The 55,998-nt window shown below is 66.3% G+C and carries 57 protein-coding genes (2 of these 57 running past the window's edge); 36 read left to right on the forward strand and 21 right to left on the reverse strand.

Going from position 1 to position 55,998, the window contains the following annotated elements; genetic code table 11:
• Both IEX43_RS11795 and IEX43_RS11800 read right to left on the reverse strand, forming a co-directional pair.
• Positions 1-546, reverse strand: partial view of an aldolase gene (locus IEX43_RS11795; protein WP_188811241.1) — the 5' portion only. The gene continues 339 nt to the left of window position 1, outside the view; the window shows 546 of its 885 coding nt (coding positions 1-546); it begins with the start codon at positions 544-546; the stop codon falls past the left edge of the window.
• Between the two features lie 16 nt (positions 547-562).
• Positions 563-1,477: a carbohydrate kinase family protein gene (locus IEX43_RS11800; protein ID WP_188811243.1), complete on the reverse strand. Its 915-nt coding sequence runs from the start codon at positions 1,475-1,477 to the stop codon at positions 563-565.
• Between the two features lie 142 nt (positions 1,478-1,619).
• Between IEX43_RS11800 and IEX43_RS11805 the strand changes: the two genes are divergently transcribed.
• From IEX43_RS11805 to IEX43_RS11820, 4 genes are all read left to right on the forward strand, one after another.
• Positions 1,620-2,762 (forward strand): Gfo/Idh/MocA family protein, encoded by a 1,143-nt coding sequence (locus IEX43_RS11805; protein WP_188811245.1) that lies wholly within the window; start codon positions 1,620-1,622, stop codon positions 2,760-2,762.
• 70 nt (positions 2,763-2,832) lie between these two features.
• The gene (locus tag IEX43_RS11810; RefSeq protein ID WP_188811247.1) at positions 2,833-3,615 is read left to right on the forward strand and encodes a DeoR/GlpR family DNA-binding transcription regulator; all 783 of its coding nucleotides are present in this window, start codon (positions 2,833-2,835) and stop codon (positions 3,613-3,615) included.
• Positions 3,612-4,541, forward strand: a complete 930-nt coding sequence (locus tag IEX43_RS11815; protein ID WP_188811249.1) for a 2-hydroxyacid dehydrogenase — start codon at positions 3,612-3,614, stop codon at positions 4,539-4,541. Before IEX43_RS11810 ends, IEX43_RS11815 begins: the two co-directional genes overlap by 4 nt.
• An 82-nt stretch (positions 4,542-4,623) precedes the next feature.
• Positions 4,624-6,045 carry an HNH endonuclease gene (locus IEX43_RS11820; protein ID WP_188811250.1) on the forward strand — a complete coding sequence of 474 codons (1,422 nt, stop codon included), beginning with the start codon at positions 4,624-4,626 and terminating at the stop codon, positions 6,043-6,045.
• On the opposite strand, the gene IEX43_RS11825 is transcribed toward IEX43_RS11820, so the two are convergent.
• Entirely contained in the window at positions 6,042-6,929 is an 888-nt protein-coding gene (locus tag IEX43_RS11825) for a LysR family transcriptional regulator ArgP (RefSeq protein ID WP_188811251.1), read from the reverse strand. The genes IEX43_RS11820 and IEX43_RS11825 overlap by 4 nt on opposite strands.
• A gap of 70 nt (positions 6,930-6,999) precedes the next feature.
• Here IEX43_RS11825 and IEX43_RS11830 point away from each other — a divergent pair, with 70 nt between their 5' ends.
• Positions 7,000-7,596 carry a LysE/ArgO family amino acid transporter gene (locus IEX43_RS11830; RefSeq protein ID WP_188811252.1) on the forward strand — a complete coding sequence of 199 codons (597 nt, stop codon included), beginning with the start codon at positions 7,000-7,002 and terminating at the stop codon, positions 7,594-7,596.
• A gap of 21 nt (positions 7,597-7,617) precedes the next feature.
• Here the strand turns inward: IEX43_RS11830 and IEX43_RS11835 are convergent, their stop codons facing one another.
• From IEX43_RS11835 to IEX43_RS11850, 4 genes are all read right to left on the reverse strand, one after another.
• The gene (locus IEX43_RS11835) at positions 7,618-8,508 is read right to left on the reverse strand and encodes a hypothetical protein (protein ID WP_188811253.1); all 891 of its coding nucleotides are present in this window, start codon (positions 8,506-8,508) and stop codon (positions 7,618-7,620) included.
• A complete protein-coding gene (locus tag IEX43_RS11840) occupies positions 8,478-9,218 on the reverse strand; it encodes a hypothetical protein (RefSeq protein WP_188811254.1) in 741 nt (246 codons plus the stop codon). Before IEX43_RS11840 ends, IEX43_RS11835 begins: the two co-directional genes overlap by 31 nt.
• Before the next feature lie 593 nt (positions 9,219-9,811).
• On the reverse strand, positions 9,812-11,071 hold the full coding sequence (locus IEX43_RS11845; RefSeq protein ID WP_188811255.1) for an MFS transporter: 1,260 nt from the start codon (positions 11,069-11,071) through the stop codon (positions 9,812-9,814).
• Entirely contained in the window at positions 11,068-11,445 is a 378-nt protein-coding gene (locus IEX43_RS11850) for a MarR family winged helix-turn-helix transcriptional regulator (protein ID WP_238340650.1), read from the reverse strand. Before IEX43_RS11850 ends, IEX43_RS11845 begins: the two co-directional genes overlap by 4 nt.
• 455 nt (positions 11,446-11,900) lie before the next feature.
• Here IEX43_RS11850 and IEX43_RS11855 point away from each other — a divergent pair, with 455 nt between their 5' ends.
• The 8 genes from IEX43_RS11855 (at position 11,901) to IEX43_RS11890 (ending at position 20,830) form a co-directional block, all read left to right on the forward strand.
• Positions 11,901-13,970: a beta-galactosidase gene (locus tag IEX43_RS11855; protein ID WP_188811257.1), complete on the forward strand. Its 2,070-nt coding sequence runs from the start codon at positions 11,901-11,903 to the stop codon at positions 13,968-13,970.
• 11 nt (positions 13,971-13,981) lie between these two features.
• Positions 13,982-14,962 (forward strand): ABC transporter permease, encoded by a 981-nt coding sequence (locus IEX43_RS11860; protein ID WP_188811259.1) that lies wholly within the window; start codon positions 13,982-13,984, stop codon positions 14,960-14,962.
• Between the two features lie 11 nt (positions 14,963-14,973).
• Positions 14,974-15,873, forward strand: coding sequence for a carbohydrate ABC transporter permease (locus tag IEX43_RS11865; RefSeq protein ID WP_202884284.1), 900 nt, complete (start codon positions 14,974-14,976; stop codon positions 15,871-15,873).
• Between the two features lie 6 nt (positions 15,874-15,879).
• Positions 15,880-17,511 carry an ABC transporter substrate-binding protein gene (locus IEX43_RS11870; RefSeq protein ID WP_188811261.1) on the forward strand — a complete coding sequence of 544 codons (1,632 nt, stop codon included), beginning with the start codon at positions 15,880-15,882 and terminating at the stop codon, positions 17,509-17,511.
• 48 nt (positions 17,512-17,559) lie between these two features.
• A complete protein-coding gene (locus IEX43_RS11875) occupies positions 17,560-18,240 on the forward strand; it encodes a DUF624 domain-containing protein (protein ID WP_188811263.1) in 681 nt (226 codons plus the stop codon).
• A 102-nt stretch (positions 18,241-18,342) separates the two neighbouring features.
• Positions 18,343-19,080 (forward strand): alpha/beta fold hydrolase, encoded by a 738-nt coding sequence (locus IEX43_RS11880; RefSeq protein WP_229666438.1) that lies wholly within the window; start codon positions 18,343-18,345, stop codon positions 19,078-19,080.
• A gap of 40 nt (positions 19,081-19,120) precedes the next feature.
• The gene (locus IEX43_RS11885) at positions 19,121-20,173 is read left to right on the forward strand and encodes a S66 family peptidase (RefSeq protein WP_188811267.1); all 1,053 of its coding nucleotides are present in this window, start codon (positions 19,121-19,123) and stop codon (positions 20,171-20,173) included.
• A gap of 93 nt (positions 20,174-20,266) precedes the next feature.
• Complete coding sequence (locus tag IEX43_RS11890; RefSeq protein WP_188811269.1) at positions 20,267-20,830, forward strand: dihydrofolate reductase family protein; 564 nt, start codon at positions 20,267-20,269, stop codon at positions 20,828-20,830.
• Between the two features lie 16 nt (positions 20,831-20,846).
• Here IEX43_RS11890 and IEX43_RS11895 read toward each other — a convergent pair whose 3' ends face one another.
• On the reverse strand, positions 20,847-23,213 hold the full coding sequence (locus IEX43_RS11895) for a glycoside hydrolase family 3 N-terminal domain-containing protein (RefSeq protein WP_188811271.1): 2,367 nt from the start codon (positions 23,211-23,213) through the stop codon (positions 20,847-20,849).
• A gap of 216 nt (positions 23,214-23,429) precedes the next feature.
• On the opposite strand from IEX43_RS11895, the gene IEX43_RS11900 reads away from it, so the two are divergent.
• From IEX43_RS11900 to IEX43_RS20305, 10 genes are all read left to right on the forward strand, one after another.
• Positions 23,430-24,548, forward strand: a complete 1,119-nt coding sequence (locus tag IEX43_RS11900; protein WP_188811273.1) for a Gfo/Idh/MocA family protein — start codon at positions 23,430-23,432, stop codon at positions 24,546-24,548.
• A 29-nt stretch (positions 24,549-24,577) separates the two neighbouring features.
• A complete protein-coding gene (locus IEX43_RS11905) occupies positions 24,578-25,528 on the forward strand; it encodes a DUF6807 domain-containing protein (RefSeq protein ID WP_188811275.1) in 951 nt (316 codons plus the stop codon).
• Between the two features lie 2 nt (positions 25,529-25,530).
• Positions 25,531-26,262 (forward strand): cupin domain-containing protein, encoded by a 732-nt coding sequence (locus tag IEX43_RS11910; RefSeq protein ID WP_188811277.1) that lies wholly within the window; start codon positions 25,531-25,533, stop codon positions 26,260-26,262.
• A 29-nt stretch (positions 26,263-26,291) separates the two neighbouring features.
• Positions 26,292-27,317, forward strand: a complete 1,026-nt coding sequence (locus tag IEX43_RS11915) for a LacI family DNA-binding transcriptional regulator (protein ID WP_188811279.1) — start codon at positions 26,292-26,294, stop codon at positions 27,315-27,317.
• Between the two features lie 53 nt (positions 27,318-27,370).
• Entirely contained in the window at positions 27,371-27,697 is a 327-nt protein-coding gene (locus IEX43_RS11920; protein WP_188811281.1) for a hypothetical protein, read from the forward strand.
• Between the two features lie 94 nt (positions 27,698-27,791).
• The gene (locus tag IEX43_RS11925) at positions 27,792-28,139 is read left to right on the forward strand and encodes an iron chaperone (RefSeq protein WP_188811283.1); all 348 of its coding nucleotides are present in this window, start codon (positions 27,792-27,794) and stop codon (positions 28,137-28,139) included.
• A 22-nt stretch (positions 28,140-28,161) separates the two neighbouring features.
• Entirely contained in the window at positions 28,162-28,674 is a 513-nt protein-coding gene (locus tag IEX43_RS11930) for a mycothiol transferase (protein WP_188811285.1), read from the forward strand.
• A 220-nt stretch (positions 28,675-28,894) separates the two neighbouring features.
• Complete coding sequence (locus tag IEX43_RS11935; protein ID WP_188811287.1) at positions 28,895-29,272, forward strand: VOC family protein; 378 nt, start codon at positions 28,895-28,897, stop codon at positions 29,270-29,272.
• Positions 29,273-29,854: 582 nt separating this feature from the next.
• Positions 29,855-30,724 (forward strand): GmrSD restriction endonuclease domain-containing protein, encoded by an 870-nt coding sequence (locus IEX43_RS11940; protein WP_308422233.1) that lies wholly within the window; start codon positions 29,855-29,857, stop codon positions 30,722-30,724.
• 65 nt (positions 30,725-30,789) lie between these two features.
• Positions 30,790-31,707, forward strand: a complete 918-nt coding sequence (locus IEX43_RS20305) for an excalibur calcium-binding domain-containing protein (RefSeq protein ID WP_229666430.1) — start codon at positions 30,790-30,792, stop codon at positions 31,705-31,707.
• Positions 31,708-31,793: 86 nt separating this feature from the next.
• On the opposite strand, the gene IEX43_RS11950 is transcribed toward IEX43_RS20305, so the two are convergent.
• A complete protein-coding gene (locus IEX43_RS11950; RefSeq protein WP_188811289.1) occupies positions 31,794-32,228 on the reverse strand; it encodes an ester cyclase in 435 nt (144 codons plus the stop codon).
• A gap of 130 nt (positions 32,229-32,358) precedes the next feature.
• Positions 32,359-32,757: a DUF1304 family protein gene (locus IEX43_RS11955; protein WP_104186288.1), complete on the reverse strand. Its 399-nt coding sequence runs from the start codon at positions 32,755-32,757 to the stop codon at positions 32,359-32,361.
• 120 nt (positions 32,758-32,877) lie between these two features.
• Here IEX43_RS11955 and IEX43_RS11960 point away from each other — a divergent pair, with 120 nt between their 5' ends.
• From IEX43_RS11960 to IEX43_RS11975, 4 genes are all read left to right on the forward strand, one after another.
• Positions 32,878-33,927, forward strand: a complete 1,050-nt coding sequence (locus IEX43_RS11960) for a helix-turn-helix transcriptional regulator (RefSeq protein WP_188811290.1) — start codon at positions 32,878-32,880, stop codon at positions 33,925-33,927.
• A gap of 186 nt (positions 33,928-34,113) precedes the next feature.
• Entirely contained in the window at positions 34,114-35,073 is a 960-nt protein-coding gene (locus tag IEX43_RS11965) for an ABC transporter ATP-binding protein (protein WP_188811291.1), read from the forward strand.
• Positions 35,073-36,692, forward strand: coding sequence for an ABC transporter permease (locus IEX43_RS11970; protein WP_188811354.1), 1,620 nt, complete (start codon positions 35,073-35,075; stop codon positions 36,690-36,692). Before IEX43_RS11965 ends, IEX43_RS11970 begins: the two co-directional genes overlap by 1 nt.
• Before the next feature lie 272 nt (positions 36,693-36,964).
• Positions 36,965-37,372, forward strand: a complete 408-nt coding sequence (locus IEX43_RS11975; RefSeq protein WP_188811292.1) for a hypothetical protein — start codon at positions 36,965-36,967, stop codon at positions 37,370-37,372.
• A 136-nt stretch (positions 37,373-37,508) separates the two neighbouring features.
• On the opposite strand, the gene IEX43_RS11980 is transcribed toward IEX43_RS11975, so the two are convergent.
• Together IEX43_RS11980 and IEX43_RS11985 are read right to left on the reverse strand one after the other, a co-directional pair.
• Complete coding sequence (locus IEX43_RS11980; RefSeq protein ID WP_188811293.1) at positions 37,509-37,931, reverse strand: hypothetical protein; 423 nt, start codon at positions 37,929-37,931, stop codon at positions 37,509-37,511.
• A gap of 69 nt (positions 37,932-38,000) precedes the next feature.
• Complete coding sequence (locus IEX43_RS11985) at positions 38,001-39,230, reverse strand: IS110 family RNA-guided transposase (RefSeq protein ID WP_229666431.1); 1,230 nt, start codon at positions 39,228-39,230, stop codon at positions 38,001-38,003.
• A 968-nt stretch (positions 39,231-40,198) separates the two neighbouring features.
• Here IEX43_RS11985 and IEX43_RS11990 point away from each other — a divergent pair.
• The gene (locus IEX43_RS11990; RefSeq protein WP_188811294.1) at positions 40,199-40,663 is read left to right on the forward strand and encodes a hypothetical protein; all 465 of its coding nucleotides are present in this window, start codon (positions 40,199-40,201) and stop codon (positions 40,661-40,663) included.
• 162 nt (positions 40,664-40,825) lie between these two features.
• Positions 40,826-42,037 (forward strand): glycosyltransferase, encoded by a 1,212-nt coding sequence (locus IEX43_RS11995; RefSeq protein ID WP_229666432.1) that lies wholly within the window; start codon positions 40,826-40,828, stop codon positions 42,035-42,037.
• Positions 42,038-42,055: 18 nt separating this feature from the next.
• Here IEX43_RS11995 and IEX43_RS12000 read toward each other — a convergent pair whose 3' ends face one another.
• A complete protein-coding gene (locus IEX43_RS12000; RefSeq protein ID WP_188811295.1) occupies positions 42,056-42,793 on the reverse strand; it encodes a hypothetical protein in 738 nt (245 codons plus the stop codon).
• A 30-nt stretch (positions 42,794-42,823) separates the two neighbouring features.
• On the reverse strand, positions 42,824-44,125 hold the full coding sequence (locus IEX43_RS12005; protein WP_188811296.1) for a hemolysin family protein: 1,302 nt from the start codon (positions 44,123-44,125) through the stop codon (positions 42,824-42,826).
• 70 nt (positions 44,126-44,195) lie between these two features.
• Here IEX43_RS12005 and IEX43_RS12010 point away from each other — a divergent pair, with 70 nt between their 5' ends.
• Entirely contained in the window at positions 44,196-44,771 is a 576-nt protein-coding gene (locus tag IEX43_RS12010; RefSeq protein WP_188811298.1) for an SOUL family heme-binding protein, read from the forward strand.
• A 110-nt stretch (positions 44,772-44,881) separates the two neighbouring features.
• Here the strand turns inward: IEX43_RS12010 and IEX43_RS12015 are convergent, their stop codons facing one another.
• The 3 genes from IEX43_RS12015 to IEX43_RS12025 are packed head-to-tail and all read right to left on the reverse strand — an operon-like array spanning position 44,882 to position 47,636.
• Positions 44,882-45,313, reverse strand: a complete 432-nt coding sequence (locus tag IEX43_RS12015; RefSeq protein WP_188811300.1) for a DUF2177 family protein — start codon at positions 45,311-45,313, stop codon at positions 44,882-44,884.
• Positions 45,310-47,178, reverse strand: coding sequence for an AMP-dependent synthetase/ligase (locus tag IEX43_RS12020; RefSeq protein WP_377102784.1), 1,869 nt, complete (start codon positions 47,176-47,178; stop codon positions 45,310-45,312). Before IEX43_RS12020 ends, IEX43_RS12015 begins: the two co-directional genes overlap by 4 nt.
• Positions 47,175-47,636, reverse strand: a complete 462-nt coding sequence (locus tag IEX43_RS12025) for a MarR family winged helix-turn-helix transcriptional regulator (RefSeq protein WP_188811302.1) — start codon at positions 47,634-47,636, stop codon at positions 47,175-47,177. Before IEX43_RS12025 ends, IEX43_RS12020 begins: the two co-directional genes overlap by 4 nt.
• Positions 47,637-47,761: 125 nt before the next feature.
• Here IEX43_RS12025 and IEX43_RS12030 point away from each other — a divergent pair, with 125 nt between their 5' ends.
• Together IEX43_RS12030 and IEX43_RS12035 are read left to right on the forward strand one after the other, a co-directional pair.
• Positions 47,762-48,628: a DUF1295 domain-containing protein gene (locus IEX43_RS12030; protein ID WP_188811304.1), complete on the forward strand. Its 867-nt coding sequence runs from the start codon at positions 47,762-47,764 to the stop codon at positions 48,626-48,628.
• A gap of 81 nt (positions 48,629-48,709) precedes the next feature.
• Complete coding sequence (locus IEX43_RS12035; RefSeq protein ID WP_104186300.1) at positions 48,710-49,045, forward strand: cupin domain-containing protein; 336 nt, start codon at positions 48,710-48,712, stop codon at positions 49,043-49,045.
• Here IEX43_RS12035 and IEX43_RS12040 read toward each other — a convergent pair.
• Positions 49,029-50,576, reverse strand: coding sequence for a serine hydrolase domain-containing protein (locus tag IEX43_RS12040; protein WP_188811305.1), 1,548 nt, complete (start codon positions 50,574-50,576; stop codon positions 49,029-49,031). The genes IEX43_RS12035 and IEX43_RS12040 overlap by 17 nt on opposite strands.
• 127 nt (positions 50,577-50,703) lie before the next feature.
• Here IEX43_RS12040 and IEX43_RS12045 point away from each other — a divergent pair, with 127 nt between their 5' ends.
• Both IEX43_RS12045 and IEX43_RS12050 read left to right on the forward strand, forming a co-directional pair.
• On the forward strand, positions 50,704-51,219 hold the full coding sequence (locus IEX43_RS12045) for a GNAT family N-acetyltransferase (RefSeq protein ID WP_188811307.1): 516 nt from the start codon (positions 50,704-50,706) through the stop codon (positions 51,217-51,219).
• Between the two features lie 10 nt (positions 51,220-51,229).
• The gene (locus IEX43_RS12050; protein WP_188811309.1) at positions 51,230-52,126 is read left to right on the forward strand and encodes a class I SAM-dependent methyltransferase; all 897 of its coding nucleotides are present in this window, start codon (positions 51,230-51,232) and stop codon (positions 52,124-52,126) included.
• On the opposite strand, the gene IEX43_RS12055 is transcribed toward IEX43_RS12050, so the two are convergent.
• Complete coding sequence (locus IEX43_RS12055; RefSeq protein WP_188811311.1) at positions 52,116-53,120, reverse strand: bile acid:sodium symporter family protein; 1,005 nt, start codon at positions 53,118-53,120, stop codon at positions 52,116-52,118. The two genes, IEX43_RS12050 and IEX43_RS12055, sit on opposite strands and share 11 nt — an antisense overlap.
• A 147-nt stretch (positions 53,121-53,267) precedes the next feature.
• Entirely contained in the window at positions 53,268-54,809 is a 1,542-nt protein-coding gene (locus tag IEX43_RS12060; RefSeq protein WP_188811313.1) for an alanine/glycine:cation symporter family protein, read from the reverse strand.
• Between the two features lie 235 nt (positions 54,810-55,044).
• On the opposite strand from IEX43_RS12060, the gene IEX43_RS12065 reads away from it, so the two are divergent.
• Together IEX43_RS12065 and IEX43_RS12070 are read left to right on the forward strand one after the other, a co-directional pair.
• Positions 55,045-55,314: a hypothetical protein gene (locus tag IEX43_RS12065; protein ID WP_188811315.1), complete on the forward strand. Its 270-nt coding sequence runs from the start codon at positions 55,045-55,047 to the stop codon at positions 55,312-55,314.
• A gap of 182 nt (positions 55,315-55,496) precedes the next feature.
• Positions 55,497-55,931: a hypothetical protein gene (locus tag IEX43_RS12070; protein WP_188811317.1), complete on the forward strand. Its 435-nt coding sequence runs from the start codon at positions 55,497-55,499 to the stop codon at positions 55,929-55,931.
• 15 nt (positions 55,932-55,946) lie between these two features.
• On the opposite strand, the gene IEX43_RS12075 is transcribed toward IEX43_RS12070, so the two are convergent.
• A protein-coding gene (locus IEX43_RS12075; protein ID WP_188811319.1) for an MBL fold metallo-hydrolase RNA specificity domain-containing protein crosses the window boundary here: on the reverse strand, positions 55,947-55,998 show its 3' portion. 1,334 nt of this gene lie beyond the right edge of the window; 52 of the gene's 1,386 nt are visible here — the last part of the coding sequence; the start codon falls outside the window, past its right edge; its stop codon occupies positions 55,947-55,949.

A 55,998-nucleotide genomic window follows, 5' to 3' on the forward strand; every position in this document is an offset into this window, starting at 1 on the left:
CTCCCTGGCGGCTGCGAGGATGCCGGCGTTCCAGTCGAATTCCCCGCCGGCCAGGGGCTTGCGGGAGACGGGCTCGATGATGCTGATGAGACCCGCGGACCGGCAGCTGTCCACGAATTCGCGGACCATTTCCACCCTGCCTTCGGCGGGCTCGTCCGGGCGGTACAGCACCAGGAGCTTGAGGGCCTTGACGCCCAGGGCCTTGTATTTGTGCGGGTCCACGAGGCGGTCGATGGTTACCTCGCCCACCAGCTCGCCGTGCGCGGATTCGAAGTGGTCCGCCGAGGCGATCAGCCCGCAGCTGGGATCCACCACGTTGTCCGCAATGGCCTGGTCCAGGGCGAATTGCCGGTCGATGAGGACGCCGGATGCGTAGGGGGTGAGGATTTTGGCGGCCTGCAGCTTGAAGTCCTGCAGGTCCTGGTCAGTGACGGGCTGGTCGGTGTGTTCGGCGAACATGTTGCGCATGGCTTCGCGCTGGTCGACGGCGAGCATTGCGAAGGCGCCTGACGGGCGCTGGAGGGGTGAGAGGTCTGTGTGGCTCATGGGCTGCTTCTTTCAGCTAGGCGGTGTGGTTGGAAGTAAGGACAGGTGTGATGGTCTGGTGCGGGATGGCGGAGCGGCCGTCCAGCCCTTCGCAGGATGCGGAGGCGGTGCGGCCAGCGAAGGCTGCCGCGTCAGCCAGGGAAAGGCCGGCGGCGACGGCGGCGAGCAGGGCGCCGTGGTAGACGTCGCCGGCGCCCAGGGTGGAGACGATCGTGGCTGGGGTTGCGGGCACGTGGAGCGGGTCCGCATTGCCGTCCTTGACCCAGGCACCGTCAGAGCCGGCGGTGGCGACGACGGCGGAGGCGCCGTCGTCGGCTGCTTTGCCCAGGAGCGCCTCGGGGGAGTGGTGCCCGCCGTACTCCGCGTGGAGCCGTTCGATGGTTGGGACGTAGAGGGCCACGCCCTGCGGGCTGAAGGACGCGATGGGGTTGCCGGCATCCACGCTGACGTTCAGGCTTCCGGCGCTGAAGGCCGGAAGGGACGCCACGGCGTTCCAGCCCAGGTGGTCCACGTGGACCCAGGCTGCCGATTCCACCAGTTCATGGAACCGGCTGCCGGCCGGAAAACTGACCGGCGGCACGGGCCGGGTGACAATCGCCCGGCTTTCGGATGCCTTGCTGACCACGATCACGCTGGCACCCGTTTTGACGTTGGGATCGCGGATCACCGCGGAAGTGTCCACGCCTTCGGCCTGTAGGCCGGCGATGATGCGGTCGCCTTCCTCGTCGGTGCCGAGGACGCCTGCGAAGGCCGTGTTTGCTCCGGCACGGGCGGCCGCCACGGCTGCGGTGGCGGCCGGGCCGCCACCCGCCGTCGCGAAGTCCGAAGCGACGGTGCGGCTGTCCGCTGCGGGGTAATCCTCCACCAAAGCGATGGAGTCAAGCGTGGCGCAGCCTACGAAGAGCAGGGTTCCAGTTGACGGTTGGGGCACGTTCCACCTCGTTGTAGTTCCGGCTGGTACTGAAGAAATATACACACGCTATGTTGGAATAACAACACTTTCTGTATAGTTCTGTTTGGGATGCAACGCCACGGTCCCCCCAAAAACTCAACGTAGAGAAACGGAGCAGCACATGTCATTGCCTTCTGCGGAAACGGTCCGGACCATCCGATACGGCCTCATCGGCGCAGGCCACATGGCCCGCGAACACGTCCGGAACCTCGCCCTGATTCCCGGCAGCCGGATCACCGCAGTCTCCGATCCCCAGCCCTCATCCCTGGAGGAGACCGCCGCTGAGATCGGCTACGAGGTTCAGACCTTCCCCTCGCACCAGGAGCTGCTCGCTTCAGGCCTGGTGGACGCACTGGTAATTGCCAGCCCCAACGACACCCACCTGGCCATCCTCAAGGACATTTTCGCCAGCGGAACCAATCTGCCCGTGCTCGTGGAAAAGCCGGTGTGCACCACCGCCGCGCAGGCAGATGAACTCGAGGCGCTGGCCGCGGACTACCCGGCACCGGTATGGGTTGCCATGGAATACCGCTACATGCCGCCGGTCCAGGAAGTCATCCAGGCCGCACACAACGGCAAGCTCGGCAACATCTACATGCTGTCCATCGTGGAGCACCGTTTCCCGTTCCTGCACAAGGTGGACTCCTGGAACCGCTTCGCTGAGCGGACCGGCGGAACCCTGGTGGAGAAGTGCTGCCACTTCTTCGACCTGATGCGGCTGATCCTGCAGGACGAGCCCGTCCGCGTGTACGCCAGCGGCGGCCACGACGTGAACCACATGGATGAGGTGTACGACGGCCGGGTATCGGACATGATCGACAACGCCTACGTGATTGTGGACTTCAAGGGCGGCCGCCGCGCGATGCTGGAGCTGTCCATGTTCGCCGAGGGCTCCAAGTTCCAGGAGCGGATCTCCATCGTGGGGGACGCCGCGAAGATCGAGACGCTCATCCCCGTGGCGGCCAACCACTGGATCGAAGGTGATGAAGCGGAAGCCACGGTTGAGTTCAGCCCGCGCTCGCCGCTCGGACCGGAAAAGCATGAGGTTCCGGTGGATGAGGCAGTGCTTGCTGCCGGTGCCCACCACGGCTCCACCTACTACGAGCACCTGGGCTACCGGAAGGCGATCCTGGGCGAAGGTCCGGTTGAGGTAACGGTGGCAGATGGCCTGCAGTCGGTCCGCATGGGGCTGGCGGCCGAGCGCTCGATCGTGGAAGGACGCCCCGTTGAGCTTACGAATGCCGGTGCCGGGGTACGTCACTAGGTAAGTTGGTGTTGGAAAAGCAACACTTCGCTGGCTTGCGGGCCGGCGAATGGGGCGGGAAGAAGGGGATATGAGCACCGCACGTGAAGAGGCGCCGCTGACGCCCCGCCAGCGCACCATCCTGGAGGAACTTGGCCGGCGCGGGTTTATTTCCACTACGGACCTGGCCGAGACTTTTGCGGTATCGGACATGACCGTGCGCCGGGACACCCGGGTACTGTCCAAACTGGGCCTGGTCAGGGTGGTCCACGGCGGGGTCAGCGCCATCCAGGGCCAAGGCCAGAACGCGGACTTCGCCGCCCGCGTGCGGGAGGATTCCGACGCGAAGCTCCGGGTGGCCCGTGCCTGCATCTCCATGATTGGGGAACGCGATGCCATCATCCTGGACGCCGGCACCACCACGTACCAGATCGCCCAGGAGCTGCCCAGCTCTTTTACGGGCACCATCATCACGCACTCCGCACCGGCCATCCAGCGCTGCCTGCAGTTGACCGCTGCCCGGACCATCTGCCTGGGCGGTGAACTGCTCCTGGACAGCCAGGCATTCAACGGTCCCATGACTGTCAGCGCCGCGGCGGGCCTCCGCGCCAAAACGGCCTTCATTGGCGTGAGCGGAATCCACGACGAAGCGTTTTACATTGAGCGGGACGTGGAGCGCGCCACTAAGATCGCCCTCATGAACTCTGCGGAACAGGTGGTAGTGGTGGCAACACACCAGAAGATGCTGCGGTACGCGCTGGCCAGGCTGGCCGCCTTTGACGCGGCCGACGTGCTGGTGACGGATGCGCCCCCGCCGCGGGAAATCGAGACGGCGCTGCGTGCCGCGGACGTCAAGCTCGTGGTGGCCGCGTGAGGGCGCCGCTGCAGGTTTCCCTGCCCGACCAGAAACTGCTGGACGCGCTCGCGCCGGCTTCCGGCGTCGAGTTTTATGTGTGGGACTTTTCCGGGTCCGCCCCCGCTGAACGGCTGGACATTGTGGTGCCGCCGTATATGCGCGGGCCGGAGGTGCTGGCCGCGCTGGAGTCCGTGGAGATCGGCCTGGTCCAGAGCCAGTCCATAGGGTACGACGGCGTGGCGGACGTGCTGCCCGCGGGTTGCGTTTTCGCCAACGCGGCAGGGGTCCATGAAACGTCGACGGCGGAACTCGCCCTGGGCATGATGATCGCCAGCCAGCGCGGCATGGACGACTTCGCGCGCAACCAGGCCAGCGGCACGTGGGACAACAGCCAGCGGCCCAGCCTTGCGGACCGGCGGGTGCTGCTGGTGGGTTACGGGGGAGTGGGCAAGGCCATCGAGGCCCGGCTTCTGCCCTTCGAAACGAAGGTGACCCGGATGGCGAGCCGTGAACGCGAGGATCCCAGCGGGAAGATCTTCGGCATCGACTCCTTGTATGAGCAGCTGCCGCTGCACGACATCGCGGTGGTCAGCGTGCCCCTCAGTGAGCAGACCCGCCAGCTGGTGGACGCGAAGTTCCTGGCCGCGATGCCGGACGGGGCGCTGCTGGTCAACGTGGCCCGCGGCGCCGTGGCGGACACGGATGCGCTGCTGGCCGAGGCGTCCTCGGGCCGGTTGCGTGCCGCTGTTGATGTGACGGACCCCGAACCGCTGCCCGCGGACCACCCCCTGTGGACCACGCCCGGCGTGCTGATCACCCCGCACGTGGGCGGGGCCAGTTCGGCGATGTTCCCGCGGATGGTCCGGCTGGTCCAGCAGCAGATTGGATTGATGCTGGAGGGCAAGGAGCCGGTGAACGTGGTGTTGGGCGGCGCTGCCGGGTAGGGTCATTTGCCCGAATCTGGGCGTTGTCCACATAGGGTCTGGGCAGCCTCTGATTGTCAGGGGTCGCTGGAAGACTGTGGTTATGGATGGCACCGTTCAGGACTTGATTAGCCGGGTTCGGTGTTTGCCCGTGTCCTCGGACAGTGCCGGGCTGATTGATCAGTTGCGGGGCCTGGAGGAGCTGAAGGCGGCCACTGCGGCTGCGCAGGCGAAAGTTGCTGTGGCGTTCGATCTTGCCCAGCGCCGCGAGCAGGCCAAGGCCGGGATACCGGTTGCGGAGCAGGGGCAGGGCGTAGCGGCGCAGGTTGCGCTGGCCCGGGGTGAGTCGCCGTCCCGGGGCGGCAGGCTGCTCGGGCTGGCCAAGGCGCTGGTGGCGGAGATGCCGCGTACCCTGGCTGCGCTGGATGCTGGCCGGCTGAATGAGTGGCGGGCCACGCTGGTGGTCAGGGAGACGGCGTGCCTGGGCGCGGCGGACCGGTGCGCTGTTGATGAGGAGCTTGCCGCTGATACGGGTACTTTTGCTGGGGCCGGGGACCGGGCGGTGGTGGCTGCGGCGCGGGCGGCGGCGTACCGTCGGGATCCGCGTTCGGTGACGCAGCGGGCTGCCCGTGCTGCCGGGGAGCGGTGTGTGAGCCTGCGTCCGGCCCCGGACACCATGGCGCGTCTGACGGCGCTGCTGCCGGTCGCGGAGGGTGTGGCGGCTTATGCGGCGCTGAGCGCACATGCCGACACTTTGCGCGCCGGCGGTGATGGCCGTTCCCGGGGACAGATCATGGCCGACACCCTGGTGGAGCGGACCACCGGCACCCCGGGCGGTGTCAGTGGGGTGGAAATCCAGCTGGTGATGACCGACAGGACCTTGTTTCAGGGTGATTCTGAACCGGCACGCCTTCCCGGTTACGGGATTGTCCCGGCCGGCTGGGCCCGCGGCCTGGTCACCAGCGGTGGCAAGGGCGGCAAAGCCAGGAGTCCGGGATCAGCTGCCGGCGGCAGGGAGCCTGCGCTGGATGGACCGGAAAGTCCGGGCAGCAGGACGCCCGCCGCCGGCGCCTGCCAGCCCGCAGCCGAAGTGCTTGAGACCGAGCCCGGAAAGCAGGATTTCATGGTGTGGCTGCGGCGGCTGTACGTGGCCCCCGGGGCGGGGGACCTGGTGGGGATGGATTCGCGGGCGCGGTTGTTCCCGTCAGGGTTGCGCCGCTTTATCCAGGCCCGTGATGACACCTGCCGCGCGCCCTATTGTGATGCGCCCATCCGGCATCACGACCACGTGGTGGCCTGGCATGCCGGCGGAGCCACCAGCCTCGGCAACGCGGCCGGGCTCTGCGAGGCCTGCAACCATACAAAGGAAAACCACGGCTGGACAACCGTCCCCCGGCCGGGTTCCAGGCACACCATCGAATACCGGACGCCCACCGGACACACCTCCCACTCAACGGCACCCCCACCCCCCGGAAGCCCGGTGGCTGGTCAGTTGGTGCGTGCCACGAAGCTGGTTCGAACTTAGCTACCCGGGTGTGCGCCGCGCAGTTTTTGGCGGCTGGCCTTGCGGACGGCCTTGGTGACGCGGACGAGCCGTGGTGAGTCCAGGGTCCAGGTCTGCCAGTAAAGGGCCACGTCATGGTGCTCGCGTTCCTTCAGTACTACCAGGGAGCCGTCGGCGAGGTCCGTTCCCAGCTGCAACTCGGGAATCATGCCCCAACCCAGGCCTGCCCTCAAACCTGCAAGGAATCCCTCGGATGAAGGGATGAAATGTGTTGGCGGCGCCTGCTGTACGCCGCGGGCCTTGAGCTGCAGTTGCTGCAGGTTGTCCTTGGCATTGAACTGGAGCATGGGCATGCTCTGCCAGTCCACACCGTTGCCGGCTTTGAAGCGCTTGCGCAGCCCCGGGGTGGACACTGGCAGGTACCGCATATCGCCAAGCCGTTCCACCCGGCAGCCGTTGACCGGTGTGGGGTCGGAGGTGATCGCCCCGAGAACGTCTCCGCGGCGCAGGAGTTGGCTGCTGTGGTCCTGGTCCTCCACATGCAGGTCCAGGGTGGTCTCCGCCCACGTGCTGGCCTCGTGAAGTACGTCCACGAACCATGTGGCCAGGGAGTCGGCGTTGACGGCAACGGGGGTCACTGCCCGGGAAGAGACGCCGTTTCCCAGTGACTCCCAGGTTTCTGCCTCGAGGACCTGCACTTGGCGGGACATACGCAGCAGGACCGATCCAGCTTCCGTGGGAGTACATGGCACGCTACGGCGGACAACCACCAGCCCCACCGATTTTTCCAGTGCCCTGATGCGCTGGCTGACGGCGGAGGGACTGATTCCCAACAAATCGGCCGCAGCCTCGAAAGTTCCCTCGTCCACAATCGCTGCCAGGGCCCGGAGATGCTCGAAGTTCATGAAGTTATTCTAATGGAACTGTAGAATCTATCGTTTGTCTTCATATGAGCGATCGGGCTACGGTCTAGGCATGTGGAGCATTTGGAGTACCGGGCTGATGACAGGCCTGGCGTTGATCATCGCCATCGGCGCCCAGAATGCGTTTGTGCTGCGGCAGGGAATCCGCCGTGAACACGTGGGTGTGGTGGTGGCGCTCTGCATGCTCAGCGATGCGTTGCTGATCCTCGGCGGCACGGCGGGGATCGGTGCTTTGGTGTCCAGGTTTCCGTTGGCACTGGACGTGCTGAGGTGGGGCGGCGCTGCCTACCTGGCATGGTGGGCGGTGCGGTCATTCAGGTCCGCACTCAAGCCTTCAACCCTGACGGCTGAGGCGCCACGGTCCAAGGGATCGGTCATCGCCACCACCTTGGCGTTGACCTACCTGAATCCCCATGTGTACCTGGACACCGTGGTGCTGCTGGGCGGCCTGGCCAACCAGCACGGTCCGGACGCGCGATGGGTCTTCGCGGCCGGGGCCGTGGTGGGAAGCGCCCTCTGGTTCTCCGCCTTGGGATATGGAGCCCGAAAGCTTTCCGGGGTGCTCAGCAGCCCGCGGACATGGCGGATTGTGGACCTGGCCATCGGTGTTGTGATGCTGGCGCTGGCCGTAACACTTGTTCTCGGCTGACATCAGCCGTGCCACACAGCGCTACCGCCTGAATTCGATACGTACCGAGTTGTCGTCCGGGAGCACGATGACCGTTCCGTCCCGCGGTGTCCAGCCGTCGTGCAGGAAGAAGAAACGTCCGCCGCTGAGCACCAGCAGGCGGAGGCCGTCGTACCGGTAGAGCGCTGCGTCCCCGGTTCCCACCTGGACCTCCGTGACCGCAGCCGAACCGATGCCCAGCGGTTTGGGCGAATAAACCTCCGCCCGGGGCATGTACTGGACCCCCTGCTCGAAGTTCAAGGCGAGCCGCCGGCCCACCGCCTGGGCGTAGTCGGCCGTGCCCCAGAAGAGCAGCAGCGTCACGATGCTGAGGATCAGCGTGGTTTCCACCGCCCGCTGCTCGGAGCTGAGGGTTGGTGATGTACGGTCCCGGCCCAGCCGGCGCAGGCGCATGCACCAGGTGGCCACCAGGACGCCTAACGCCATCAGATACGGAGTGAACAGCGCTGTCCGGGCGGGTTCCACAACCGCCAGGACCAGGCTGACGCCCACGAGGAGTCCGCTGAGCAGGGCTGTTATGCCGGCGGCCTTCAGGATGACGGCCCGGCCGCGGTCCTCTTCGATGCGGCGGCGCAGCCAGCGGTCCAGGGCCAGCCAGACGACGCTGGCCGCCAGGATGCAGACGAGCGGCAGGAACAGCGCGTTGATGCTGATCAGGATGTAGTCCTGCACTGCATACCCGAACAGGCTGACGTTCAGGCCCATCTGTGCCGCCTGCGCCTCGGCGCGGGCCCAGCCGAAGTAGAACAGCAGGGCCGTGGCCACCGTGACCGGGGGGCCGATGGCCGAAATGACACCCAGGGCACGGGACCAGGAGGAACGTTCGTCCCCGCCGGCCTCCGTCATGGCGCGGTGCCGGGCGCCTGCGGGCATGTGCCCTGGTCCGTTGCGTACTCGAAGGAAGCGGATCCGCGCACCGGCCAGTCGGCGTCGGCGATGCTGACCTCGGCCGTGGTTGGCTGCCCCGGGTCCAGGAGCGGTGCCAGGAAATAGAACTCAAGCGGATGGTTAGTGTCGATGAAGCTCTGGCGCTGCAGGACCGCTGCGATCGTGGCACCTACGTACACCGAGCGGACGGTCCCGGCGGGGAGGCCGGTGATGTTTCCGGACAGGACGATGGACTGGCCGGGGCAGACCAGGAAAGGAGGGGAGTTGCCTTCGCTGTCCTCCAGGCCCGCCAGCTCCGGCGGGCACGCGGTTCCGCGGCGAGGGGCAAGCTCCACGGAGACGCCCGGATTCTGTTGCCGGACCACAGCTATGGTGCGGAGGATCTCGATGGCGGTGGCGGACCAGCAGTCGCCCTCGAATGGCGGCGGCATCGTGTCCAGCGCAGAGGCTCCCGCATCCCAGGCAGCCTGGTCTCCCGTCAAGCCGAGGCACAGCGTTTTCGCCCCCTCTTCGACGGTGTTGAAGGGTCCGGCGTACTCGGGAAGGGATCCGCAGTCCATGCCCCTCAGGTTCCTGTACCAAATGGGGTCGCCCCTGCCAACCGGGCCGATGGGCAGCCAGTCAAGCACCACGGTCTCCGGTGCGGGCGGCAGGTCAGGGGCGGGTGGTCCCGGCGGCGGGGCGGGCGGCTGCACAGGCGGCTGGTTTGGGGCAGGCGGAGCGGGCGGTTGATCGGGTGGCTGGTTCGGGGCCGGTGGTCCCGGCGGCGGGGCAGGCGGCTGCGCAGGCGGCTGGTTTGGGGCAGGCGGAGCGGGCGGTTGAGCCGGCGGCTGGCCCCGTTGCGACTTTTTGGACTGGCTGCGCTCCCCGCCGAGGGTGGAGCCGCCACCAGAACCGCCGGGCTCGGCGGGCTGGTTCGCTTGCGACGTGCTGTTGCTGGGAGCCGGCTCACCATCGCCGCCGGTTGCCAGGCACGCAGACAGCAGCAGCGCCAGGGTGACCGCCCAGGTGAGGGCGATCGGGCGGCGGCTGCAGGAGTGCATCTCGCACCATCACTATCTGTACTGCCCGGGTTCCAGCCTTGGGTAGGGTCCCGGCGGCCACGGAAGGCATGGACCGTCAGGCGATCATTGCGTCCACTGGAATTAGACCTTCCAGGCGTTACAGCGGCGTTACTGCCGGCGGACAGCGAACGACGGCGGTGCGGGCCGCCGAAGCAGCCCCACCAGGGGTGCCTCCAGGGCGGAGTCCGCAGCGCCGTCGTCGTCCGTTGGCTGGTTGCGTTGCCCTAGAGGGCAGGCTCGCGCCGCCGCCGGAACACCATGCGGAGGTTGTCCCGGAAGCTCAGGCTGCTCCGCCGGCTCACCACGGCCACGGCGGCCACGGCCGCCAGCAGCACGATGATCCCGCCTGCCGCCACGGCCCAGCGCGCGCCGAACTCCGAGCCGATCCAGCCCATCAGCGGAGCGCCCACGGCGGTTCCGCCCTGGAGCACGGCAAGGTACAGGGCCAGCACCCGTCCGCGGAACTGGGGCTCCACCGAGAGCTGGATGCTCGTGTTGCAGCTGTTCAGGAAGGTGATTGAGGCCAGGCCCACCGGGATCAGGACTGCGGCAAACAGCCAGAACGACGGCGACACGCTGCCAAGGAGGGTGAAGGCGCCAAGCCCGAGCGCCCCGCCCAGCAGGAACCTCAGCCGGGGACCGGCCCTGCGTGCGGCAAGGAGCGCCCCGGCCAGGGTGCCCACCGCCATGATGGAGCCCAGCAGACCGAATTCGCCGGCGCCCACCCCGAACTCGGTGGTGGCCATGAGCGCGTTGATGATGGGGAAGTTCATCCCGAACGCGCCGAGGATGCCCACCAGGACCATGATCAGCACCAGGTCCGGCCGGTTGCGCACATAGCGGACGCCTTCCGCCACCTGGTGCTTGCCCCTGCTGGCCGGCGCCGCAGGTGAGAGCTCCGAGGCCCGGATCCGGAACAGCGAGATGATGACCGCGCCAAAACTGGCGGCGTTGAGCAGGAACACCGGCCCCGTTCCCACCCAGGCAATCAGCAGGCCCGCGATGGCAGGGCCGGTAAGCCTGGCCGTGTTGAAGGACGCAGAGTTCAGCGCCACCGCGTTGGCGATGTTGTCCTGGCCTACGAGTTCTGAGACGAAGGCCTGGCGTGAGGGTGCGTCCACGGCGCTGGCAATTCCAAGGCAGAGGGCGGCCACGTACGCGTGCCACAGTTCGGCGGTACCGGTGACCACCAGCAGCCCAAGCGCCAGGCCGGTCAGGCCCATGGCCACCTGTGTCCACAGCAGGATCACCCGTTTGCGGTAGCGGTCAGCCAGGACTCCTCCGTACGGTCCGAGGAGCAGCATGGGGAGGAACTGCAGGCCCGTGGTGATGCCGACGGCGGCGCCGGAGTAGTTGGTGAGGACGGTCAGCACCAGCCAGTCCTGGGCTATCCGCTGCATCCAGGTGCCGATGTTGGACACCAGCGCGCCGCTGGCCCAGATCCGGTAGTTCCGGTTCTCCAGGGCCCGGAACATGGCGCTCATGTGCCGCTCATTTCCTGCATGATGTGCGCCGCGCGGCTTAGGACCTGCCGGTCCTCTTCGCTCAGCCCGGCCACCCGCTGCGCCAGCCATGCCGTCCGCTGGTTCCGGGCCTCGGCCAGGACTGCCCGGCCGGCGTCGGTGATGTCCACGCGGACCTGGCGGCCGTCGTCGGGGTTTGCCGCCCTGGACACGAAGCCCTGGTCCGCGAGCGCGTTGACGATCCGCGTCATGGACGGGGCCTGCACATGCTCGCTCTCGGCCAGTGCGCGGAGGGTACTGGGACCGTTGCCGTTGAGCAGGGCCAGTACCGTGTACTGCCCCGGGGTGATGGCGTCCCCGGTGGCCTCGACGCGGAGCCGCCGCGAGGTGCGCATCACGGCCGTGCGGAGATCGATGGCCAGGCTGTCCGGGCTGGTCGATCCGGTGGTTCTGGGGTGCTGGGTGTCGGTGGTGGTCACGCCGGGGTTGCGCCTCCTGAAATACTTAGCACTGCTAATTAGTCCCGCTAATAAGTATGCTCCCGTTCCCGGCCTCCGGCAAGGAAGTGTGCTTGGACTAACAGCCTTCCAGGGCCTTCCGATAGTTTCCATGTTCAACAGGAAAGGCCGGGCCGCGGAGTTCTGCCGGCCGGTCGGTGGCGCACCAGACCAGAAAATCCGGCATTGACCTGCGCATGGTCTGCCCGGAACGGATTCCGCTCCTCCTGCGGGAGGGTGCTGTCACTTCACGCGAGGCTGTTGTTATTGCTGAAACTTTACGATAGTTTCTACGTGTGATGCAGGTCGCAACGGTGGGGAGCCGGCGGCCACTTGCCTACCAAAGGACAATGATGACCAGCGAGCCTCGCGCCAGCACCCCCGAAACCCGCCTCAAACGCCTGCACGAGAGGCTGGGCGGTATAGCCTACGGCGGGGACTACAACCCGGAGCAGTGGCCCCGCGAGGTGTGGCAGGAGGATGTCCGCCTCATGAAGGAGGCCGGCGTCAACCTGGTCACCCTGGCTGTCTTTTCCTGGAGCCGGCTGGAAACCGCGGACGGTGTCTATGACTTCGGCTGGCTGGACCAGATCATGGACCTGCTGCACACCAACGGCATCGGCGTGGACCTTGCCACCCCTGACGCCGTTCCGCCGGCCTGGCTCGTTGCCCAGCACCCGGACATCCTTCCGGTCCTGGCGGACGGCACCACCTTCGGCTTCGGGTCCCGCCAGCACTTCGACGTCTCCCACCCCGCATACCGGGAGAAGTCCCTGGCCATGGCCGAGAAGATGGGGGAGCGCTACGCCGGCCACCCCGCCCTCTGCATGTGGCACGTCAACAACGAATACGGGCCCGTCTCCTATGGCCCCCATGCGGACCGGGCCTTCCGTGCATGGCTGCAGCAGAAGTACAGCAGCCTGGACCAACTCAACCAGGCCTGGAGCACGGATGTCTGGGGCCAGGTCTACTCGGACTGGTCCCAGGTCAACGCCCCCGCCCAGCCCCGCACCTGGTCCAACCCCTCCCGGCGCCTGGACTACCACCGCTTCACCTCGGACAGCATGCTGGAGCACTACAAAGCCGAACGGGACATCCTGCGCCGGCACACCCCGGACCTGCCCATCGTCACCAACTTCATGCGCTTCTACAAGAACAACGACTACTGGGCCTGGGCCGCGGAGGAAGACGCCGCCGCCCTGGATATCTACCCGGACCCGCGCGAGGAAGACGCCCACGTGGCCGCCGCCCTCAACTTCGACCTGATGCGCTCGCTTCGGAAGGGCCAGCCTTGGCTGGTCATGGAACAGGCCACCGCAGCGGTGAGCCAGTGGTCCGTCAATGTCTCCAAACTCCCCGGCAAGATGCGGCTGGGCTCCTACCAGGCGATCGCCCAGGGCGCGGACTCCATCCTCTTCTTCCAGTGGCGCCAGGCCAAGGGCGGCACGGAGCGCTTCCACTCCGGCATGGTCAACCACGCCGGGCCCAACACCCGCGTCTTCCGGGAGGTGTGCGAACTGGGCCGGGAGCTGAAAGAGCTCGGCGGGGTTACCGGCACGCGGTCCGCCGCCAAGGTGGCCATGGTGTTCGACTGGGACTGCTGGTGGGCCCTGGAACTGGGCAACTCGCCCCGCTCTGACCTGAACTACACCCAGGAAGTCCTCCGCCTCTACCGGCCGTTCTTCGAGGCGAACATTCCGGTGGACTTCGTCAACACCGCCTCAGACCTCAGCCAGTACGGCCTGCTGGTCCTGCCGGCGTCGTACCTCCTTTCAGACGAGGCCGCGCAGCGGATCGAGGACTACGTTGCCGGCGGCGGCCGCCTGGTGGCCAGCTACCTCTCCGGCATCGTGGACCCGGACAACACCATCCGCCTGGGCGGCTACCCGGGCGCCCTCCGGAACGTCCTCGGTGCGTGGAGCGAGGAGATGCACCCGCTGGCCGGCGAGGGCGAGGAAGAAAAGCTTACAACGGCCGACGGCGGCACGGCCTCGGCCAGCTACTGGACTGAGCACCTGCACGCCGAAACAGCGGACGTCCTGGCGAGCTACGCGTCGGGACGGCTTGCCGGCTCACCCGCTGTCACCTGCAACACTTTCGGCGAGGGCACAGCCGTCTATCTGTCCGCCCGGGTGGACGGCGCCTTCCTGGAGGAGCTGCTGGCGGCCGAGCGCGCTGCTGCGGGAATCCGCCCGGAACTTGACGCTCCGCTGGGAGTGCAGGTCCGCCGTCGTACGGGCAGCGGACGCAGCTACCTGCTGGTCCTGAACCACAACGACGCCCCGGCCCGCGTGGAGATCAAGTCCGGCGGCATCGACCTCCTCACCGGCAACGCCGTCCAGGGAACCGTAGAGCTCGCTGGCTACGGCGTCCTGGTGATTGAAGAACCCACAGAATCCATCACCGCAGAAACCGCCCGATAGGAGGCCCCACCATGGCCCTGCGACTGGAAGTACCTCCCGAGGCGGTCACCCCGGACCCGCCCGGCGCCACCCGGAACCGCCGCAACAAACCCGGCAGCTGGGGGCTGGCCCTGACACGGGACTGGCGGCTGTACACCCTGGTGCTGCTGCCGCTGGCGTACTTCGCCGTGTTCCGCTACCTGCCCATGGCCGGCAACGTGATCGCCTTCCGGCAGTTCCAGCCCGGCGGCAGCATCTTCGGCGAGAAATGGGTGGGGCTGAAATACGTCACCCTGTTCATCAACGATCCCAGCTTCTGGCAGGCGTTCCAAAACACCATCATCCTGGGCGTGCTGACGCTGCTGTTCTGCTTCCCCATGCCCATCATCTTCGCGCTGATGCTCAACGAGCTGCGCTCGCAGAAGTTCAAGAAGTTCGTCCAGACCGTGGCGTACCTGCCGCACTTCATGTCCGTGGTGATCATCGCCGGCATGATCCTGCAGAACTTCTCCATGACCGGCACGGTCAATCAGATCGCCAACACTTTGTTCGGCACCACGGTGAACTTCACCCAGGACGCCGGCTGGTTCCGGCCCATGTACATCAGCTCCGAGGTGTGGCAGACCATGGGCTGGGGCGCCATCCTCTACCTCGCCGCGCTGACCCGCGTGGATGAATCGCTGTACGAGGCCGCCCGGATTGATGGTGCCAACCGCTGGCAGCAGACCTGGCATGTGACGCTGCCGGCCATCAGGCCCACCATCATCACCCTCCTGATCCTGAACATCGGCACGTTCATGGCCGTGGGCTTCGAAAAGATCCTCCTGATCTACAACCCGCTCAACTACGCAACCTCCGATGTCATCTCCACCTACCTGTACCGGGTGGGCCTGGAGTCCAGCAACTTCAGCTACGCCGCGGCCATCGGCATGTTCGAATCCGTCATCGGCCTCACGCTGATCCTCTCCGCCAACGCCATCTCCAAGCGGCTGGCCGGAACGAGCCTGTGGTGAAAGGGCCAACCATGAAAGAAACCGGCGTCCTGCTCAAGGACATGAAGGTCTCCCGCGGCATGCGGGTGTTCCGGATGTTCAACCTGGTGTTCCTGCTGGTGGTGGTGTTCCTGACCCTCTACCCGTTCCTGAACATCATTGCCCAGAGCTTTTCCAGCGAAGGCTTCATCAACGCGGGCCAGGTCAACCTGTTCCCCATGGGGTTCAACACCGAAACATACAAGCTGATCCTGGCCGACTCCACCTTCTGGAACAACTACAGCAACACGATCCTGTACACGGTGGTGGCTACGGCCATCTCCATGGTCCTGACCACCAGCTTCGCCTACGCCATCGCCAAGAAGGACCTGAAAGGCCGCAGCGTGTTCATTGGCATCGCGGTGTTCACCATGTTCTTCAACGGTGGCCTCATTCCCAATTACGTGCTGATCAGCTCGCTGGGCATGCGGGACACCCTGTGGGCCGTGGTGCTGCCCAATGCCATCAGCGTGTTCAACCTGCTCATCATGAAGTCGTTCTTCGAGAACATGCCCCGGGAGCTGGAGGAGGCCGCCGCCATTGACGGGCTGACCCAGTACGGTGTGCTGTTCAAGGTGGTCCTTCCCCTGAGCAAGGCGATCGTGGCCACCATGGTGCTGTTCTACGCCGTGGCCAACTGGAACTCCTGGTTCCAGGCCTTCCTCTATCTGGACAACCCGGACCTGTTCCCGGTGACCATCTACCTGCGCAACATGATCGCCGGTGTAACCACCGCGGACTCTGCCGGCGGCACGGCCGAGAACCTGGGCCAGATCGCGGCGAACATCCAGTCGGTCACCATCGTCCTCACCGTCATCCCCATTTTGTGCGTCTACCCCTTTGTCCAGAAGTACTTCTTCACCGGCGTCATGCTCGGTTCCGTCAAGGAATAACCCCTTATGAAAGGAAAACTTATGATCCGCAGACGAGAGTTCCTCGGCCTCTCCGCCCTCGCCGCCTTCGGCCTGGTGGCGGCAGGCTGTGACTCCGATTCAGGCGCCAAGGTGGATACCTCCAAGGCCCGCACCGGAGCTATGGACAGCTTTGGGGTGGGGGATACGTTCAAGGCGACGGCGCCGGTGAGCTTCACCTTCCTCTTCAGCGACCAGCCCTCGTACCCGTTCAAGAAGGACTGGCTGCTGTTCACCCAGATGGCGAGCGCGAACAACGTCACGCTGGAACCCACCATCGTCCCCAGCAGCGATTACGAGCAGAAGCGCAGCCTGCTGATCAGCTCGGGCAACGCCCCGGAAATCATCGCCAAGACCTACCCGGGCCAGGAGAGCGCGTACGTCTCCTCCGGGGCGGTCCTGCCGGTCAGCGACTACGTGGACCTGATGCCGCACTTCCAGGACAAGGTGAAGAAGTGGAAGCTCGAACCTGAGATTGCCGGGCTCACGCAGGAGGACGGCAAGTATTATGTGCTGCCCGGGCTGCACGAGGAGCTGTGGCCGGACTACACCCTGGCGTTCCGCACCGACATCCTGGAGAAGGAAGGGATCACGGATCCAAAAACCTGGGACGAGTTCCGCGAGGTGCTGCGCAAACTGAAGAAGGCCTACCCGGACGTGGTGCCGTTCTCCGACAGGTTCAACGGCAACAGCGTGCTGAACATCGCCGGCAACGCGTTCGGCACGGTGGCGGGCTGGGGCCTGGTGGACGGGCTGAACTTCGACGAATCGAAGAAGGAGTTCGAGTTCGCCGCCGGAACCTCCAGGTTCAAGGAACTGGTGACCTACTTCAACTCCCTGGTCTCCGAGGGCCTGATGGACCCCGAAAGCTTCACCCAGACGGACGACTCCGCCATCCAGAAGTTCACCTCCGGCAAATCGTTCGTGATCAGCGCGAACTCGCAGAACATCATCACCTACCGCACATCCATGGAGCAGTCGCTGGGCAAGGGCAACTTCACCGTCCGCAAAATCACCGTCCCCGGTGGGCCCGCGGGGGATATCATCGGCGGCTCGCGGCTGGAGAACGGCATCATGCTCAACTCGTCCGTGAAGGACAAGGACACCTTCGTGGCGCTCATGCAGTACATCGACTGGCTCTTCTACAGCGATGCCGGGCAGGAGTTCTCGAAGTGGGGTGTGGAAGGCACCACGTTCACCAAGGAAGGCGGGAAGCGCGTCCTCGCCAACGACATCAATTTCCAGGGCCTCAACCCGGCCGGCACCAAGGACCTGCGGGTGGAATACGGGTTCTCCGGCGGCAACTTTGCTTACGGCGGCACCACGGACCTGCTGCACTCCACCTTCAACGAGGAGGAGCTCGCGTTCCAGGAGGCCATGAAGAGCAAGACCCCGAAGCCGGTGTCCCCGCCCGTGCCGTTCAGCGACGTGGACCGCGAGCAGGCCACCCTGGTGCTCACCCCGCTGAAGGACCACGTCAAGCAGAACACCCTGAAGTTCATCACGGGGCAGCGGAGCCTGGGCGAGTTCGACGCCTACCTCAAGGAACTGGACAGCAAGGGCATGTCCAAGTACGTAGAGTTGGCGAACAAGGCGTTCACGGCTTACGAGGCCAAGTAGGAAGTACGACGGCGCCGGCCGCCCTGGCCGGCAACCGAAAGGCAGTGCGTGGTTCAGAAAAAAACGGAATACGGTGCCGGCCCCCTGTTCAGGGCGGCCGGCACCGTGGCCGGCGTGATGATGGGCCACGCGCTGCTGGTGCTGGCCAACGTGCTACTGGTGGTAACGCCACTGCTGGGCAACTGGCTCCTGGTGCTGCTGGCCTTCGTCCCGGTTGGCCCGTCCCTGGTGGCTGCCATGTACGCGTTCAACCGGCTGCTTGCCGGCCATGACACCGGGGTGTTCCGCGACTTTGTGCGGGGCTACCGGATGAACTTCGTGCAGGCCCTGATGGTGTGGCTGCCATACCTGCTGGTGCTGGCCGTGGTCACCTTGAACCTGGCCGGGCTGCCGCTCATCCCCGGCGCCGGGCCCGGCGCTGAACCGGCCATCCGGGTGGCGCTGCTGGTCCTGGGACTCCTGGTGGCAACGGCGGCACTGCACGCGTTGCTGCTGCTGTCCAGGTTCACCTTCCCGGTGCGGGACATTTACCGGTTGTCGCTGTACAGCTTCGGTGCGCAGAAGAGGGTGGCGCTGGGCAATGCCGGCATTCTCTTTGTGGCCGCGTTCCTGCTGCTGATGTCCACCACCTACCTGATGCTGGTGGCTGCCGGGGCCCTGGTCTTCCTCGTATGCCTTAACTCCCGGCCCCTGCTGCGGTTCATCGAGGACAGGTTCACCAAACGCTGAAAGATCAAACTGGCCTGTAGGCTCTGGTCAGTGATTGCTCAAGTCTTAGGAGAAGGCCTTCCGCTCGTAGTAATCCACGGATTCGGCGTTGATCATCGGATCATGCTGCCGTTGGAGGACGTTATCGATGAGTCCGGATGGCAGCGGATCTATATCGATCTGCCGTGGGCCGAGGGGAATGCTGACGCCAACGTCTCCAGCGCAGACCACGTCGCGCAAAGCGCTCTGAACGATGTCCATGAGTTTCTTGGAGACCGGCCGTTCGCCGTGATCGGCAACTCCTTCGGAGGCATGATTGCCCGGCACGTAGCCCACCTGCTTCGAGATCAGGTTCTTGGCTTGGCTACTCTTGCGGGCGTGTACGAGCCGACCCATCAGGCTCGCAGCCTTCCCCGCCGGCAGGTTGTCCGGGAGGACCCTGCTGTCCTGGCTTTGGCTGGCCAGGTGCGGGATGACTACGAGGAGATGACGGTCGTCCAGAGTGAGGCCACGTTGGAGGCATTTACCCGGTATGTCCTGCCTGGTCTTCGCGGAGCGAACCAAGCAATCCTCGAACGGGTGGCGGCGGAGTATGGGCTCTCTGTCGAACCCGAGGTGGCACACCCTGTTCCCTTTGAGGCGCCGTCGTTGCACCTTTTCGGGCGTCAGGACCATGTCACTGGCTACGAGGATGGGTGGAAACTGCGCAACCACTATGTCCGGGGCACCTACGCGGTGCTCGACGCCGCTGGCCACAACGCCCATCTTGAACGGCCGGACCTCACTGCCGCGCTGGTGAATGATTGGCTCGTACGGAGCAATGAAAGCGTTGCAATTCCCCATAGCCTCAGACTTTCATAGTTCCGGAGCTGTGGCTTTTCCCTTGTGTTTGAATGGCGGGATGGACAAAAGGGGATCCACCGGACCGGCACCAAAACTCCGTAAGGGTGACCGCGTGGCGATTCTGTCGCCGTCATTCGCCGCTCCCGGCTTCGCGCCAGCAGTTCACGAGCAGGCCATGAATCGGCTCGCCGACGCGACCGGCCTCGTGCCAGTGGAATTCCCGACGACCCGCCGACTCGGCGCAACCGCTGAAGACCGTGCCGCTGATCTCAACTCGGCATTTGCTGATCCAAGCATCCGGGCAATCCTCGCCACCATTGGCGGTGATGACCAGATCACTGTCATCCCTCATTTAGACTCCGGTCTTGCCCGTGCCGATCCCAAGATTTTTCTTGGATACAGCGACAACACAAACCTGCTGAACTGGCTCTGGTCACACGGCATAGCTAGTTTCTACGGTGGTTCCACACAAGTTCATCTCGGTCCCGGCCCCGGCATTGATGAAATCCACCTCACCTCCCTGAAAGCTGCCCTTATGGACGGCGGTGAGCTCACGATTACCGATCCGGGTGTTTCCGAGGACTTCGGCAGGGATTGGCGTGACCCCAAAGCCCTTGTCGAATTCGGAGAACGGGAGCCCACCGAGCCGTGGGCGTGGGCCGGGCCGGAGCGGCAAGTATCGGGGCCGACCTGGGGAGGATGCCTAGAGGTCATCGACGAGCTCGCGCTGGCGGATCGGCTGCCGCCGGTTGATGCGCTGCACGGATCCATCCTGCTGCTGGAAACCAGTGAGCTGATCCCACCTGCCGACTGGGTGAAGCGGTGGGTCCGCTCACTCGGGGAGCGAGGCATCCTCAGCGCGGTCAGCGGGGTTCTCGTCGCCAGGGCACCAACCAGCAACTTCGAGCACCGGCCGGCACTCGAGGAACGCTCCCGCCTGCGGGCCGCCCAGCGCGACGCGGTGATTGCCGAGGTCACCCGGTATAACCCGGAGGCCGTCATCTGTGTCGGGGTCCCTTTCGGCCATACCCGGCCCCAGTGGATACTGCCCTACGGCGGAGAAATCACATTGGACGGATCAACCCGCACGGTCAGCGCTCTCTACAGCTGACCACCCCTGGGCAGCAGCCAAGGACAATCTTCGGCACATCGCCGCGCCGTACTGGCCTGTACAGCGGGTACCGACTCACGGGAAACTGACGCCATGCGCAAACTGGCCTTCGGCATGAACCTGAGCCTGGACGGCTACATCGCCGCGCCCGGCGATGACCTCGGCTGGAGCGTCCCGAGCGACGAGCTGTTCCAGTGGTGGTCCGACCGGGTGGGGGCGACAGGCCTGGCCCTATACGGCCGCAAACTGTGGGAGGCGATGAGCTCCCACTGGCCCACCGCCGACCAGCAGCCTGGCGCCACATCGGCTCAGATCGAATACGCCCGCCGCTGGCGGGACATGCCGAAGGTCGTGTTCTCCTCGGCGACCAGGACGGTTGACTGGAACACCCGCCTGTTCACGGGCGACGCCGTCACCGAGATCACCCGCCTCAAAGCCGACGACGGCGGCTCCATGGACATCGCCGGTGCCACACTCGCCGCGGCGGCCATGCGCGCGGGGCTGATCGACGAGTACGCGCTTGTCACCCATCCGGTCCTGGTGGGCGGCGGCACGCCGTTCTTCACAGCCGTGGACAACTGGGTGAACCTGAATTTAGTGGAGACCCGGACGTTTCCCGGCGGTGTGGTCCTGACCAGGTACGAGACCAGGCGCTGAGTGCCCGACGCCAAGCTCAGCCTTGCCGGGTGATCCTCACCGGCGTCAGCATTTCGCGGTCGAAACCCACCACGCGGCGCTCGCCGTGAAGGATCACTTCATGGGTGTGCACATCCTGCGTGCTTGAGGTGGCCACATGCAGTTTCACCAGGCCGGGCGTGACCACGCGCTTCAGGTCCACACCCGTGAAGGACATGCGGTCCGCATGCACGGTGAACTCGACCGCTGCCGAGGACCCTGCCGCGAGTTCCACCCGGGCAAATCCGATCAGCTCCCGCACCGGCCGGACCACCTCGCCTACCGGATCCTCCAGGTAGAGCTGCACTACCTCGGCCCCGTCGACGGTTCCAGTGTTGGTGACCGTGCAGCTCACGGTGACCGCTTCCGCCGTCGACATTGCAGGGGCGCCGGCCACGTGGTCCGAGAACGCGAAGCTTGTATAGGAGAGCCCGTGGCCGAAGCCGAACAGCGGCGACGGGTCCAGGGCGCTGACGCCGGACGGGCCGGCCAGCCGGCTGCGAAGGTAGGTGCCGGGCTGCCCGCCGGGGGTGCGCGGAACGGACACCGGCAGTTTGCCGGAAGGATTGACGACGCCGGTCAGCACGTCCCAGAGCGCCTCGCCGCCCTCCTCGCCGGGGAAGAAGCCTTGGATGATGGCGCCGGCGCGGTCCACGAAGTCCCCGAGCGCGTAGGGCCGGCCGCTGAGGACCACCACGACGGTGCGCGTCCCCGCGGCCTCGGCGGCCGCCAGCACGCGGTCAAGCATGCGGTGCTGGTCACCCGGGAGCCGGAGGTCGGCGGCATCGTTTCCTTCCCCGGATGTGCCGCGGCCGAAGAGGCCGGCGTTGTCTCCCACGGCGATCACGCAGGTGTCCACCCCGGCAGCGACGGTGCATGCCTCCTCGATCTGTTCCTCCGTGATGGTCTCGCAGGTGCCGGTGGCGGCGCTGCGGACGGATCCGAAACGGGAGGCGGCAGCGTCGATGACGGTGGGGATGCGGATACCCATTGGCACGTCAGGATGCGAGGCACCCACGTGGGCGTCGAAGGAGTAGCAGCCCAGCATCGCGAAGGGGTCCTGTGCCAGCGGCCCCACCACGCCAAGTGCACCGCCCAAGGTGCCGGGCAGAGGCAGCGCTGGGCCGCCGTCGTGCGTCCTGTTGCTCAGCAGCACCAGCGACTGCGCTGCGATCTCCCGTGCCAGGGCGCGGTTCACCGCAGGGTCAAGGTTGACGGTTCCGGCGGAAAGTGCCGGGGGCGCTGGGTTGAAGTCCGGGGACAGCAGCCCGGCCTCCTGCTTCTGGGTCAGCACCCGCCGCAGCGCGGTGTCCACCAGCGCCTCGGCAACCGAACCCTCGCGGACCCGTTGGTGCAGCGGCTTGCCGTAGCAGTTCACCGTGGGCAGTTCCACGTCCACCCCGGCGGTCAGGGCAAGGGCGGCGGCTTCGCCGGAATCGGCAGCAACGCCTTGGGTGACGTTGAGGAAGGCGACACCGAAGTAGTCGGCCACCACCGTCCCGGCAAAACCCCACTCGTCGCGGAGCAGGTTGGTGAGGAGCGCACGGTTGGCGGCCGCCGGGAGGCCGTCGGTATCCGTGTAGGCGTGCATCACGGAACGGGCTCCGCCGTGCTTGATGGCGAGTTCGAACGGCGGCAGCATCACATCGGCCAGCTCCCGCGGGCCCATGGACACCGGGGCGTGGTTGCGGCCGGCGCGGGACGCGGAGTAGCCAACGAAGTGCTTGAGGGTAGCCACGATCCCTGCCCCCTCCAGGCCCTCCACGTAGGAGCTGGCCAGGATGCCCACCAGGTACGGGTCCTCGCCGATGGTCTCTTCCACCCGGCCCCAGCGCAGGTCGCGCACCACGTCCAGCACAGGGGCAAGGCCCTGGTGGACGCCGAGCTGCCGCATCTGGTCCCCGATCAGGCCGGCCATCCGCCGGACAAGGGTGGGGTTGAAGGTGGCGCCCCAGGCCAGGGGCACCGGGAACGCCGTGGCCTTCCATGCGGCCAGGCCCGCGAGGCATTCCTCATGGACCTGCGCGGGGATGCTGAAGCGGGAGGCTCCCATGATCTGTTCCTGCGCGGCCGCCAGCCGGCGGGCACCCTCCAGCGGCTCCACGGGGACGGTGCCGTACATGCGGGTGATCTGTCCCAGGCCATGGGAGATCACTTCCTCCCAGGAACGTCCATCGCCGGCCATCTCGTTCTGCAGGGGAGCCACGGAGTCGCCGTCCGTTGAGGCATTGACCCAGACGCCGGCCAGCTGCGCCAGCTTCTCTTCCAGCGTCATCTCACGGACCAGGCGTTCGACGGCGTCGCTGCCGCCGGCCGGAACGCTGTGCTGGCTTAGTGCTTGCTTCTCGGCGGCACCGCTCGTCACGGGCTTCTCCTAGGGATAGTGAGTGTTTCTCTGAAACTATCAGAAACTTATTACAAGTTTCTAGGTCCTAAATCCTTGACGGGGGATCAAGAAGCTCCATACGGTTGATTGCAGAAGCGGGAAGAAGCTCAAGCCTGTGTTCGAAACTTCTGTATTTTCCTTAGAAAGTTTCGAATCTTTGACTGCAACAACATCTACTGCAACAACGGAGAAATCATGCGGACGTACAGAGTGGCCATCGTGGGAACCGGCGGGATAGCGGCGGTGCACGCGGACAACCTTGCCCGGACAGGAGGGAGGGCGGAGCTCGTTGCTGCATGCGATGTTGACCAGGGCAGGCTGGACGCCTTCGCCGGCCAGCACGGCATTGAGGGCAGGTACCTCAACCTGGCCGATCTGCTGGCCGGGGCCAAACCGGACATTGTGCATCTCTGCACCCCGCCCATGTTCCATATCGACCAGGCCATCGAGTGCCTGGAGGCGGGCGTCCACGTCCTGTCCGAGAAGCCGCCGGCGCTTAGCCTCGCTGACTTTGACCGGCTGGAGAAGGCGCAGGCAAAGGGTGGTGCCCAGTTCTCCTGCGTCTTCCAGCACCGCTTCGGCGATGCGTCGGCGGCTGCCAAAGAACTGATCGGAGCCGCGGAATTCGGCCGTCCCCTGGTGGCCCGCTGTGACACGCTCTGGTACCGGCCGGACAGTTACTGGGACCTGCCCTGGCGCGGCACCTGGAACGCGGAGGGCGGCGGACCCACCATGGGCCACGGCATCCACCAGTTCGATCTCCTCCTGCACCTGCTGGGCCCGTGGGAGGAAGTCACCGCCATTGCCACCCGGCAGGACCGTGCCACGTCCACCGAGGACCTGTCCGCGGCGCTGGTCCGGTTCGAGAACGGCGCGGTGGCCACCATCGTCAACTCGCTGCTGTCACCCCGGGAAACCTCGGAGATCAGGATCGACTGCGAGTTCGCCACCGTGGAACTGAGCCACCTCTACGGCTACAGCACCGACAACTGGACCATCACGGCCGCCCCCGGCCACGAAGAACAGGTCAACAACGCGTGGACAGGGCAGCCGCTGGAACGGGGGAGCGGGCACTCGGCGCAGTTCCTGGCCATGTATGCCGCGCTCGACGCCGGGCGTCCCCTCCCGGCCGGCGCGGACTCCGCACGCCAGACGCTTGAACTTGCCGCCGCTATCTACGCCTCCGCCTTCACCGGCACCCCGGTCCGGCGCGGCGATATCGTCCCCGGCCACCCCTTCTACGCCGGCATGGACGGCGAGGGGCTGGGCGCCGAAGTGCTGGACGCCACCGCCCTCCGGGCCGCCCGCGCCTGACAACCCGCAACTTTCAAGGAGACTTTTCAATGACCATGCCCGCAGCCACCACAACCCGCCAGCTCAGCGTCCTGGACGACGGCGCCGCCCTCAGCTTCACCGCCAACGGCCGGACCATCGCCACCTATACCTACAAGCCCACCGACGACCAGTACGAAAGCCCGCGGCCGTTCTTCCACCCGCTGACAACCCTGGAAGGCGACGAGGTCACCATTTCGCGTCCATGGGACCACGTCTGGCACAAGGGACTGTCCTGGGCACTGCCCAACGTGGGAAAGCACAACTTCTGGGGCGGTGCCACGTACACCCGCGCCACCGAGTACGCGAACCTGGACAACAACGGCGCCATGACCCACCAGGCATTCGCGGCGGTCAAGGAAACCGAAGCGGGGATCACGGCGTCGGAATCCCTTGCCTGGACGTCCCAGGACGGGGAACCTGTCATCGCGGAGAACCGCCGTTTCAGCATCCAGCTCCTGGACGGCGACGGCACGGAGGGCGCCTACGCCATCCTGTTCGAGTCCGAAATAAGCAACATTTCCGGCGAGGTCATCACCATCGGAAGCCCCACCACCGAGGGCCGGGACAACGCAGGCTACGGCGGGCTGTTCTGGCGTGGCCCGCGGTCCTTCACCGGCGGCGAGTTCCGCAGCCCGGAGGGAACGGGCGGGGACGAGTTCATGGGAACACGCTCACCGTGGATCGCCTTCACCGGGAAGCATGACGACACATGCCGGTCCTCCACCATCCTCTTCACGGAGGACGGCGCCAACCCCGGTGCTCCTACCCAGTGGTTCGCCAGGTCATCGATGTTCGCATGCCTGGGCTCGGCTCCGTTCTTCAGCCGGGAGGTGCCGCTGGAGGAAGGCTCACCCCTGACCTACCGCTACGCCGTGGTGGTCGCCGACGGCGCGGTGGACGGGACGCGCGCCGCAGCCTTGGCCGGAGCGGCGCAGCAGGCACTGGAAAGCTGGGCATAACCGTGGGATCCACGTTCCCCGGTGCCACCGGTCTTTCCGAGGTCACCATCTATGACTGGCCCGGCGCGGACGGCTGCGCCGGCGGTTCACCGCACATGCACACCGCCTCCACGGAAGCGTATGTGGTGCTGGAAGGCACAGGCCGGCTGGAGACCCTGAACTCGGACGGCTTCACCTCCACGCCGCTGGAGCCCGGGGTGGTGCTGTGGTTCACCCCCGGAACGGTGCACCGCGCCGTCAATGACTCGGGCGATCTCAAGGTCCTGGTGGTGATGCAGAACGCCGGGCTGCCGGAAAACGGGGACGCCGTGATGACGTTCCCGCCTCAGCACCTGATGGACGCCGAATCGTACGGAAGGGCCGCCGCGCTGGAAATTAAGGATGCCGACGCCGGACTGGCCGAAGGGGAAGAGGCGGCCCGCCGTCGTCGTGATTTGGCGCTGGATGGGTACTTGGCGCTGAAAGCCGCCGTGATTGAATCCGGGCCTGCGGCCCTCGCGGAGTTCCATGCCGCGGCTGCCCGCCTGGTGGCTCCCAGGACCGCAGCCTGGGCCGAACTCCTGGCTGGAGGCGCAGCGGGGCAGGCGGAGAACACCCGGCAGCAGCTGGCCTCTCTGGACGCGGCGGAAAGTTTCTACCTGGGCAAGGCGCGGACTACCATGGGGCAACGGAAGAATCGCAGGGTTTACGGCATGTGCGGCCGCATCCAGACGTGGGAACTTTCCGATAGCTAAGCCGGGCCTGTCCCGGCCGAAAGGACGGCTTGGTGAGCAAGCAGGACACGGGGCGCGCCACGATCAGTGAGATTGCCCGCGAAGCCGGGGTCTCCGTTCCCACTGTTTCCAAGGTGTTGAACGGGCACGCCCATGTGGCGGCGGAGACCCGGGCGCGGGTGGAGGAGATCATTGCCCGGCGCGACTATGCGCGCCGCCCGGCCAAGCAGCGGAAGAAGGCCGGGCTGGTGGACCTGGTGTTTCCGGGGATGGGCTCGGAATGGGCCCTGGAAATCATCGAGGGCGTTGAGCGCGTGGCGCAGCTTGCCGGCTACGGCACGGTGGTGAGCAGCCTCAGCCTGGACGGCTCGCGCATCCGCCCGTGGTTGGCGAACGTTGCCGAGCGGAAGTCGGACGGTCTGCTGATGGCGGTTTACCAGCTGGACGCCAAGCAGATCCAGCGGATCAAGTCGCTGGGCATCCCCGTGGTGCTGATTGATCCGGTGGGGCAGCCCGGCCCGGACCTGATGACGGTGGGCGCAGCCAACTGGGACGGCGGGTACTCGGCCACGCAGCACCTCCTGCAGCTGGGGCACAAGCGGATCGGCATGATTGGCGGCCGCGAGGACCTGCAGTGCAGCAGCGCGCGCGAAGACGGCTACAGCTCTGCGCTGCGCCGGGCGGGGATTCAGGTGGATCCTGCCCTCATGGTTCCCGGCGACTTCTCCATCGAGTCCGGCGAGGCCGCCACCCGCAAACTGCTGCAGCTGGAGGACCGGCCCACCGCGATCTTCACGGGCAACGATGACCAAGCGCTGGGTGCCTACCGGGCGGCGCGCGCGGCCGGGCTGAGCATTCCCGACGACCTGTCCATCGTGGGGTTTGACGACATCCCCGCGGCCGAGTGGGTGGAGCCCGGGCTGACAACCGTCCGGCAGCCCGTGGTGCAGATGGCCGAGACGGCCATGCGCGCGCTGCTCCGCCACCTGGACGGGGACGAGGAACTGCCCCAGCGGATCGAGCTGGGAACCGAGCTGGTGGTGCGCGGCTCCACGGCTCCACCGCGCAAAGGCTGACCAGCCGCCGGCAGGTCTGTTGCCCGCGGCCCAACGCCCATAGGGTGGGGGCCATGGCTGATACATTCCCGTCCCTGATTGAAGCATTCAAGAACATTGGCGTCTCCAGGGCGTACGGTTCCCCGGTCCAGCTCGGAGGGGAAGAGGTCATTCCAGTGGCGCTGGTGTCCTTCGGCTTTGGCGGAGGCGGCGAAGCCGGGCCGGACGGTGCCTCCGGCGGCGGTGGAGGCGGAATGGTGCTGCCGCTTGGTGTGTACCGGAACGTCGGCGGGCAGGTGTCCTTCCGGCCCAACACCGTGGTGGCACTGGTTTGCCTGGTGCCGGTCATTTCGGCGGTCGGGGCGGCGGTGCGTAAGGCGATCAAGGCCGCGAAAGCGTAGCGGGAAAGCCCGGTGCTACCTTGCCGCGCAGCGAGGTGCCGCCGCGCTGGAACCGGCCGTCCCGCCGTCGTACGCCCGGGTCTAGACTGACCGCATGGGTGACGTTGACGATTCCCTTGCCGCTCTGCCCGAACCTGAACGTGTCTGCCTGCAGCGCGTTATCGCGGCCGCGCGGCGTATCGTCCCGGACGCCGAGGAAGGCCGAAGCTACGGGATGCCTGCCCTGAAGCTGGACGGCAAACCGCTGATCGGCGTGGTGGCGGCCGCCAAGCACCTCTCCATCTTCCCTTTCTCGCCCGAGGTGGTGGACGCCGTCGCACCCAGGCTGGAGGGCTTCTCACTGTCCAAGGGCACAGTCCGCTTCACCCCGGACCATCCCGTCCCCGAGGACGTGGTGGAGGAGATGGTCCGGCTTCGGCGGGCGGAGATCCGCAAGAAATGACCGCTGCACGAAGGACGGAACCGTGAAAACCAACGAACTGCTGCTGGACGCCTTTGGCCGGATCCGCGAAACCGTGGAGGCCACCCTTGAAGGGCTCGACGCCGGGACGCTGGCCCTGCGGCCAGAAGGCACCGGCAACTCGATCGCCTGGCTGGCCTGGCACCTGGGCCGCGTGGAGGATGCGCAGGTGGCGGACGTCGCCGGCCGCGAGCAGGTGTGGACCGCGCAGGATTTTGTGGGCCGCTTCGGCCTGCCGTTGTCCCGGAAAGACACCGGGTACGGCCATTCCAGTGAGCAGGTGGACGCCGTGCGCGCTGAGCCGGGACTGCTCCTGGATTACTACAACGCCGTCCACCGGCAGACCGTGGACTTCCTGGAGACACTCGGTGATGGCGACCTTGACCGCGTCGTGGACACCCGCTGGGACCCGCCTGTCACCCTCGGCGTGCGGCTTGTCAGCACTCTCGCGGACTGCCTCCAGCACGTGGGACAGGCCGCGTACGCCAGGGGCCTGAAACCGCCGCAGGGACAGTAAAAATTACCTATTTCCGTGGGCGCAATTCGGTTCCATAATGGCCACGTAGGCTTCGGGGACCCTCGCGCCATTGATGGCTGGCGGGGCACGCAGAGTTCCAGGTGGCCGCCCCGGAAGTGGCGCGACGGGCGGCCATGTGCCCCGTACCGGACTGTCCCGGGGGAGCGCAGCCGGGGGAGAGCAACCGCCATCAGCGCGCACAACGCATAAAGGAATCACCATGCTCAAAGATTCAGCAATCATGGCTGTTCTTCCCGCGAAGGACATCAACAGGGCCAAGGATTTCTACCGTGACAAGCTGGGGCTGGAACCCTCCGAAACCATCGAGGACAGCCTGATGTACCGCTGCGGCAACGGCACCAGCTTCCTCATCTACCAGACCGACAACGCCGGCAGTGCCAAGAACACCCAGATGGGCTGGGAGACGGACAACCTTGAACGCGAAATGGAGGAACTGCGCGGCCGCGGCGTCACTTTCGAGGACTACGATTTCCCCGGCCTGAAGACGGAGAACGGCGTGTCCACCGACTCATTCGGAAAGGGCGCCTGGTTCCTGGACAGCGAGGGAAACATCCTGAACATCGCCCAGCGCGCGTAGTTCAGGGGGCGGTTCCCGAAGGGAAGATTACGACGGCGGCACGCGCCGCCGTCGGCCGCCGCACCGTGGTGCGCAGGGCTTTTTATCCGCAGTGTTACACCAAAGATCAAGGCGGGATCAAGGCAGAATCAACGTTGCCTCAGGCTTCCCGCAGTTTCCGCATTTCCGGGTTTCCCGGGAAATAGGCTCCTCACCATAACCACTTGTGGCTAAGCAAAAGGCCCGGCGTGCTGCCGGGCCTTTATTTGTTGGGGGAAAAATCAATGACGAACCATGGGACCGGGCTGGGGCCTGCCCCGTCGGCTTCGACGCCCGGACCGCGGCCGCGGCCACGGCGGAAATCCGGCGCCATCGCACTCGGGATCTCCCTGGCACTCTTCGTAGCCGGAGCCGCTTCGCTGCCTAAGGCATTCTCCGGAGACCTGGAGCCCGCCGCCGCGCAGAGCACAGCTACGGCAGCCCCCCTCCACAGCCAGCACGGCCCCATCAGCCGCGCCTCCACCGTCATCCGCTCCACCAGCCCGGGACACGGGCGCGCCGCTGGATCCAGAGACCACTGCCCTGGTGGCGCAGGGTGCCACGGTGGAAGCTCCAAGGCTGCAGCCTGCCTTCGCCACCAAGGCGGCCGACCTGCTGGCCACCCTGCCCATCAAGGGCCGTGCGCCCAAGACTGGATATGACCGCGCCTTGTTCGGCCAGGCGTGGGCGGACGTGGACCGGAACGGATGCGACACCCGGAATGACATCCTGGGGCGCGACCTGACGGGTATCACGTTCACGAACAGTGTGCCCTGCAAGGTGCAGTCCGGGATGCTGGCCGACCCGTACACAGGAACATCCATCAGCTTCCTGCGGGGGAGCGGGACCAGCAGCAAGGTTCAGATCGACCACGTTGTTGCGCTCAGCGACGCCTGGCAGAAGGGTGCCCAGCAGTTGACCACGGAACAGCGGACGGCGTTCGCCAACGATCCGCTGAACCTGCAGGCCACGGACGGGCCCACCAACCAGAAGAAGGGCGACGGCGACGCCGCCACGTGGCTGCCGCCGAACAAGGGGTTCCGGTGCGAATACATTGCCCGGCAGATTTCGGTGAAAGCGACATACCGCCTGTGGGTCACCCAGGCCGAACACAACGCGATGGCCGCCATCCTGGCCAGTTGCGCGGACCAGTTGGCGCCCACCAACCAGGCTCCTGCCGCTCCAGCGCCCGCACCAGCCCAGGCTGAGCCGGCACCGATCGCCGCGGCACCCGCCCCGGCTCCGGACGCGGTTCCGGCTCCCGTTGCGCCCGCACCGGTGGTTCCAGCGGCTGCCCCTGCTGCCCCGGCACCTGCCTACTACGCCAACTGTGCCGCTGCCCGCGCTGCCGGTGCTGCCCCGATCTTCGCCGGCCAGGCAGGTTACCGGGCCGGGCTGGACCGCGATTCTGACGGCGTCGCCTGCGAAGGCTGACCCACTGGCTTGGGGTTTACACGCCCCATGTGCATCACCATCACCACCATTTCCTAGGGGGAAACATGACCAATTATTCGAACCACCCATATGCTCCTGCGCAGCCGCAGCAGCGCTGGAAACCAACCGTGCTTTTCTGGATTGTGGCGGCAGTGCTGCTGCTCCTGCTCATTCCCTTCGCCTTGGTGGGTGGGCTGGGAATGGTGCTGTTTATTCTTGGCCTTGCTGCCCTGCTCACCGGGCTTTATGCATTCCTTTTCAAACGCCGGTCCTGGGTGGGGCTGCCGCACCGCAAGTCCGGCGGGCTGGTAGCCGTTTCCGGATTTGTTGCATTGATCCTGGGTGCGGGCGTAGTTGGTGCTACCGCTGCCCCGCGCGTGGATACGGACAAGGCAACCCTGGTCAGTCCCGTTGAACAGTCGGCAACGGCAACGGCTACGCCAACTCCCACACCAACGGCAACGAACCCTGCCAACTCCACCTGCGCTACGGCTGCTGAGACGCGCAAGCACAACAACCAAACGCTCATCTGCACTGCGGGAAGCGACCAGCGGTTGGTGTGGATGTCTGAGGCCGATTCACAGCGAGTCGTTGCCGAGAAGGCGGCAGCAGAAAAGGCGGCGGCAGAAAAGGCTGCTGCTGAGCAAGCCGCCGCTGAGCAGGCTGCTGCCGCGCAGGCTGCGGCGGAGAAAGCAGCGGCGGACAAGGCTGCCGCTGATCAAGCTGCGGCTCAGCAGGCTGCCGCAGAACAGGCAGCACAAGCAGCTGCAGCCCAGGCCGCGGCTGAGCAGGCGGCGCGGGATGCAGCAGCCCGCCAGGCTGTCCCCGTTGAACCGGCTCCCGCAGCGCCGGCGCCGTCGTCCGTTTACTACCCCAACTGTGCAGCTGCCAAGGCAGCGGGAGCGGCGCCGCTGTACCGGGGCCAGCCGGGCTACCGCCCAGGGATGGATGGCGACTCCGACGGCGTGGCCTGCGAGCGCTGACCATCTGCGCCCAGCAACACGATGCCGTGGATACCCTCGCAGGGTGTCCACGGCATTTTTGTTGGTTGGTCCTGGCGTTCCACCTGTCAGTGCGACGTCAGTTCGCGCATCAGTCCGAGCTGTCCCAGGAACTCCACCTGGTCGAAGTAGAAGTGGTGGGACGTGATTTCGCCTCCTTCGACCCGGGCGATATCGCAGCTCCGGACCCTGATCTGCTTCCCTGTCGCCGGTATTGTCTCTCCGGTCGGCAGGCTCAGCGGCCCGGTGTTTGTCCCTACGACGAAGCCCTCGTCAATGGCCACGTTCCCGGCCTCGTAGCTGTCACCGTGCTCGTACCGGACGTCGGGCATCGACTCCCAGAAGTGGAAGAGATAGGTGGTGATGGCGTCGCGCCCGGTCAGTTCCCCCTCGTCGGGGGTGTAGGCAACAGCGTTGGCGGCGTAGCACCGGGCCAGCGTCTCTTTGTCTTTTTCGTCCATGGCCGTGGTGAGACGGTCCATGACTTCGCGTGCCTGTCCCATTGTGGACCTCCAATTTTGGGCGGCCTCACGGAAGCGGGGGCCGCTTCGTGGATTGGCTTCGGCTGCTGCCGGAACCACTTTAATTGCACGTCCGCCGCAATATGCTGTCAACGGACACGGCTACCCTGCTTCAGAACGGCAGCGTCACCAGTGCCAGCAGGGCCGGAACGGTGGCGCCCAGGGTGCCCGGGATGCTGTCGCCCTTCTTCGGATAGTGGCCCAGCATGTCCGCCAGGAACATGGCCGGAGCGGTCAGCACCATGTTCAGGCAGCAGTAGACCACCAGGGTGTAGCCCACCACCAGGTAGCCCATGTTCACCGCGGCCACCCCCGCCAGGACTCCCAGGCCGATCACCAGGTTCCGGAACCCGGTGGGGATGGCCCACATCATCACGGCCGGAACGTTCCGCGGCGGGGTACTCAGGAACTTCTGCGCCCACGGCCGGTGCATCAGGAAGCTTTCCAGCGGGAACACCGCGATGTACACCACGGCGGCGAGGACCGCGAAGATCTGGGATACGGCGTTCATGAGGGAAGAGTACGACGCCGGTGCTCACCTTCCCCATCCCCTGCCAGGGTGTTCCGGGGTGCTCGGGGATTCCCCACTTTGGGGGATTGCGGTGCGGCCACCCGGGCGGATACTGGAGCTATGTGGGAGGAGCGCGCTGAGCGTGCCCGGCGGGACATCGCCGCCCTGGGCACCAGCGGAATGAACCTGGCGGAGCTCTACCCTGCGGCGCTCGCCGTGGTGCAGCGGACGGTGCCGTTCGAGCAGGGGTGCTGGGCCGGCGTCGACCCCCAGAACCTGGTGATGACGTCCATCACCAACTGGAAGCCGTGGCCGGTGCGGAAAGAGGAGTTCGTGGAGTACTCGGCCCGCTTCGCAGAGACCGAATACGCGGGCAACGAACCCAACACCTTCGCCCAGCTGCTGCGGCGTCCCTGTCCCATCGCACGCATGTCCGACGCCCCGCACCGGGAGGTGGTCCGCAGCGTCCGGATCAATGACCTGCTCAAGCCGCAGGGCCTGGAGCACGAACTGCGGGCGGCATTCCGGGTGGACGATGCCTGCTGGGGTGTCGGCAGCATCTTCCGCGATGCCGGACGTGACTTCACGGACCGCGAGGTGGAGTTCCTGGCTGCGGTGACAGCCACCCTCGCGGCAGCCACCAGGATCGCCGTGAGGGCAGGGCACCCAGCCCGGGCAGCCGCCGTCGGGCCTGTGATTGTCATTGCCGGCCCGCACGGGGAACTGAGGGCGGCAACCCCCGCCGCCGTTTCCTGGCTGGCCGGGGTGGAGGATGCCTTGCCGGGCCGTTTCAGCATGGTGCTGTACTCGCTGGTGGCGCAGGCCTCCGCCGCAGTGTCCGGTACGGCCAGAGCCAGGATGCGCGACGCCGGGAACAACTGGGTGGTGCTGCAGGCCAGCCGCCTGATCACCGGTGACGATCCCGAGCAGATGGTGGTCACCGTGGAGCCCGCAACCACCCATGACCTGGCCACCCTGCTGCTGGCCGCGTATGGCGTCACGGCACGCGAGCAGGAGGTCTGCCTGGAGGTGCTGTCCGGTAATCCGACGGCGGACATCGCCCGGCACCTGTTCATCTCGCCGCACACTGTGCATGACCACCTGAAGTCGCTCTTCGAGAAGGTGGGCGTGGGCAGCCGCGGCGAACTGGTGGCCAGGCTGGTGGCCTGAAGGCCCCGGCGCTGCCCTGGAAACGCGCCACAGCGCCAGTACTGTACGGCCCTTCCACGCCGGTGCGCGCGCTTGTATGCTGTGGATCGGAGAGCCGGGAAGCCTGGTCGGCCCGCAGTCAATTCCTGCGGAACGCCTTGGCGCCGCCAAGGGCGTTCGCGTGACGAGCCAAGGAGCGGACTGCCGATGAATGCAGCAGCACAACCCGTTATCGAAGCCCGCGGCCTGGTTAAGGACTTCGGCAGAACCCGGGCGCTGGACGGCCTCAACCTGAGTGTGGCGCCGGGGGAGGTGCACGGATTCCTGGGTCCCAACGGCGCCGGCAAATCCACCACGCTGCGGATCCTCCTGGGCCTGATCCGGCCCACCACGGGCATCGCCCGCGTCTTCGGGCTGGACCCGTGGGCCGACCCGGTCAGCGTGCACCGGGACGTTGCCTACGTTCCGGGCGACGTGAGCCTGTGGCCGAACCTTTCCGGCGGCGAAGTCATCGACCTCCTCACCGGCCTCCGCGGCGGTGCCGACGACAAGCTGCGCCGCGACCTCATCGCGGAGTTCGAGTTTGATCCCCGCAAGAAGGCCCGCACCTATTCGAAGGGCAACCGGCAGAAGGTCGCCCTGATAGCGGCGTTTGCCCGCCCTGCGCGGCTGTACCTGCTGGATGAGCCGAGCGCCGGCCTGGACCCGGTGATGGATGCCGTGTTCCGGCGCCAGATTGCGCGGGTCAGCCGGGATGGAGCCACCGTTTTGCTGTCCAGCCACATCCTCAGCGAAGTGGAACAGCTCTGTGACCGGGTGACCATCATCCGCGCCGGGACAGCCGTGGAAACGGGCACCCTGGGCGAGCTGCGGCACCTGCAGCGCACCCATTTCCGCGTCACCGGGCTGGCTGATCCGGCACGGCTGGCTGCGATGCCAGGAACCCACGGGGTGAGCATTGCCGGCAGCGCCGCGGAGTTCGACGCCGACCCCGGGGACCTCGGGGCTGTCCTGGCCGGCATCGCGGAACCGGGGATCAGCGGCCTGTCGGTGGCTCCGCCGTCGCTGGAGTCCCTGTTCCTGCGCCATTACAGCGACGGCAATGGAGAGCAGCGGGCCGGCAACGGCAAGGACAGCAGCGAGCGTACGGACAGCGGGGTGCTGTGATGTCCGGGGTGCTGCGACTGCTCCTGTTCCAGGCCCGGCGGGACAGGGTGGCGCTGCCGGTCTGGATCCTGGGCATCACCCTGCTCAGTTTCGCCACCTCCACCGCCGTCGCCACCCAGTTCGGGGATGAGGCAGCGCAGGCCGCCATCCTCACCCTGGCGGCAGCGAATCCGGCGTTCCTGTTCCTCCGCGGCCTGCCGGACGGGACCGGCGTGGGCGCGGTGGTGTTCTTCCAGGGCTACGCGTTCACCGCAGTCCTGGCCGGCCTGATGAGCACCTTCCTGGTGGTGCGGCACACGCGCTCGGATGAAGAGCTGGGACGGGCCGAACTCCTCGGTTCGGTGCCTATCCAGCGGGCCGCGTCCCTGGCGGCAACGCTGCTGCTGGGCGCCGCGGCCAACCTGGTGCTGGCCGTCTTTGTAGCCGGTGCCTTCATTGCGGCCGGACTGCCCGCAGCCGGTTCGGCTGCGGCGGGTGCCGCCGTCGGGGGCGTGGGCATCTTCTTTGTGGCACTTGCGGCCGTGGCCGCACAGGCCCTGCCCTCGGGACGCAGCGCGAACGGTGCCGCCGCGGGACTGGTCGGCGCGGCCTACCTGGTCCGCGGCATCGGAGACGCGCTGGGGACCCCGTCAGCGGACCTGCTGCACGTCACGAGTGCCTGGCCGTCGCTCCTCTCGCCCATCGGCTGGGGCCAGCGCACGCGGCCGTTCACCAGCCCGGACCTGGCTTTCCTGCTGGTGCCGCTGGCTGCGGCGGCCGTCCTGGGCGCCGTGTCGGTGATGGTCCGACGGCGGCGGGACGTGGGTGCCAGCCTGCTGCCCGAGCGTGCCGGCAGGGAGCGCGCAGGGGTGGGCGGTACCTCCTTTGTGGGCCTGGCGTGGCGCCTTCAGCGGGCCACGGTGGCTGGCTGGTGCATTGCGGCGGGAGCCCTGGGTGCCGTGGCGGGTGCCCTTGGCCCGGCAGTCACTGAGACGGTATCCAGCCTGGGGCCGGTGAAGGAGTTGATCGAGCGGCTGGTGCCCGGCGGGCAGGCCGGACTGATCGACGTGTTCGTCACGGCACTGCTGGGCATGGCCGGGGTGTTCGCGGCCGCCGCCGGGATCCAGGCAGTCCTTCGGATGCGCGCCGAGGAAGCGGAAGGCAGGGCGGAGATCCTGCTGTCAGCGCCGGTATCCCGTGCCCGCTGGCTGGGCGCCAACCTGTTCGTCGCCGCGGTCTCCGCCGCCGTGGTCTCCACGACGGCGGGAGCCGCTGCCGCCGTTGGCCTGGCTGTCTCAGGGACCTCCGACGGGCCCGCCTGGTCACTGGTGCCGGCGGCGCTGGCGCACGTCCCCGCAGCCCTGGTGTTCCTGGCCGCGGCCGCGGTCGCTTTCGCGCTGGCACCGCGGCTGAGCATCCTGGTGGCGTGGGGCGTGCTTGCTGTGGCTATAGTCCTGGGCGAGTTCGGGGAGCTGTTCGGCCTGCCGGCGTGGCTGCAGGACGCGAGCCCGTTCCGGCACTCTTCCGCCATGCCGGTGGAATCCTTCAACCAAGCGGGGGCGGTGGGCCTGCTGCTCGTGGCGGCGGCCGGGGCCGCGCTGGCCGCCTACTTCCTGCGCAGGCGGGACCTCACAGCCTGATGACGCACCCATGGTAAAACATAGAACCTTCGGGCTTTTCCCGCACACATGACGCTCCTATAGCTGTCAATCGTCGAGTTGAGCAGTGGCAGTGGCAGCTTGGTGTCAGCTGCCCACAATTGGGGACAATTCTTAACGGGTTATCCACCGCTACGACTGCCGAGGGAGCTGCCCAATGGCTCCCAAATATTCCAGCCGTGGATAACCCGAATTGCCCCCAACCGTGGACAGCTCAAAGTCACCTGGTCTGCGGATAGACCAAGCACCGGAGGATGTCAGAAGGCTACAAACCAATCAACCGCGTGCCAGCTTCTTTCGAACGTGGTAGTGCGGCTGTTCTCATGGAACAATCTGCCCATCGGCGCCTAGACCACCCTTCGCCGCAAAACACCAAAGTCGGGAGCATCAACATGTTGCGTAAGCAAAAAGTCTTGGTTGCCTCGTTGATCACCGCTGCCGTCGTCGTGACACTGGGGCTTTTGTTGGGTTGGGAGTGGGGCGCTGGCGTTCTTATAGGTTTGGGTGCCGGCTTGGGCACTTGGATTGGAGTTAGGTCCGGTAACAAGCATGCCAAGGAAACAGACGAGTATCGCGAGCAGTGGTTGAACAAAAGAGCCAAGCGTCAGCAGCCTGGGCAAACGTCACCTGAGTCCTTGGACAGTGACAACCCCGGAAATTAGTACGTCCTAGGAGACTGCCTCAAGTACAGGGCTCTGGGATCCAGGAGAGGCTGCCGCTCGGATATGTAGCCACGGCGGAAGCCCGCAAGGGAGCCCTCAGCGTACGCCGGGCGGCCAGTACCTTGTCATGATCCGGCTAGTCGCTGGTCCACATGGCATCAATGAGGGAACCGTAGCTCATGTCGCTGTTTGTCATCTTCCCTGCGTCTTCGTAACGCAGCACGAGCCAGTCCGACTGGTACCCGTCCTCCCCTAGCGTGCGGGCATACTCCTGTGCGGCACCACGTGTCCAAAACTGGTACACCGCAATCTCGTCTGCCACGATTGCTGCTCTACAGCTCACCTGAGCTGAGCAGACCTCGGAGGTTACGTCCCGGGCGTTGGTCACCGGAAGGTTCGGCTGGTACTCAAAAGCCTCCACTGCGTTGCCAGGACTCAGGTACCAGCGATTGAACAAAGCGACGTGCGTCAGGAACAAAGCCGGCAGGAGCACCACAACAGCGGCAATGACCCACCGACGGAATCGACGCGACTGACCAAGCCTCTCGTTATCCCCCATGCCGAGAGTTTAGTGGAAGCGGTGGGCTGGTTGCCCTTGCCCTTGCCGATCCCGGATGAACGGTCAGCCTCAGCCTCTCGCCGGCGCCGCTTGTTCCTCCAGCCATCGCCGATACGCGGAGATGAGACTATCGTTTCTGGTTTGCCCGCGCTCCAGTCGGGAAAGGTAAGACGGCCATTGATGTAGGTGCTCGGCCGCGTTCTGAAGGGTCAGTCCCAGCTCTTGTCGGAGCGGTCGCAGATCGGCAATTGAAGGGGCCGGGACGGGGTTCATAATCTGTCGAAAAAGCTCGCGGGCGACATAGCGCTTCAGGCGCCGCATGATTTCCCGTTTGCCTTTACCTTCCAGCGTTCGTTTGGCCACGTATGCCTTCGTCCTGGGATCAGAGCCCATGCGCACCAACACGACATGATGAAGGGCCTTGTTGGCATTGCGGTCCCCGCCGCGGCTCAGCCTGTGACGGCTCGTTTTGCCCGAGGACGCGGGGACGGGCGCTACCCCCACCAGTGCCGCGAACTGGGCCTCGCTGCCGACACGTTCCAGGTTGTCGCCCACTGTCACCAGCAGCTGGCTGGCAACCTCAACACCGACTCCCGGAAGGTCGCAGAGCAACGGCGCGTACGCATCAAGAATTTCCTTCAACGCCGAATCGGCCTCAGTGATTTCCTCGGTAAGTGACTGATATCTGCAGGCCAGTTTCTTCAGAGTCCACGCAGTCACATGGACGGGGTCTGCATGATGACCAGCAGGCCTGGCCCGTGACATCGCCGCGATCATGGCCGCCGTCACCATGCCACGGTATTTCTCCCTGATCACCTCGGGAGAGGAGACCAGAAGATCCTTGATCTGGTTGATCGCAGCAGTCCTCGCCTTCATGGCCGACGATCGTGACGCCCGCAGCACACCCATGCACTCCACCGGGCCGTCCTTGTCCTTGGGAACAGCAGTGCAGCGCTCAGCCAACACCGATTCAGTGGCGTCATATGCATCCAGAGGATCGGACTTGCCCCTGAGCCGGCGCTGCTGACGGTTGGGCCGGTTCACCTCCACCACGGACAGGCCTTCGGAGCGCAGCACCTTGGTCAGCGCAGCACCGTAGGTGCCGGTGCATTCAACACCGAACGCAACAACCTCCCCATAGGACCGGGCGAACTCAACAATTTTCCGGTACCCGGATCCTGTTGCGACGAATTCACGGTCCGCCAGAGGCCGGCCGTGCTCGGTAACAACGGCAACGTGATGAGTGTCCGCATGAGTATCCACACCGACAATGACTCGGACTTCTTCCTTATCCGGCATAGTGCCTTCCCTGACGAAGCGAGATCACGTGGCCTGGGTGGGCAGACAACACGGTAAGGGGATCATGGTCAAGCTACTATCAAGTCATGACCGCCCAGCCCAACGCGAAAAGGTCATGAACCAGCGGACAATACATGTGAAAGACAGCGCCCCGAAGAACGCGTCAAGTGGACGAAGAGTCACACCGGTTCAAAACCAATACCATCATTACCGTGGACGACGGGGACCCACGTGGCCGGCTGCTCACAAGCGCCAGGACCACGAGCGGGAATTTCACCACCGGGGCCGGCGAATATGCACAGCCTGGAAACAGCGAGCACGCCTTGGAATGAATTAGCTTCCTACTTCACTTTCCCGCCAACTTTAAAGATCAGCTCAAGCCATTTGATGGAGCCGGAGGAGGTCTTTAGTAAGTACCGCAAGTTTCCCTAGTCGGCCGCACCTAAAAGGACTATCCTTCGCATAGGTGTCGACGCAAAGACGTAATTGGATACCTTGATAAAGCCCCGGCGCAATACGCGCCACGGGACTGTTCGGCCTCTCAGGCCGTCGCATTGGCTTCAGCGTGTGTATCTACGCACCCAGTGAGTCAACCAACAACTCAGATGTCCAGGGCACACTTGTCCATGTCTTTGTGTGCCTTCAAACCGTGCAGGCTTTCCACCCGATCGCCGTGCTTAATCACACGTCAATTTGCTTCGCATCTGACTCATGCTTGGAATCCTTTGAAAAGCGGACAAACAATGAAATCCCTGAAGATACTCCTTGTGCCACTCCTGCTCGTTGGCGGCTTGGCCGGCGTCCCCGGAGCGCAAGCAGCGGAATTACCCCCCAGCCTCGCCGGTGAAGTCCTTACAGGGACTCAAGGTCCGGAAGGTGCCGTGGGGACCTGCAACAGCGGAGCAGCAGCGGGCACATTCACCTATCATGCAGAGGGAACGGCCACGGGCCCATACCCCGGCACTTTCGTGGAGGACATCACCATCGGTGCGGGGTACATGCCCTTCAATTTGCCCGAGTCGGCACCGACCATGTCTTCCTTCCACGCCACCTTCACCATCACCAGCGGCTCAACAATAATCACCGGCACCAAGGAATTACCTGAATTCGCGCCCGGATTCGCCTGGTGCACTGGTACCTCACAGCCCGTTTTCTACGGCTTCTTCGAAACCACTGCCCTGACCTACTCCGCGACCATCGAGACCGACGGCAGAACATACGTCGACAGCGGAACAGCCAAAGCGCGGGACGCAGAATTCGACGGCAACCGCGCGGCTGCGCACAAGACCTTCACCGAGGAGTTCCTCACATCCAACGGCGTCGCCCCTCGTGAGCCGCTCACCAAAGAAGAGTGCAAGAACGGCGGCTGGAAGATCTTCCCACAGAAATTCAAGAACGAGGCTAAGTGCAAACAATATGTGGCCGAGCACTGACCGCCTAGAGGAGCGACTTGGATTAGGGTGCAGTTCACGGTGAGACCCAATAGGGCACCCGCACGCAATAGGCAGTGACAAGAGTCTGCCTATTCGAACTGGATCCCGAGCCCAGCCGGCTTCCCCTTTGTCATGATTCGACGGCCATAGGAGCATGATGAGATGGAGCACCCAGCGATGAAAATGATGCTGCTGACCGCCGGGACGCGCGGCGACGTGGAACCCTTCTTTGCGCTGGCCCGGGCCGCCGCGGCCCGGGGGCACCAGGTCCGGATTGCCATTCCGGAGAACTCCGGCGCGGACACCGCCGGGCTGGACACCGTCAGCCTGCGCATGGACTTCGCCCGGCTCGTCAGTGACCAGGGGGTTTCTCCCCGGGCTGCGGCCAGGACGTTCCGGACAGTGATCCGGCCCGCGGTTAGCCAGCTGCTCTCCGCGGCCGTGGAGCACATCGCGGCCTACGCCCCGGATGTGGTGGTCTATCACCCGAAAATCCTCAGTGCTCCGGCCGCGGCCCACAGGCTGGGGATCCCGTCAGTGCTGGTGGAGACCGTGCCCGCGCTGACGCCCACCAGGGAGTTCCCGTCGCCCATCATCCCCGCGGCCAGCCTGGGCCCGCTGAACCGGGCCAGCTACGCACCGGCGAGGGCGGCCACACTGATGTTCAGGCGGGAACTGCAGGCTGCCCTGGAGATCCTGCCCGGCAGAACCGGACCTACAACGGAAACCCGCGCCACACTGATCCCCGTCAGTCCCCACCTGCTTCCCCGCCCGTCCGATTGGCCGGCGTCGGTGCACCTTACGGGCCACTGGGCCGAAAAACCCGCGGCCGCGGAGATCGACGACGAGCTGTCGGCTTTCCTGGAGGGCGGGGACTTTGTGTACGCGGGGTTCGGCTCAATGAAGGCCGGTGACGCCGCGGGCCGGGGCACGGCGATCATTGAGGCGGCCCGGAGGAACGGCCTGAGGGTGCTGGTTGCCACGGGCTGGGGAGGGATCGACATTCCGGCGGCCGCGATGGGCGGCGACGTCCTGGTCAGGGAGTCGGTGGCCCACCACATGGTCCTGCCACGCGGCGCGGCCGCTATCCACCACGGCGGCGCTGGAACGGTCCACGCCGTGGCACGGGCAGGTGTTCCGTCCGTGGTGGTGCCGTTCATCGCTGACCAGCCGTTCTGGGGAGCGGTCCTGCACCGGCGCGGCCTCGGCCCGAGTCCGCTCCCGTACCGGAAACTCACCGCGGACAAGCTGGCCAGGGCCCTTGGCGAAGCCCGAAGCTGCCGGAACCAGGCCGCGCGCACCGGTGAGCTGATGCGCGCAGAGGATGGGACCGCCGTCGCGCTTGGTGTCCTGGAAAGCCTGGCGGGTGCGTAAGGTTCCGCGGGCCGGCGTTCAGGCAGCCCCGGGAACGCTGGCCGGAAGATGGCGGGCGGGGTCGAACGCGTCAAAGGATGACGCGCCGATCAGGAAGATGCCCCGCTGCGGAATCCAGAAGTCGCCCAGCCGGGTCTGCACGCGCAGGGGCTGCAGGCTGCCAAAGTCTTGCCCGGCCAGCGAGGCAGAGCTCCGGGAGACGAACCACATACGGCGGGGTTTCGCCCGGAAGCCCTGCCCGTTGGGGACGGCGCCCGTCAGCCCCAACCGGCCCGCGCGGAGCGCCGGACCCGAGGCAGCACCCATGGCCTTCAGGACCGCCGTGTTCTCCAGGACCGCGGCAGGCAGGGCCGCCAGCACCGCCGTCATCGCACGGGTGACGGGCGTTGATGCCAGCTCAAGGTCCCACGCCAGGTCCACGTCCCCGCCAATGCGGACACTGAACGCCGAATCGCCCGTCCAAATGACCGTGATGGGGCATTGGACCGCAGCCTCCAGCGCCGCTCCGAAGTAGCGGGCGCAGGACACAGCAGGCGGGGCGTCGGCGTAGATGGTCCAGGAGCCGGAGGGCCGGCGTAGCCACACCGACCTGTACCCGGGCCCAACACTGGTCACGGGGAAACGCCGCATGGCCAGAACATGGCCGGAACTGAAGGACAGGCCCATCACCCCGTACCCGGAAAACCGCTCATCGTCCCCGGGCCCCAGGACGGCACTTTGTTCAGCTTCGAGGACCTGCGCCCGGATTGTCTTCATGGCTTCCTGCCTCCACAGTCAGCGGTGGCGTCAGTCTACGCCCGCCTGCCCGTCCGCAGGAGTCACCCGGATCCGGGAGATGCGCAGCCGGTCCATCGCCGTCACGGTGAGCACGTGGCCGGCCACCTCCACGCTGTCGCCCACCCGGGGGAGCCGGCCCAGCCGGTCGATGACGTACCCGGCCACGGTCTCATAGTGGCCCTCCGGCAGTTCGATGCCGGATGCGGTTTCGAACTCCTGCAGGATCAGGGCGCCGTCCACGTCCACCGTCCCGTTGGCCCGGATGATGCGGTCCTCGGCGTCCACGCCGGTGTCATACTCGTCGTAGATCTCGCCCACCAGCTCCTCCACCAGGTCCTCCAGAGTGACGATGCCGTCCGTGCCGCCGTACTCGTCCACCACCAGCGCGATGTGCTGGCCCAGCCGGCGCATCCGGGACAGCGAGGGCAGCACCTTGTTGGTGCCCGGCAGCGGAAGGATTTCCCGCGCGATGCCCCGCACCGGACCGTCGTCGTACTCTCCGTCGCGGGGCATGAGGTCCCGGATATGGACAAAGCCCAGGACGTCGTCGGGCGTTTTGTCCATGACGGGATAGCGCGAGAACGGGCCGTCCCGCACCATGCTGCGCGCCTCGGCGATGCTCATGCTGCCGTTGATGAAGGTCACCTCGGTGCGCGGGCGCATCACCTCCTGCAGCGAGCGCTCGCCGGCGCCGAACACGTCGTTGAGGATGCTGCGGCTGTGTTCCTCCAGCATGTCGCTCTCGGCCACCATGTCCCACAGTTCCTCGGAGCTGATGCTTTCCTGCTTGGCGTGGGGGTCGCCGCCGAAGAGCCGCACCACCGCGTTCGTGGAGACGGACAGCAGCCAGACGGCGGGCCGCATGATCTCGGAGAGGACGCCCAGCGGCGGGGCCAGGACCCTGGTGAAGCCGACGGCGCTCTGCATGGCCAGGCGCTTGGGCACCAGTTCGCCGAGCACCAGGGAAAGGTACGCCACCAGCAGCGTCATGCCGATGAAGGCGATTGGTTCGGCGGAGGAGCCGAAGCCGATTCCCTCCAGGAGGGGCTCGACGTCCGGCGCGATGGTGGAGGCGCCATAGGCGGCGGAAAAGAATCCGGACAGGGTGACGCCGATCTGGACGGTGGACAGGAACCGGTTGGGGTTGCCCGCCAGTGCGGCGATCCGGGCCCCGCGCTTGCCGGATTTCTCCAACCGGCGGACCTGGCTCTCGCGGAGGGACACCAGCGCCATCTCCGTGCCGGCGAACACCCCGCCCAGCAGCACAAAGAAGAGGACCAACAGGAAATTGAGCAGGGTGTCGATGTCCATGATCAGACATTACCGAATGGCGCCGCGCGGGTTACGCTCCGGGGCTTTGCGGCGTAGGGTCTGAGGGACCATGACTGAACAGCAACCCTATGAGCTCGTGAAGCGCTACCCGCACTTCGAGCTGCGCCGCTACCCCGCCTATGCGGTGGCTGAAGTCCAGGTCAACGCGACCTTTGACCGTGCCGGGAACGCCGCCTTCCGGCACCTCTTCAACTACATCAGCGGCAGCAACACCGCACGGCAGAAGCTCGCCATGACGGCGCCCGTCATCCAGGCGCCGGGGGCCTCGCAGAAGCTGGCGATGACCGCCCCCGTGCTCCAGAGCGGCCCGCTGCAGGGCGGTGCTGCCACTGATTTTTCGGTAGCTTTTGTACTGCCCGCGGGCGTCACTGCCGAGACGGCGCCCGTGCCGCAGAATCCCGACGTGAAAATCCGTCCGGTCCCCGGCTCCCTGACCGCGGTTGTCCGGTTCTCGGGCAGCGGGTCGGAGGCCGCGTTTGCCCGGCACAACGAGGGGCTGCAGGCCGCGCTGAACCTGGTGGGGCTGGCGCCGGTGGGTCCGCCCCGGTTCGCCCGCTTTGATCCGCCGTTCAAGCCCTGGTTCCTCCGCCACAACGAGGTACTGCAGGACGTCGCGGACGCCTAACGGAAGGACGACGGCGGGTGCTGCGTGCCGCCGTCGGGCCCGCCCTTGCTGGTTCCTGCTTTGGCCACAAGTGCGCTGGCCAGGAGTGCACTAAGCAGATGGTGCACTGGTCAGGACGCGCGGTCCTTTGCCAGGAACCGGCGCAGGACGGTGGCCGTCACCCAGGTGACCAGGCTGCAGGCCGCGGCGCCCCAGAGGATGTCCGTCACGGCGACGACGGCGGGGAAGTCCTTGAGCACGGCGAACGCCGTCAGCGCCCAGGTGGCGTAGGTGAAGAAGCCGAACAGCGCCGCACCCGTGACCCGCTGCCGCATGGTGGCGTGGGCGTCGTTGGGCCGGACGCCGTAGTGCACCATCCCGGCCACGAAGATGAGGTAGAAGGCCACAGCGCCGGCAGCGTTGGGCCTGGGGGCAATCAGGTGGCCGATCTGGCTTTGGTAGAGGTTGCTCGCCACGAAGCTGATCCAGATGAGGTCCAGCACAGCGAAAATCACGGCGGTGACCGCGTAGGAAATCAGCCATCTCTTGGTCCGGGTGTTCATGCTTGGCTCCTTGATTCGGCGTAGAGGTTCTCCACGATGTGGCGGGCGCGTTCGGTGAATGCAGTGCGTTTGAGTTTCATGGTGGGTGTGACCATTCCGTTGGCCTCGCTGAGGTCTGCCAGGAGCAGCACGAATTTGCGCACCTGCTCGGAGCGGGCAAGCTTCGCGTTGGCGGCACTGACAGCTTTGCCGATGGTGCTGAGGAGGCGCGCGTCCTCGATCTGGACGGCGCCGCCGTCGTCCGGGATCCGCAGCCCGGCGAGGTCGGCGATGCCCTCGCGCTCGGCCCACGCCGTGACGGACTCGGGGTCCAGCAGCACCAGGCCGCCCAGGTAGGGTTTGCCCTCGCCCACCATGACGGCGTGGGCCACGAGCGGATCGCCCTCCACATAGCCTTCCCAGATGGCCGGGGTGATGGTCTTGCCGCCGGCGGTGACAATCACGTCCTTGATTCGGCCCTTGAGGGTGAGCCGTCCCAGCTCGTCGAGCTCTCCGAGGTCCCCTGTGTGGAAGTACCCGTCCGTGAACGCGTCCTGGTTGTCCGCCGGCCTGCGGTAGCCGGCGAACACGCCCACGCCGCGGGCCAGGACCTCGTCCCGGTCCGAGATGCGCACGGTGGTTCCGGGCATCGGGACGCCCACCGTTCCGGCGCTGATGGCGCCGGGCATGTTCCCGGTGAGCGGCGCGGTGGTTTCCGTGAGGCCATAGCCCTCGATGACGGGCAGGCCCAGGCCGCGGAAGAACAGGGACAGCTCAGCATCCAGCGCGGCGGCGCCGGAGAGCAGGTAGTCCAGGCGGCCGCCCACCAGCGCGCGGAGCCGGGCGTAGAAGAGGCGGCTGAACATTGCGTGCCTGGCACGCAGGCCGAGCGGGGCGCGGACGGAGGGGTCGGCGTCGTACGCTTCCGCGAACCGGCCGTACTCGACGGCGGTGCGCTGCGCCGCTGCCCACACCCGGCCCAGGCGCTTCTGTGCCGCGGCGGCGGCAGCGGACGCCTGGATCTTCTGCAGCACGCGGGGGACCACCACCAGGAACGTGGGCTTCAGGACGCCGAGGGCGGGCACCACGTCCTTGGGATCGGAGAGGTGGGCGATGCGCATGCCGTTGGCCAGGCAGATCAGCTGCAGGCCGCGGGCCAGCACATGGGCCATGGGCAGGAAAATGACGGTGTTGCCGCCTTCGCGGACCACGCCCGTGTAGGCGGCGCCCACGTTGAGCACCTGGCCCACGAAGTTGCCGTGGGTGATCAGGGCGCCCTTGGGGGCGGCGGTGGTGCCGGAGGTATAGACGATGGTGGCGACCGAGTTGAGGTCCGGCAGCAGGCGCCGCTCCTCAACGGCGTTGTCCGGGACGGCGGCGCCGCGCTGCATCAGCTCGGCAAGGTCCGCGCCGGGACGTGCGTCCATGGTCCAGACGCCCAGGCTGGTCCGCCCGGCCTGTTCAAAGCCCTGTTCCAGCAGGAGGGCATGCCCGGCGGTGCCGGCGATGGCCAGGCGGACGGCGGCGTCGTCGAGGACCGCGGCCACCTGGGGCAGGGCGGAGGTTTCGTAGACGGGGACCACGACGGCGGCGGCGAACCACGCAGCCATGTCCGCCACCGCCCACTCGTACCGGGTGGGGGACATGATGGCGAGGGATTCGCCGGGCTGCAGTCCGGCGGCGATGAGGCCTTTGGCCAGGGCGCGCACCTCCCCGACGAACTGCCGGGTGGTCACCTGGCGCCAGGGATCCGTGATGGCGCCTTCCGGGGCGCGCACCTCGAAGGCAACGTGGTCCGGGGACGTCCTGAACCGCTGCATCAGCAGCTCCGTGGCGTTCCGGTGGCTGGACGGTTCAACCAGCAGCGGGGTGGAGAACTCTCTCAAGCGGTGTCCTTTGGTGTAAGCGTGTGCAGGTGGTCCTGCATGAGGCGCTGGGCGGTGTGGAGGAACCCGGCCACGGCGTCCTGCTGGGCGGCAGGCAGCGATTCGATGTGCCGGTTGGTGGCGTCCATGAGGGGCCGCATCAGGTGCATGATGTCCCGGGATGCGGCGGCGGTGGCGCTGACGTGGACATGGCGGCGGTCCCCTTCGCCGCGGAGGCGTTCGGCGTAGCCGCGGGTTTGCAGCCGGTTGACGATCGCAGTGGTTGTGGCGGCTGTGGCGCCCAGCTTCACAGCGAGGGTTCCCACCGTCATGGGTCCGGACTGGGACAGGGCGGAGAGGGCGCGGTAATCGGTGAGGTTCAACCCCAGCCTGCCTGCCACTTCGCGTTCGGTTTCGTTGGCCAGTGCCAGCACGGCCTGAAGGGCGACGGCGGCCGGATGGTAAGTAGGTGTGCTCATGGTTCCTCCTCTCCTTCGCTAGTCTATATAGTAATTAGATAAGCTTGTAATCAAATCAGTTTGAAGAGGCGGTTGTGCCGGTGCCTCCTGCGGCTCCCGGCGCGGCGTGGGAAAGGAACATCCTCATGAAGGATTCGGACCGTAAGGCGCTCATCATTTTTGTGGTTGCGGTGCTGGTGGGGGCTCTCGTTGCCGTCGCGGGCAGCCAGGGTGGTGCCACCGTAGGCGGCTTCCCGTTGTTCGGCCTGGGGGTGGCGGCGGCGTTCCTCATTCAGTGGCTGGCCTTTATCCCCGCGTTCAAGGCGCAGACCGAAAAGTACTACGACCTCACCGGCGCCCTCACCTACATCTCCATCACCGTCCTCCTGGTCCTGCTGACTCCCGGCGTTGATGCGCGGGGGCTGCTGCTGGCTGCCATGGTGGTGGTGTGGGCGGGGCGGCTGGGAAGCTTCCTGTTCCGCCGCGTCAGCAAGCACGGCAAGGACGACCGCTTCGACGAGATCAAGCCGTCCTTCCTCCGCTTCCTGAACACCTGGACCGTACAGGGGCTGTGGGTGGTCCTTACCGCGGCCGCGGCCTGGATTGCCATCACCTCCGCCACCCGGGTGGGACTGGACTGGTGGGCGCTGGCGGGTTTCCTGGTGTGGGCTGTTGGCTTCGGTATTGAGGCTGTGGCGGACAGCCAGAAGGGCCGGTTCAAGGCGGACCCGGCCAATGAGGGCAGGTTCATCTCCACCGGCCTGTGGTCCAAGTCCCGGCACCCCAACTACTTCGGCGAGATTGTGCTCTGGATCGGCGTGCTCCTGATCGCCGTGCCGGTCTTGGAAGGCTGGCAGTGGGTGGCCCTGCTGTCCCCGGTGTTCGTGGCGCTGCTGCTGATCAAGGGCAGCGGCATCCCGCTCCTGGAGAAGAAGGCGGACAAGAAGTGGGGCGGCGAGCCCGACTATGAGGCGTACAAGAAGAACACCCCGGTCCTGATCCCCAAGCTGTAGGGGAGCTGGCGAGCTTCCTTTGGCCAGTGATAGGGACGCTGGACCCTAGCCCTGGCTGAACCCGGTGGGTACGGTGTCCGCATGCAGAAGATATCGATTGATGCCCTGGCCCGCCAGCAGCTCGAGGCGGCGGTGGCGGCTCCCAGCGGACGGGCGGCGGACACGGCCTTCGGCGGCCACGAGAAGAAGCTGCGCCAGACTGTCATGGCCTTCCGGGCCGGCACCCAGCTGAGCGAGCACCAGAACCCGGGCGAGGCCACCGTCTACGTGATCAGGGGATCGGTCTGGCTTAAGTCCGGCGGCGAGGCCTGGCAGGGCAAGGCCGGGGACCTCCTGATCGTCCCGGACGGGCTGCACAGCCTGGAAGCCGAGGAGGACTCGGCGGTGCTGTTCACGGTGGTCAAGACCGACCGGTAGTTTCAGCGGCCCGCAGCTGTGCCAGCAGCCAGACGGTCCGCGGGATGGGCCAGATGATCGCCAGCACGAGCACCGGCACCAGCGAGACTCCGACGTCGGGAAACTGGCGGATGATCACGGACAGGTGGGTGTCGAACCGGGCGGGCGCGTACGCGAGGCACAGCCACAGGGCGAAACCGTCCAGGGCGAGCGCGGCCGTGCCCACGGCCAGGGGTGCCAGCCGGCGCCCCGGGGCGGACCGTCCCCTGAGCAGGAAACGGAGCGACAGCCACAGGCTCATTACCTCCGCCCCCAGCAAAGCCAGCGCAACTGCCCAGCTGTAGCGCTGCAGCCAGTCCTCGTGAATGACCGCAGACACCGGGGAGTGGCCGTGGAGGATCCGCAGGATGTTGGTGTCGATGGCCTTCAGCCGGGATGGTGCGGCGGTGTCGTTGCCGTTGATCACCAGGGCGACGCCCAGGCCGGAGGCCGGAACCATGGCCAGGTAGGTGTGGCTGTTGCCCCATTCCCCCTGGTGCTCCAGCAGCAGCGGCAGCTCGGTTTCCGGGACCGTTTCGGCCGTTGGGTCCACGGACTCCACCAGTGGCCGGGTGAACCAGCCCATGGCGTACCCCTTGGACCCCTCCACCTGAACCCGGGGTTCGAACATCGCCGCCACGCTCGCAGGCTCAAGGATCCGCGCCCCTCCGTACCGGCCGCCGTCGAGCAGTGCCGCCAGCCCGTTGCCCAGGTCCTCGGCGGAGGCATAGAGAGTGCTGGACGGCATCCCGGCGACGGGTGCAGGGACGTCGGTGGGGAGCCAGGACGAGCTGAACCACCGGGAATAGCCGGCCGCTACACTGTCGTCCTGCGCGGCAGCCCGCGTGGGATGGCTGTGGACCATGTCCAGCGGCCCAAAGACATGCTCCTCCAGATAGTCCCCGAAGGGTTGGCCGGATACGGTCTGCACCAGGACGCCCAGAATGTTGAAGTTGGCGTTGGCGTAGTGGAAGCCCCGGCCCGGTTCACCGGCCAGGGGAGCGTCCGCCAAGGCGCGGACGGTCTCCTCCAGGGCTTCCGGGTCCTGGCGGCGGGAGGCTTCGAAGGCGGTGTCCCGCGAGCTCATGCCGCTGGCCTGGTGGAGCAGGTGCCTGACGGTGATGGCCGCCGAACGGGGGTCATCGAGCGTGAACCACGGCAGGTAGGTCTGCACCGGTTCATCCAGCCGCAGCCGCCCCGCCTCAACCTGCTGCATCACGGCGATTGCGGTGAGGGACTTGCTGGTGGAGGCCAGCAGGACAGGGGTCTGGGGAGTCATCGGTCTTCCGGACGGGTCAGCCTGGCCGAAGGCGGCGGAGTGCACCCGGGTCCCGTCCCGGACGACGGCGATGGCGGCACCGGGAATGCCGAGCGTTTCCATTTGTTCCCGCAGGAACGAGTCCACGGCCTGGTAGTCCTGCCCGCGCTGGGCAGGCGGGGTAGCAGCACCGAGAGTGGTGGCCAGGAGGAGGCACAGCAGGAGGCCGCGCGATAACCACGAGATACTCCGCATGGCTGCACCTGCTTCGGCCGACCGTCCCTTCACGGTAGGGCGTGGCGGGACGGAAGACAATGCGGCACGGGCGCCTGCACGGCTACTCGGCTGGGGAGCGGCACGCCTCACTGGTTAGGCTGGCGCCATGGACTTTCAGCTTCGCCAGGCCACACCGGAGGACGCCGAGGCGGTGGTGCTCATGCAGACCCTGGCGCATGAGGAATGCTACCCGCACCTGCTCTCACCCGGGTTCTTCCGCGGACGCCGGGCCAGCATCCCGGAACGGGTGGAGCGGCGCCGGCCGCACCTGGCCGTCCCGGATCCGCGGATCATCGCCGTGGACGCCAGCAATGAACTGGTGGGCTTCGCGGACGCCGGCCCGGGCCGCGACGACGACGGCCCCGAAGCGCTGGAGCTGTACTCGATCTACACCCTCCGCCGGACGTACGGAACGGGGCTCGGCGCGGCGCTCATGCGTGCCGCCATCGGCGACGGCCCGGCCTACCTGTGGGTGGTGGAGGACAACCCAAGGGCGCTGGCCTTCTACCTGAAGCAGGGTTTCCGTCCCGACGGCAAACGCAACACACTGCCGCCCGAGTGGGAGGCGCTGCCCGAGTTCCGGATGGTCCGGCAGGCACCGGCCTGGCTTACCCCCGCATAGACTCGCCAGCATGAGTGACAGCCGGACGGAGATCGATTGGGATTCCGCACGCGCCAGCAACCTGGCCAACTGGGAGGACCGGGTCCCCCTGCACGAAGAGGCGTACGGCCTCAGTGCACTGGATGATCCCAACCATCTGACCAGCGTTGCCCGGACGGACCTCTCCGCCTTGGTGCCCTACCTCCCGAACGGCACGGTCTCCGGCCTGGACGTGTGCCACCTTCAGTGCCACATCGGCACGGACACGCTGTCCCTGGCCAGGGCCGGGGCACACGTCACCGGCGTCGACTTCTCCCCGGCCGCCCTGGCGTCCGCCGCCAGCCTGGCCGCGCGTCTCGGCCTGGACGCCACGTGGGTGGAGACGGACGTGCTGGAAGCCCGCGCCGCCGTCGTCGGCTCTTTCGATCTGGTGTACACCAGCATCGGCACGATCAACTGGCTGCCGGACCTGGACCGCTGGGCGGTCCAGGTGGCAGGGCTCCTGCGGCCGGGAGGAACGTTTTACATCAGAGACGGGCACCCGGCCCTGTACGCCATTGACGAGCACGCGGACGGACTGCAGCTCCGGTACCCGTACTTCGGCACAGGCCAGGCGCAGGTGTGGGACGACGCGACAACCTACGCCGGGGACGGCACGGTGGCGCATTCCCGGACCTATGAGTGGGCGCATCCTTTGTCCGCCATCGTCAACTCCCTGATAGGAGCCGGCCTGCAGATTCTCCGGCTGGACGAGGGAAGGACCCTCCCGTGGAAGTTCGCGCCCCGCATGGTGGAGGTGCCGGACGGTTTCGCGTGGCCCGACGCCGAGCGGGACCGTGTGCCCTGCACGTACACGGTCATCGCCCGGAAGCCGGGGGAGCAGGCGGAGCCTGCAGGACCTCCGGAAGGAACCCGGACTACTCCGTAACGGCCGCCGGAACCGCCTCGCCCTGGCGCTGCGCGGGAGTGCTGCGGCGGCGCCAGTAAGCGGCCAGGACGGCGCCGGACACGTTGTGCCAGACGGAGAAAATGGCGCCGGGCAGTGCCGATTCGGGGGTCAGGTACTGCCGGGCCAGGCCTGCCGCGAGGCCGGAGTTCTGCATGCCCACCTCAACCGCGGTGGTGCGGCGGGAAGGAACCGGCAGCTTGAACAGGCGGGCGGCGCCGTAGCCGAGGGCATAACCGAGGCCGTTGTGCAGGATGACGGCCACAAGGACCAGCAGCCCTGCGGCGAAGATGGCCTTCGCGCTGGCGGCAACCACTGCAACCACCACGGCCGTGATGGCGAGGACCGAAATCCAAGGGAGGGCGGGCAGCGCCTTGGTGACCAGGCGCGGCAGGAAGAGCCGGATGATGAGCCCCAGCAGCACGGGGAACAGCACGATCTGCACGATGGACCACGCCATGGAGCCGGCATCCACCGGCATGTACTGGCCGGCCAGCCACAGCGCCAGGACGGGGGTCAGCAGGGGAGCCAGCAGCGTGGACACGGTGGTCATCGCCACGGACAGCGCGACGTCGCCCCGGGCCAGGTAGGAGACCACGTTGGAGGCTGTTCCGCCGGGGCAGCAGCCCACCAGGATGACGCCGGCTGCCAGCGCCGGCGGCAGCCCCAGCGCCGCCGCGATCAGCCAGCCCAGCAGCGGCATGATGGCGTACTGCGCCACCACGCCGATCACCACGGGGACAGGTCGTTTGGCGATGACGGCAAAGTCGGGGGGAGTGAGGGTCAGCCCCATGCCGAACATGATGACCCCCAGCAGGGGGTTGATCCAGGGGCCGAGCCCGGTGAAGGCGGTGGGGGTGGCGAGCGCCACGGCACCTCCGGCGAGGATCAGCACGGGGAAGAGAGTGACGGCGATGCGGGCGCTGCGTTCTTCGGCGGCAGAGGCCGTCGTCGAAGATTCGGGTAAGGAAGACATACCTACCGGATTATCACAGCGGAGGCCGGGTTTTGGAATCAGGGAGTCTTGATGACACCGCCCACCCGCCGGGGCGGGTGGGCGGTGTGGCCGTGCGCCGCGCGAACTGTGCGGCGCACGGCCGGGTGTGTACTTGTGCGGTGCGTACTAGATGCGCGCGGATTCCTTCTCGCGCTCGGCCGGCTTGTAGGACTCCCAGAACGTGGCCCCGGTGATGCCGAGGGGGCGGGGGTCGAAGACCGGGTCGAGGCCGAGCTTCTGCTGGCGCTCAAAGTCCTTGAGCGCCTTGAAGGCCGGCTTCTGCAGGATCAGGATGCCGATGATGTTCAGCCACGCCATCAGGCCCACGCCGATGTCCCCCATCACCCACGCGTTGGCGGCGGTGTTCACACAGCCGTAGGCGACGGCGATCAGGATGCCCACCTGCAGGGCCATGGTGGTTACGCGGCCTACGCTGGCACGGATGCCGGGGATGACCTTGCTGGAGGACTTGCCAACCAGGAACCGGAGGTTGGTTTCGGCCATGTAGTAGTAGGCGATGATCGTGGTCAGGCAGAAGAAGAACAGCGTGACGGCGATGAACGCGGCGCCCACGCCGGGGAAGACGGAGTCGAACCCGGTCTGCACATACTGGGGACCCACCACGGCCGTGGCTGAGAGCAGGCCGCCTTCGGCGAGGACCTCGCCGTCTTCGGTGCCTCCGGAGAAGACGCGGTAGGCGCCGGTGGAGAGGATCAGGAAGCCGGTGGCCGAGCAGACGAACAGCGTGTCGATGTACACCGCGAAAGCCTGGACCAGGCCCTGCTTGGCCGGGTGGGACACCTCGGCGGCGGCAGCGGCGTGCGGGCCCGTGCCCTGGCCGGCCTCGTTGGAGTAGACGCCGCGCTTGACGCCCCACATCACGGCCAGGCCAATGATGGCGCCGAGGGCCGAATCCATGCCGAAGGCGCTGCGGAACACCAGCGAGATGATCTCCGGGAGCTGGGAGGCGTTGATGACCACAACGATCAGGGCGAGGATGATGTAGCCGACGGCCATGAACGGCACCACGAACGAGGCGACGCTGGCGATGCGCTTGACGCCGCCGATGATGACGAACGCCAGGACGATCACGGAGCCCACCGAGACGATCCACGGGTCAATGGTCCATGCGCCGGCGATTGCGGTGGCCATGGAGTTGGCCTGGACACCGGGCATCAGGACGCCGCAGGCCAGGACGGTCACGGCGGCGAAGACGTAGCCGTAGACCTTGAAGAAGCCGGCGCCCTTGGTGTGGGACAGCGCGCGGGAGAAATAGTAGGCCGGGCCGCCGCGGTATTCGCCGGACAGCGGGTCGCGGGTCTTGTAGATCTGGCCCAGGGTGGACTCGATGAAGGACGTGGATGCGCCCAAGAAGGCCACCGCCCACATCCAGAACAGGGCGCCAGGGCCGCCGAAGGCGATAGCAGTGGCGACGCCGGCGATGTTGCCGGTGCCCACGCGTCCGGACAAGGACATTGCCAGGGCCTGGAATGAGGAGACGCCGGAGGCGGATTTTTCGCCCCGGAACAGCTGCTCAATCATTCCCTTGACGTGCCGGACCTGCAGGAAGCGTGTCCGGACCGAGAAGTAGACGCCCGTGGCGAGGCAGAGGTAAACGAGCCAATCGCTCCAGATCACGCTATTTATTGCTGACAAAACACCGCTCATAAGTGTGGGTTCCCTCCATGGAAGAGCGCGGGTGATGCGGTTCGGGTGTGGACGCTGTTGGGTGAACGAAAGTGGCGCACACCACACCAAAACCTGTGAAGTGTCGCACAAAGGCGCGTCGTCCGTCCATTTGACTAATTCCCAGGCTGCCGCACACGTCACATTGGCGAATTTGTGGTGGATGCTGCAATGTGCGCGAGACTTGGATTCCGGCCCCGACGAAAGCAGTTGTTCCTTGATCACTCTCCAGCAGGACGCAGAAGGCTTTATCCGGATGAACCGGCACTACCCCGCAAGCGTCCGCATCAGGATCCATTTCCAGGACGGCAGCACCGGCGAGTTCTCTGGCCAGGCCCTCAACAACGCCTACGATGCGGCCCTTGCGGAGTTTCGGGCGAAGAACAACCTCGACGCGCGGGGATACTCCCGGACGCCCGCGAGCCGCTCGAACTCCGGCAACAAAATCGACTTCGTTCCGGTGCACCCCGGGATGGGCGGGGAGTAGGCGCACCCGCTTCCCCTCAAGACCGCCGCTTCGACCCCTCCGTCGTTGGGTCGGCAGCGCCGACGGCGGCCGTCGGAGGTGCAGGGAAACACGCTGCTTTCTGATTGGCGACAGAAATGAAGCACTCACTTTGCCCTGACGGTTGTTGGTAGGTTCGAGAACAGCCATTTAGGGGGGACATCATGAAAAATCGGATTTTTACAACGGTGGCCATCGCCGCCGCACTACTGGTATTGCCTGCCTGCTCGGGCTACCAGGGAATTGCGGCTGTCCACCGGGAAATGGACGCGCGGGATAATCTGCCTGCCGACGTTCGGAACTCAAGCCCCGACCAACCTTTTGATTTCAGGCTTCTGGTCGAGGACGCGGGAGTGAAGTATTTCGCAGCCGAGAGCGAAGACTTCACCAAGGCATGCATAGCCGTCTATCCCGTCGATGAGCCCGACCAGTGGAGCATCGGATGCAGCGACGGGATTACGCATGACCGGGAAATTGTGACGGTAGGCCACGTCGGCCAGCCGACAGCGAAACTGGTGACGACAGGCTTCGATACCCGCGCTCTTGAAGACAGTGGTTGGAAGAAGATCCACGACAATGTCCTCATCGGCAGAATGTAAAAGCTGCTCAGTACGTCAGCGCGGGTTCTCCAGCGAGATGGTCTCCAGGTGCTCCGGGACGCGGACT

It is taken from the genome of Pseudarthrobacter polychromogenes (assembly GCF_014644495.1).
In the GTDB taxonomy this organism is placed as follows: Bacteria; Actinomycetota; Actinomycetes; order Actinomycetales; family Micrococcaceae; genus Arthrobacter; species Arthrobacter polychromogenes.

Bases quoted from the DNA above. Each gene is read 5' to 3' on its own strand.
- IEX43_RS11805 (WP_188811245.1), top strand. From the start codon at position 1,620: ATGTCATTGCCTTCTGCGGAAACGGTCCGGACCATCCGATACGGCCTC.
- IEX43_RS11810 (WP_188811247.1), top strand. From the start codon at position 2,833: ATGAGCACCGCACGTGAAGAGGCGCCGCTGACGCCCCGCCAGCGCACC.
- IEX43_RS11820 (WP_188811250.1), top strand. From the start codon at position 4,624: ATGGATGGCACCGTTCAGGACTTGATTAGCCGGGTTCGGTGTTTGCCC.
- IEX43_RS11825 (WP_188811251.1), bottom strand. From the start codon at position 6,929: ATGAACTTCGAGCATCTCCGGGCCCTGGCAGCGATTGTGGACGAGGGA.
- IEX43_RS11830 (WP_188811252.1), top strand. From the start codon at position 7,000: ATGTGGAGCATTTGGAGTACCGGGCTGATGACAGGCCTGGCGTTGATC.
- IEX43_RS11835 (WP_188811253.1), bottom strand. From the start codon at position 8,508: ATGCCCGCAGGCGCCCGGCACCGCGCCATGACGGAGGCCGGCGGGGAC.
- IEX43_RS11845 (WP_188811255.1), bottom strand. From the start codon at position 11,071: ATGAGCGCCATGTTCCGGGCCCTGGAGAACCGGAACTACCGGATCTGG.
- IEX43_RS11850 (WP_238340650.1), bottom strand. From the start codon at position 11,445: ATGCGCACCTCGCGGCGGCTCCGCGTCGAGGCCACCGGGGACGCCATC.
- IEX43_RS11855 (WP_188811257.1), top strand. From the start codon at position 11,901: ATGACCAGCGAGCCTCGCGCCAGCACCCCCGAAACCCGCCTCAAACGC.
- IEX43_RS11860 (WP_188811259.1), top strand. From the start codon at position 13,982: ATGGCCCTGCGACTGGAAGTACCTCCCGAGGCGGTCACCCCGGACCCG.
- IEX43_RS11865 (WP_202884284.1), top strand. From the start codon at position 14,974: ATGAAAGAAACCGGCGTCCTGCTCAAGGACATGAAGGTCTCCCGCGGC.
- IEX43_RS11870 (WP_188811261.1), top strand. From the start codon at position 15,880: ATGAAAGGAAAACTTATGATCCGCAGACGAGAGTTCCTCGGCCTCTCC.
- IEX43_RS11880 (WP_229666438.1), top strand. From the start codon at position 18,343: ATGCTGCCGTTGGAGGACGTTATCGATGAGTCCGGATGGCAGCGGATC.
- IEX43_RS11885 (WP_188811267.1), top strand. From the start codon at position 19,121: ATGGACAAAAGGGGATCCACCGGACCGGCACCAAAACTCCGTAAGGGT.
- IEX43_RS11890 (WP_188811269.1), top strand. From the start codon at position 20,267: ATGCGCAAACTGGCCTTCGGCATGAACCTGAGCCTGGACGGCTACATC.
- IEX43_RS11900 (WP_188811273.1), top strand. From the start codon at position 23,430: ATGCGGACGTACAGAGTGGCCATCGTGGGAACCGGCGGGATAGCGGCG.
- IEX43_RS11905 (WP_188811275.1), top strand. From the start codon at position 24,578: ATGACCATGCCCGCAGCCACCACAACCCGCCAGCTCAGCGTCCTGGAC.
- IEX43_RS11920 (WP_188811281.1), top strand. From the start codon at position 27,371: ATGGCTGATACATTCCCGTCCCTGATTGAAGCATTCAAGAACATTGGC.
- IEX43_RS11925 (WP_188811283.1), top strand. From the start codon at position 27,792: ATGGGTGACGTTGACGATTCCCTTGCCGCTCTGCCCGAACCTGAACGT.
- IEX43_RS11935 (WP_188811287.1), top strand. From the start codon at position 28,895: ATGCTCAAAGATTCAGCAATCATGGCTGTTCTTCCCGCGAAGGACATC.
- IEX43_RS20305 (WP_229666430.1), top strand. From the start codon at position 30,790: ATGACCAATTATTCGAACCACCCATATGCTCCTGCGCAGCCGCAGCAG.
- IEX43_RS11950 (WP_188811289.1), bottom strand. From the start codon at position 32,228: ATGGGACAGGCACGCGAAGTCATGGACCGTCTCACCACGGCCATGGAC.
- IEX43_RS11955 (WP_104186288.1), bottom strand. From the start codon at position 32,757: ATGAACGCCGTATCCCAGATCTTCGCGGTCCTCGCCGCCGTGGTGTAC.
- IEX43_RS11960 (WP_188811290.1), top strand. From the start codon at position 32,878: ATGTGGGAGGAGCGCGCTGAGCGTGCCCGGCGGGACATCGCCGCCCTG.
- IEX43_RS11965 (WP_188811291.1), top strand. From the start codon at position 34,114: ATGAATGCAGCAGCACAACCCGTTATCGAAGCCCGCGGCCTGGTTAAG.
- IEX43_RS11970 (WP_188811354.1), top strand. From the start codon at position 35,073: ATGTCCGGGGTGCTGCGACTGCTCCTGTTCCAGGCCCGGCGGGACAGG.
- IEX43_RS11975 (WP_188811292.1), top strand. From the start codon at position 36,965: ATGTCAGAAGGCTACAAACCAATCAACCGCGTGCCAGCTTCTTTCGAA.
- IEX43_RS11980 (WP_188811293.1), bottom strand. From the start codon at position 37,931: ATGGGGGATAACGAGAGGCTTGGTCAGTCGCGTCGATTCCGTCGGTGG.
- IEX43_RS11985 (WP_229666431.1), bottom strand. From the start codon at position 39,230: ATGCCGGATAAGGAAGAAGTCCGAGTCATTGTCGGTGTGGATACTCAT.
- IEX43_RS11995 (WP_229666432.1), top strand. From the start codon at position 40,826: ATGGAGCACCCAGCGATGAAAATGATGCTGCTGACCGCCGGGACGCGC.
- IEX43_RS12000 (WP_188811295.1), bottom strand. From the start codon at position 42,793: ATGAAGACAATCCGGGCGCAGGTCCTCGAAGCTGAACAAAGTGCCGTC.
- IEX43_RS12005 (WP_188811296.1), bottom strand. From the start codon at position 44,125: ATGGACATCGACACCCTGCTCAATTTCCTGTTGGTCCTCTTCTTTGTG.
- IEX43_RS12010 (WP_188811298.1), top strand. From the start codon at position 44,196: ATGACTGAACAGCAACCCTATGAGCTCGTGAAGCGCTACCCGCACTTC.
- IEX43_RS12015 (WP_188811300.1), bottom strand. From the start codon at position 45,313: ATGAACACCCGGACCAAGAGATGGCTGATTTCCTACGCGGTCACCGCC.
- IEX43_RS12025 (WP_188811302.1), bottom strand. From the start codon at position 47,636: ATGAGCACACCTACTTACCATCCGGCCGCCGTCGCCCTTCAGGCCGTG.
- IEX43_RS12030 (WP_188811304.1), top strand. From the start codon at position 47,762: ATGAAGGATTCGGACCGTAAGGCGCTCATCATTTTTGTGGTTGCGGTG.
- IEX43_RS12035 (WP_104186300.1), top strand. From the start codon at position 48,710: ATGCAGAAGATATCGATTGATGCCCTGGCCCGCCAGCAGCTCGAGGCG.
- IEX43_RS12040 (WP_188811305.1), bottom strand. From the start codon at position 50,576: ATGCGGAGTATCTCGTGGTTATCGCGCGGCCTCCTGCTGTGCCTCCTC.
- IEX43_RS12045 (WP_188811307.1), top strand. From the start codon at position 50,704: ATGGACTTTCAGCTTCGCCAGGCCACACCGGAGGACGCCGAGGCGGTG.
- IEX43_RS12050 (WP_188811309.1), top strand. From the start codon at position 51,230: ATGAGTGACAGCCGGACGGAGATCGATTGGGATTCCGCACGCGCCAGC.
- IEX43_RS12055 (WP_188811311.1), bottom strand. From the start codon at position 53,120: ATGTCTTCCTTACCCGAATCTTCGACGACGGCCTCTGCCGCCGAAGAA.
- IEX43_RS12060 (WP_188811313.1), bottom strand. From the start codon at position 54,809: ATGAGCGGTGTTTTGTCAGCAATAAATAGCGTGATCTGGAGCGATTGG.
- IEX43_RS12070 (WP_188811317.1), top strand. From the start codon at position 55,497: ATGAAAAATCGGATTTTTACAACGGTGGCCATCGCCGCCGCACTACTG.